We start from the raw sequence: 54105 nt of genomic DNA on the forward strand, positions 1-54105 counted from the left end.
CAAGCTGCTGAACGCCCCCTGCCTGCTGAATCTGGTGCACATCGAGCGCGCCGGCAAGCAGTACGCCAACATCCTGAGCGTGTCACCCGTCCCCAAGGGCATGACCGCGCCCGAGCTGCAGGATGCCCCGGTGCTGTTCGACCTCGCCGCGCCCGACTGGAACGTCTTCGCCGGGCTGTCCTCGCGCATGCAGGAGACCATCAGCGCATCGCCCGAGTACCAGTCCGCCAGCGCGCCCAAGTCCGTGAGCCTGTCCGCGCCCGCCGCGAGCCGGCCCGCCCCGGCCGCCCCGGCCGCTCCGGCACCCGCCACCCCCGCGCCGGCCGCTGCGACCGCCTACGCCCCCGCTGGCGCTGGCTTCGCGGACTTTGACGACGACATCCCCTTCTGACCCCACCCGACAACGTGCCGCCGGCTCCGCGCCGGCTGGCGCACCAGGAGAACATCACCATGCAAATCTTCCTCGACATCGAGACCGCGCCGACCGAGGACGCGGACACCCTCGCCGCCATCCGTGCCGGCATCCGCCCGCCGGCCAGCTACAAGAAGCCCGAAAGCATCGCCGCTTGGCACGCCGCCGAAGGCGAGGCCGCCGCGCTGGAGGCCATCGGCCGCACGGCCCTGGACGGTGGCGCAGGGCAGGTTATCGCCATCGGGCTGGCGCTCGACAACGACCGGCCGCCTGTTGTGCTGCTGCGCAAGGACGGCGAGGGCGAAACCGAACTGCTGCGCCAGTTCTTCGAGACGGTGGAGGACTGGACGGCCGGCGGCGCGGTAGCGGATGCACAGGGCCGCACCCTCTGGCCGGATGCCCCGTTCTTCATCGCCCACAATGCCGCCTTCGACCTGGGCTTCCTGTGGCGGCGCTGCATCGTGCACGGCCTGCGCCCGCCCTTTGCGCTGCCCGGCCCGAGCGCCCGCCCCGGCAAGGACTACGGCTGCAGCATGATGGCGTGGGCAGGCTACCGCGAGCGCATCAGCTTGCAGGCGCTGTGCCGCGCCCTGGCACTACCCGACCCGAAGGCCGAAGGCACCGGGGCGCAGGCGTGGCAGTGGTGGAAGGCTGGCGACCTGGAGCGGGTGGCGACCTACTGCGCCGGAGACGTGCAAGCCGTGCGCGCCATCTGGCACCGCCTCGCGCCGATGATGGGAGCCGCAGCGTGAACGCCCCCCTGACCCGCGAAATCGCCCGCAACCTGGAGCGATGCCCCGAACTGGTCGCCGCCATTGAAATTGTCGGAGGCCCCCGCAAGGGCTACCGCTTCACTGTGGCCGGCATCACCAATCCCGACACCTTCACCACACCGGCCGCCGCCCTGGCTGCCGCCCTCTGGTGCTTCGAACAAGACAGGACCCCGACATGAACACACTGCAAATCGTCCTGACCGGGCAGACCGGCATCGGCTGGAACTTCGCCATCATCCGCGAGGGCTGCGCCCTGCCCGCCGCCATGCTGCAACTTCAGGCCGCATCCAGCGCCAGCAAGGAGGGCAGCCAATGACCGCCGCCCGCCTCTTCCTAGGAATCGACCCCGGCCTGTCTGGCGCGCTGGCCGTGCTGACCGACGCCGGCCGGCTGGTCGACGTGGTGAGCATGCCGACCGAGCCCCATGGCAAGAGCCGGCGCGTGTCCGGCCGTGGCGTGCGCGCCTTCCTCGACGGCATCACCGAGGCGACCGAAGGCGCGGCAATCGCGCTGTGCATGCTGGAGCAGGTGGCGAGCCGGCCCGGACAGGGCGCGCCGTCCATCTTCACCTTCGGCGTGGTGGAGGGCGTGCTGTCCGCGCTGGCCGTGCCGACCGACTATGCAACCCCGCAGACCTGGAAGCGTGCCTATGGCCTGAGCAGCGACAAGGGCGAGAGCATCAGGAAGGCATGCGACCTGATACCGGGGCTGGCCGGCTGGCCGCGACCCAAGGGACCGACGCACGACCAGGCCGAAGCCGTGCTGTTGGCCGAGCTCGCCCGCCGCCGCTGGAGCGGGAAGAGCTGACCTGCGAGGACCTGCCGCCGGCCTGCATCACCCCGCCGGCCGGTGGCGTGGGTCCTTCCCGGCACTTCCTGCCGCGGGTAGTTCGAACCGTGTTCTTGGGCTAGTTGAGAATTATTCCAAAGGGGGTTCTGTTAATGCATGCGCCGGCTGCGCCCCGCGACCTGGGCAGGCAGTGAAGGCCGCCGCAGAAACCTAACCCAATTAACCCCTGACAACTTTCTGGCGCTGGCGGAACGCCGGGGTTCGAACTACCCGCGACTGGAGGGGCCTGGAAGGACCCAGAGGCCGCCGGGGACCCTTTGGCTTCCGACTGCACAAGGGGGCGGAGAGTCTCGAAACTCAAGCAAGTAGCGTGCCAGAAAACTACTGAACTCCTCAAAAACTGAAATTCCCGCCACCGTTCCCCGTCACCATGCGTAAGACCCCGCCGCCCCTTGTGGAGCAAGCAATTCACCTTCGCCGAATGGGCCTGTCATTCCGCGAGATTTCAGCGCGCGTGCCCGGCCTGTCGCGTAGCGCAGCGCACCGTGCCGTCCGCAATGTCCCCATCCTGCTGCGCAAGGGCAGGGGTTGGCCCGACCGGCGCGGCTGGGCCTGGGTAGAGCGCGCCGATGCGTCCGGTATCGACCCGCTGGCATGGGGTGCAATCCTGAATGCCGTAGCCGGCCCGCCGCGCTGACCAGCAGCACGCAACCAGACCAGACCCGCCCGCGTGCGGGTTCGTCCTTTCTGGCACGCGCCAAGCGAACCCTTCCGCGCGAGTGGCTACATTGCCCGGATTTGGCTACATGGTGGCTACACGAAGCCGGAAAGCAAAAAGGCAACCCCGGAGGGTTGCCCTAAGTGCCTGATTTTCTTGGTAGGCCGTGCTGGGCTCGAACCAGCGACCAACGGATTAAAAGTCCGCTGCTCTACCAACTGAGCTAACGACCCGAAAAACGAGCGCGAATTCTAGTGGATGGGTGACGACGCGTCAACACAACGGAAAGCCGTCAACGGAATGCCGTCGGTAGTGCGTGTGCGCTTCAGGCGGCGTGTGGCTGGTAGGGTGTCGGGTCGTCGATGGCGGCGGCGGCGAAGCCGGCGGCGCGCAGGCGGCAGGCTTCGCAGCGGCCGCAGGCGCGGCCGGCGTCGTCAGCCTGGTAGCAGGTCACGGTGAGGCCGTAATCCACGCCGAGCGCGGTGCCGCGGCGGATGATGTCGGCTTTCGACAGCGCGATCAGCGGCGCATGGATGCGCAGGCGGGCGCCTTCGACGGCCGCCCGGGTGGCGAGGTTGGCCATGGTCTCGAAGGCCGCGATGAACTCGGGGCGGCAGTCGGGGTAGCCGGAATAGTCCACTGCGTTGACGCCGACGAAGATGTCGCTGGCGCCAAGCACTTCCGCCCAGGCCAGCGCGATCGACAGCATCACCGTGTTGCGTGCCGGAACGTAGGTGACCGGAATGGCCGACTCGCCCGCGCCGGTGTCTTCGTCCTCGGGCACGGCGATGGCGGGGTCGGTGAGCGCCGAGCCGCCGAACTGGCCGAGGTTGACCCGCGCCAGGCGGTGCTCGCGGGCACCGAGGGCGTCGGCGACCCGCTTCGAGGCGGTGAGTTCGGCGGCGTGGCGCTGGCCGTAGGCGACCGACAGGGCGTAGGTCTCGAATCCCTGGTCGCGGGCGATCGCAAGGCAGGTGGCGGAATCGAGGCCGCCGGAGAGGAGGACGACGGCGCGGGGAGGCGTGTTCATGAGGCGAGGCTCCAGGAAATCGGAAACGAGCGGCGAAGCCGGCCCCGCGGGCCCGGCGGTGCGGGGCGCGGCTTCAGCGCCCGCGCGCGTCGTCCCACAGGATCTTGTGCAACTGCAGCTGGAAGCGCACCGGCAGGCGGTCGCGCACGATCCAGCCGGCCAGTTCGGCGGGCGCCAGGCTGCCCGCCACCGGCGACAGCAGCACCGGGCAGCGTTCGGCGAGGGTGTGCTCGGCGATCTGCCGCTTCGCCCATTCGTAGTCGGCGGCATCGGCGAGCACGATCTTGAGTTCGTCGTGCGCGTTGAGCAGGGCGAGGTTGGCGTAGCGGTTCTTCGCGGCTTCGCCCGAGCCCGGTGCCTTGAGGTCCATGATGCGCGACACGCGCGCATCGACGCCGCCGATGTCGAGCGCGCCGCTGGTCTCCAGCGACACCGAATGGCCGGCGTCGCACAGCGCGGTGAGCAGCGCCGGGCAGCCCTTCTGCGCGAGCGGCTCGCCGCCGGTCACGCAGACGTGGCGCAGGCCATGGCGGGCGACTTCGGCGAGGATGTCGTCGACGCTGCGGGGGCTGCCGCCGCTGAAGGCGTAGGCGGTATCGCACCAGGTGCAGCGCAGCGGGCAGCCGGTGAGGCGGACGAAGACGGTGGGCAGCCCGACCCGGGTCGATTCGCCCTGGACCGAGGCGAAGATTTCGGTGATGCGCAGGCGGACGGCGGCGCCCGTCCCGGTCTCGATCGACGGCATGCGGTCAGCGGGCGCTCAGGCGCTGGCGCGCGACCTGGGCGGCGTTGCTCTGCGGGTAGCGCTCGACCAGGCCCTGCAGCGTGCGGCGCGCGGCGGCGGCATCGCCCATGGCCTGCTGGCTGTTGGCCAGCCCGAGCATGGCGTCGGGGGCGACGTTGTCCTGCGGCCAGTTCTGCAGCACGGCATTGAAATGTTTGTTGGCGCTGGCAGTGTCGCGTCCCTGGAGGGCGGCGTTGCCGGCCCAGAAGTGGGCCCCGGCGCTGAAGCTGCCGTTCGGGTAGCGGGTGAGGAAGGTGTCGAAGGCGGTGAGCGCGTCCTGGTGCTTGCCTTCCTTGAGCAGATTGAGGGCGGCCTCGTAGTCGGCGGATTCCGCCGCCGGGTCGCCGCCCGCCCCCGTGCGGGGGGCGCCGGTTTCGAGCTGGCGCAGGCGCGCGTCCAGATCGACGTAGAAGTCCTTCTGCCGCTGCTTGAGCGTTTCCACCTCGTTCGTCAGCAACTCGATCTGGCCGCGCAGGCGCGCCACCTCGGCGCGCAGCTGCTCGTTCTGCATTGCGAGTTCGAGCTGGCCGCGGCCGGTGGTTTCGAGCTGGCCCTGGACGTCCTGGCGCAGCTGGTGGATCTGGTTGCGGGCTTCCGTGTCGCCCCCGAACAGCTGGGCGTGCGCCGGGCCGACGGAAGCGACGGTGAGAAATGCCGCCAGCGGCAGAAGGCGCTTCATTTTAGAACTCGCCGGAGTAGAGCATTTCGCCGCGGCGGTTCTGGGCATAGCAGGCCTCGGTGCGGTCGTCGCAACGCGGCTTCTCTTCACCCAGGCTGACCGACTCGATCTGCGCTTCGCGCGCGCCCAGCAGCATCAGCGCCTGCTTGACGACGTCGGCGCGCTTCTGGCCCAGGGCGAGGTTGTACTCGCGGCTGCCGCGCTCGTCGGTGTTGCCCTGGACGAGCATCTTCATCTGCGGGTTCTGCACCAGGAAGCGGGCGTGGGCTTCGATCAGCGGACGGGCTTCGGGCTTGATGACGAAGCTGTCGAAGTCGAAGAACACGTTGCGCTTGGACAGGATGTTGTTGGGATCGGTCAGCGCGGCGATGCCGCTGCCCGCAGCGCCCGGGGCGGTCACGGTGGCGACGCCGGCACCGCGGTCCTCGACCGACGCTCCGGTGGTTTCGGGACCGGTGCTCGAGCAGGCGGCGAGAGCCAGGGCGAGCAGGGCGGGGAGGGCGAGTTTCTTCATGAGAGTGCTCCAGTACTTGTGTTGTGAAGACAGCAGAGGGGTGCGGCGTTTGCGCCGCGTTGTCGTTACCGGATCTGCGGACCCCAGGCGGGTTCGCGGACGTCGGCGGCCTGCACCGTCAGTCGCTGGCGGATGCGCCCGTCGGTCGACACCGCCGACAGCACACCTCGGCCACCGCTGTCGGTGGCGTAGAGGATCATGCGGCCGTTGGGGGCGAAGCTGGGCGATTCGTCGCGTGCCGAATCGGTGAGGATCGTGGTCTGCCGGCTGGCGAGGTCGAGCGCGGCCACCTGGAAGCGGCCGGCGTTGCGGGTGATGAAGGCAAGCAGCTTGCCGTCGCCCGACAGACGCGGCGAAACATTGTAGTTGCCGTCGAAGCTCACCCGTTCGGCGTTGCCGCCGCTGGCGGGAATGCGGTAGATCTGCGGACTGCCGCCGCGATCGGAAGTGAAGTAGATGTGGCCGTCGGCACCCCAGAACGGCTCGGTGTCGATGCCCGAGGACTGGGCCAGGCGGCGCACACCGGAGCCGTCGGCGCCGAGCGCGTAGAGCTGTGACTGGCCGTCCTTGGTCAGCACCACGGCGAGCTGGCTGCCGTCGGGCGACCACGCCGGGGCGGAGTTCGAGCCCTTGAAGTTGGCCACTACGCGGCGCTGGCCGGTGGCCAGCGCATGGACGTAGATGATCGGTTTCTTCTGCTCGAAGGAGACGTAGGCCAGGCGCTGGCCGTCGGGCGACCAGGCCGGCGAGATGATCGGCTCGCGCGAGCGCAGCGCGGTGGCGGAATTCATGCCGTCGGCGTCGGCGACCTGGAGTTCGAAGTTCGGCCCGGTCTTGACCACGTAGGCGATGCGGGTGGCGAAGTAGCCGGGCAGGCCGGTGAGCTTCTCGTAGACGAAGTCGGCGATGCGGTGGCCGATGAGGCGGTTCTGCGCCGGGCTCATCGGCAGCGCCATCGCCCCCAGCTCGAGTTGCTTCTGGGTGTCGAAGAGGCGGAAGCGCGCTTCGTAGCGGCCATCGGTGAGCGGCGCGAGGGTGCCGGTCAGCACCGCGTCGGCGCCGCGCTCGCGCAGCCCGGCGAGATCGGGGCGCACCGCCTCGGGCAGCGGCAGCGGGCCGAGATCGACGAGGCTGAACAGGCCGCTGCGCTCGAGGTCGGCGCGCACCACGTCGGTCACGCTCTGCGGCAGGCGACCTTCGTTTTCGAAGATCGGGATCGCCACCGGGAAGCGCGCGGCGCCGGCGCCGGTGATCTCGATCGAGAGCTGGGCGTGGGCGGCGAAGGCGAGGCCGGCGAGCAAGGCGGTGATGAGCAGGCGGAAGGCGGAAAGGGGATTGATCATGACAGTTCGGCTCCAGCCGCGGATTATAGACATGGCGGGCTCAATCGTCCGCCAGCGGGCGGAATTTCAGCTCCAGCGTGCGCTGGAACAGGCTGCGGTTTTCGGGCAGCGGCAAGGGGCTCGAGCGCCGGATTGCGCGCTCGATCGCATCGTCCAGCGCCGGCACCCCCGACGAACGCTTCAGGCGCACGTTGAGCACTTCGCCGCTGGGCAGCTGGTCGACCTCGAACACCGCTTCGGGGTTGCCGGCGAGGCCGGGCGGGCGCAGCAAATTGCCGCGCACCTTGCCGGCGATCGCTGCGCGGTAGCGGTCCACGTCGCCTGCGCTTCCCGCTGCGGCGGCGCGCGCGCCTTCCTGGCGCAGTAGGTTGTCGAGGCGGGCTTCCTCGGCGCGGCGGGTCTCCTGGGCCAGGCGCTGCGCCATGTAGTCGTCCTGGACCGGCTGCGGCGCCGGCTTCGGTTCGGGCTTCGGCTGCGGCTTGGGTTCGGGCTTGGGTTTCGGCGCCGGCTTGGGCTCGGGCTTCGGCTTGGGTTCGGGCTTCGGTTTCGGTTCAGGCTTCGGCGCGGGTTTGGGGGGCTCGGGCTTTTTCTCCGGCGCCTTGGTCACGATCTCGGGCTTGGGGGCCGACGCAGGCCTGGGCGGCTCCGGCTTGGGTTCGGGCTTCGGCTCCGGCTTGGGTTCCGGTTTCGGCTCTGGCTTCGGTTCGGGTTTCGGTTCCGGCTGGGGGGCTGGTTTCGGTTCGGGCGCTGCGGCCGGCGCGGCAGTGGGCGCCGGTGCGCCCGACAGCGAGACTTCCAGCGTCGCGGGCGGCGCGCTTTGCCAGCGCACGCCGAAGAACAGGAACAGCGCGAGGCCGAGGTGGACCGCCAGGGTCAGGCCGAGCGAGGCCCATTTGCCGGGCTTTTCGCGCCCGGTCGCAGGGCGGGGGAGTACGTCACGGACGCTCATCGACCGCCGCCGCCGGACTTCGTCTGCAGGCTGATCTTGTGCACGCCGGCGAGGCGCGCGGCTTCGAGCACGTCGATCACCTTCTGGTAGTCGAGCTTGCTGTCGGCGGCGACGAGGAAGCTCTGCTCCGGATTCTTTTGCAGCGCCTCGCCGAGCGCGCGCTGGAATTCGAGGTTGCTCACCGGGCGTGCGCTGGCGCTGGTGCTGGGGCGCAGGGCCAGCGTCCCGTCGGCCTTCACTTCGATGACGATCGCTTCGGCCGGGGTGGCCGAGACCTGCCCGGCCGAAGGCACGTCGATGTTGCCGGTCTGGACCATCGGTGCGGTGACCATGAAGATCACCAGCAGCACCAGCATCACGTCGATGTAGGGCACGACGTTGATCTGGTTCATCAGGCGGCGCTGTCGCATGGGGCTGTGCTCTCCCGTCCGCTCAGCGCAGGTTGCGCTGCAGGATGTTGGAGAACTCTTCCATGAAGCTCTCGAAGCGGATGCCGAGGCGGTCGATGTCGTGGGCGAAGCGGTTGTACGCCACCACCGCCGGAATCGCCGCGAACAGGCCGATCGCGGTGGCGACCAGGGCCTCGGCGATGCCGGGGGCGACCTGGGCGAGGGTGGCGGAGCCGACGCTGGAGAGACCGCGGAAGGAGTTCATGATCCCCCACACGGTGCCGAGCAGGCCGATGTAGGGCGACACCGAGCCGACCGAGGCGAGAAAGGCGAGGTGGGCCTCGAGATCGTCGATCTCGCGCTGGTAGGTGGCGCGCATCGCGCGGCGCGCGCCGTCGAGGGTGGCGCCGTGGTCGTGGCCCTTGGTGCGCAGCTTGGTGAATTCGCGGTAGCCGGCCTCGAAGATGCGTTCCATGCCCTCGGCCTGGTGGCGGCCGGCGGATTCGGCCAGGGTGTTGAGGTCGCCGCCGCTCCAGAAGTCGCGCTCGAAGCCGTCGGTGTCGCTGCGCGCCTGGCGGATCTGGAACGACTTGCGGAAGATCCAGTACCACGACACCAGGGACAGGCCGGCGAGCAGCGCCATGACGAGCTGGACGAGGACGCTCGCCTGGCTGATCAGGCTGAGGATGGAAAGATCGTGGGTGACGGTCATGCTGGGCTTTGGAGAAGGGCGTGGAGGGACGGGGGAATCGCCGCCGGGCGCTGGCGGCGCAGATCGACACAGGCGACGAGAACCCGCGCGCTGAACAAAAGTTCGTCGCCGCGGTGTACCTGCTGGTCGAACTGCAGGCTGGCACGGCGCAGGGTGGCGATGCGGCTGACGACCTCGAGGGCGTCATCGAGCTGGGCCGAGGCCAGGTAGTCGGCATGCAACGAGCGCACCACGAAGGCGATGCCCTCGGCGGCGAGCAGCGCCTGCTGGCCGACGCCGAGCGCGCGCAGCCATTCGGTGCGCGCGCGTTCGCAGAACTTCAGGTAGTTGGCGTAGTACACGACGCCGCCGGCATCGGTGTCCTCGTAATAGACGCGGACCGGCAGGACGAAGTGCGGCGCGGGGGCGGACGGGGTGCTGGCGTCGGCCGCGGCGCGAGGGGTTCTCGGGTGCATCGCGGCATTCTAGCCGAGCGCGCGCGGCCGGTGCATGACCTGTTGCAAATCTTGATATTTCTATTTGCGCAAAGCTTAATGCTTGTTGTGAAAGCATTTTTACCGAAATATGGTTTCCCGTGCGCCGCCAGCCCGGGCGGCGGGCCGTGCGCGCCGGCCTGTTCCTCCCGGTGCCGTATCGCGCATACTTGCAGGTTTACGTAGTCACACGGCGCCGGCACTCGGCCGGCGAGGAATCGTCATGGAACAATATCGCGGCACCACCATCCTGTCGGTCCGGCGCGGCAAGCGCGTCGCCCTTGGCGGGGACGGCCAGGTCACCCTGGGCAACATCGTCATCAAGGCGTCGGCACGCAAGGTGCGTACCCTGTACAACGGCCAGATCCTGGCCGGCTTTGCCGGGGGCACGGCCGATGCCTTCACCCTGTTTGAGCGCTTCGAGGCCAAGCTCGACAAGCACCAGGGCAACCTGCTGCGCAGTGCAGTGGAACTGGCCAAGGACTGGCGCACCGACCGCATGCTGCGCCGCCTCGAAGCGATGCTCGCGGTCGCCGACCGCGAGCACTCGCTGGTAATCACCGGCAACGGCGACGTGCTCGAGCCCGAGCAAGGCATTGTCGCCATCGGCAGCGGCGGCGCCTACGCCCAGGCCGCGGCGCGCGCGCTGGTCGAGAACACCGAACTCGATCCCCAGGAGATCGTGTCCAAGGCACTCGGCATCGCCGCCGACCTGTGCATCTACACCAACCACCACCACACCATCGAAGTGCTGGACTGAGGGCACCCCCATGACCCAGATGACCCCGCCGGAGATCGTCTCCGAACTCGACAAGCACATCGTCGGCCAGGATAAGGCCAAGAAGGCGGTCGCCATCGCGCTGCGCAACCGCTGGCGGCGTGCCCAGGTGGACGAGCCGCTGCGAAGCGAGATCACGCCCAAGAACATCCTCATGATCGGCCCCACCGGCGTCGGCAAGACCGAGATCGCGCGCCGCCTCGCGCGCCTCGCCAACGCCCCGTTCATCAAGATCGAGGCGACCAAGTTCACCGAAGTCGGCTACGTCGGGCGCGACGTCGATACCATCATCCGCGACCTGATGGAAATCGCGGTCAAGGACGGCCGCGAGCGGGCGATGAAGGCGGTGCGCGACCGCGCGCTGGATGCCGCCGAAGACCGCGTCCTCGACGCCCTGCTGCCGCCGGCGCGCGCGGTCGGCTTCGATGCCGCGGCCGAACCGGCACCCGATTCCGCGACCCGGCAGAAATTCCGCAAGAAGCTGCGTGAAGGCGAACTCGACGACAAGGACATCGAAATCGAGCTCGCTGCGCCCTCGATGCAGGCCGAGATCTTCGCCCCGCCGGGCATGGAGGAGCTCACCCAGCAGATCCAGGGCATGTTCCAGAACATGGGCGGGGGCAAGAAGAAGCAGCGCAAGCTCAAGATCCGCGAGGCCTTGAAGCTGCTCGCCGACGAAGAGGCCGCGCGCATGATCAACGACGAGGAAGTCAAGCTCGAGGCGCTGCGCGCGGTCGAGCAGAACGGCATCGTGTTCCTCGACGAAGTCGACAAGATCGCCGCGCGCAGCGACGCCCACGGCGCCGACGTCTCCCGCCAGGGCGTGCAGCGCGACCTGCTGCCGCTGGTCGAAGGGACGACGATCTCGACCAAGTACGGCATGATCAAGACCGATCACATCCTGTTCATCGCCAGCGGCGCCTTCCACCTGGCCAAGCCCTCCGACCTGATCCCCGAACTGCAGGGCCGCTTCCCGATCCGGGTCGAACTCGGCTCGCTGGCGGTGGAAGACTTCGAGCGCATCCTCACCAGCACCGACGCCTGCCTCACCCGCCAGTACCAGGCCTTGCTCGCCACCGACGGCGTGACCCTGGAGTTCACCGCCGACGGCATCCGCCGGCTGGCCGAGATCGCCTTCCAGGTCAACGAGAAGACCGAGAATATCGGCGCCCGCCGCCTGTACACGGTGATGGAAAAGCTCCTTGAAGAGGTCTCGTTCGAGGCCGGCAAGAGCGCCGCCCTGGGCAAGGTCGTGATTGACGCCGGTTACGTCGACGGCCGCCTCGATCTGCTCGCCCAGCGCGAGGACCTGGCGCGCTACGTACTCTAAGCCGCGCGCGTTTCCGATTGCCGGGTCGGCCTGCGGGGCCGGCCCGGTTCCGATTCCGCCCCGGAGCGGCCCCTGCCGAGCGCGACCCCATGCTGCTGCGAATCGTCTCCATCCTGTTTCCGCTGTTCGCGATCACCGCGCTCGGCTACTTCGTCGGCCGGCGCATGAAGCCCGACCTGGCGCACGCCAACCAGCTCAACATGGACGTCTTTGTCCCCGCGCTGATTTTCGCTGCGCTCGCCGGCAAGACCTTCGAGCTGGGCGCCTACCTGCCGCTGATCGCTGCCACCGCGCTGGTGGTGGCGGGCTCGGGGGTGGTGGCGTGGGGGCTCGCGCGCGCCACCGGGATCGCGCCCAAGACCCTGGTGCCGCCGATCATGTTCAACAACTGCGGCAACCTCGGCCTGCCGCTCGCGGTGCTCGCCTTCGGCGACGCCGCGCTGGCGCCGATGGTGGTGATCTTCATGGTCTCCAACCTGGCGCATTTTTCCTTCGGCGCCTGGCTGCTCGATCACCGTGCGCGCCTGCACACGGTGTGGCGGGTGCCTTCGGTGTTCGCCACCTTTCTCGGGGTGGCGGTCAGCCTCAGCGGCTTCGAAGTGTGGCCGCCGCTCCTGATGGCGATCCGCATGCTGGGTGAGATCTCGATTCCGCTGATGCTGCTCGGCCTCGGCGTGCGCCTGGCCGACTCGCGCATCGGCGAAGTCGGCATCGGCGTGCTCGGCGCGCTCGCCCGCCCGCTGATCGGGATGGCGCTGGCCTGGGCGGTGCTGCAGCTCATTGAGCTGCCCGCGCGCGAGCAGGCGATGCTGCTGGTGTTCGGTGCGCTGCCGCCGGCGGTGCTGAACTTCATGTTCGCCGAGCGTTACCGCCAGGAGCCGGCCAAGGTCGCCTCGATGGTGCTGCTCGGCAACCTCGCCGCGATCGCCTTCCTGCCCCTGGCGCTGGCCCTGGTGCTGGACTGAGCGCGCGCTACCGCGCCGCCGGCTTCAGGCCGGAGCGGCGGTGTCGCGCAGCGCCTGCAGCACCACCGCGCGCTCGATCGCATCGAGCGCCGCGGCCAGCTCCGCCGACGTCTGCGCCGGCCGTGCCGGGTCCTGCAGGTGGCGCATCAGCTGCGGGGCGATGACGTGGCCGCGGCGCGCCGCCTGGCGCAGCCATTCCATGCCCGCGGCCTCGTCGGCAACGATTCCGGTGCCGGCCAGGCTGCACCGCCCGAGCCAGTACAGCGCCTCGGCGTCGAGCTGGCGCGCGGCCTTCTCCAGCCATGCCAGCGCCGTCGTCACCCAGCCGTGTTCCAGCAGCAGCAGCGCCAGTTCGCACTGCGCCGGCGCCGCGCCGCGGTCGGCGTCGAGGATCATGCCGCGCGCTTCTGCTTCCAGGCGCAGCGGCGACAGCGCCAGCACTTCGTCGAGCCGCACCCGGGTGGCTTCGCCCGCCGCGCCGTCCACCGCGCGCAGCGCGCCGCCGGCGAGCCGCCGCCACAGCGTGCGCTTGCTCAGGCCGGTGAGGGCGGCGGCGGTGTCGAGGCGGATGGCGTCCATGGCAGGCGGGAGGGAACGGGGAAGGGACACAGTGTAGCGCGGCGCTGGCGCACCTGCGCGCGGGGTCTGGCACGGGCGGATGTGCCAGCCGCGCTGAAAACCATCTCCGGCGGGTATGGCACGGGCCTTGCTCCGTACAAGCCGAGGCGCGGGCCGCAGCGCGGCCGGCGGCGGCAGTTTCACCGGGTACAACCCCTTCAAGGAGAAGGCAGATGAAGAAGATGCAACAGGGCTTCACCCTGATCGAACTGATGATCGTGGTGGCGATCATCGGGATTCTGGCGGCCGTGGCGCTGCCACAATATGCTGCATACACGAAAAAATCCGCTGAGAATGCCTGCCTGGGAGAGGCGAAGGCATATGCAAATGCACTGGTTGCAGCGGTTTCTAATAATGACGATAGCTTAATCCCGACTCCGGGTAACAAGGCATGCTCAGATATAGCGGCTCCCGAGAATGCAGCAGCAGCAGCAGATTTCACTGCCACTCCCCGGAGCCCTGGAACTAGAACTACATCTTGTACGATTGCTGACGGAAATTGCGAACTTGATGAAGAAGCGGCAGAGTAAGTTGATGCGCGGCGGAAATAGGGGACAGACCCCGATTTCTCCGGCTTGACCCCCCACCCCAAAGCCCGCCGAGGTTCCGCCCCGGCGGGCTTTTTTCGTGCTTCAGCCGGCGACGCGCAGCACTTCCCAGCGCGGCGAGCCGGAGACGACGAAGGGGTCGAGGTCCTGGCTCCACTGCTTGTGGGCGTCGAGGGTGGCGAGTCTGTCCCATGCGGCGTTCAACTCGGGCGAGGTCGCGGATCAGGATCTCGGTTCAATACGAAGTGGACTCGGCGGTCGAGGCGGTGGCCCAGGATCCCGACATCGGGGAGAAGAAAAAAGCGATCTCTCTGCGCTGTGGGTTTACACGTTCCGCTGTCTGGGTCTGCGCTACCTGCTGGGTTACACCCGCGATGACAGCGTACGCCTCGTTTACCTGGAAGCCGCCGGCCCCCACGAAAAGTTCTACCGCGACCTCAAACGCTAAGCTCGCGCGACCTGCCCCGGCCTCCCTGATTTTCCGCCGGACGGAAGCGCCGCGCCGCCTCGAGCGGACCGACGCCCCACCGGGCGGACGCAGCGGGCGGGGCGTCATTTGAGGTCGAACAGCGCGTCGATGTCGAAGTCCGTTCCGGCCGGCGCTTCTTCCTTCCTGGTGATGAGGCCATCGCCGAGCAACTGTTCGTAGCACGAAACCTGGTTGCGGCCGTTGTCCTTGGCGAAATAGAGCGCTTCGTCGGCGCGGCCGACGACGTCGGTCGGCACGTCCGTTTCCGACACCGCGGTGAAGCCGATGGAGCAGGTCACCTTGCCGACCTGGGGAAAGGGGTGGTTTTCGACCGAGATCCGGAAGCGCTCGAACGTGGCCAGCGCCTGCGCTTCGTCCGGTGTGTTGAGCAGAACGACGAACTCTTCGCCCCCGAAGCGGAACAGGCGGTCCCCGCTGCGAAAGGTGTTGCGCATCAGTTCCCCCATGCGCAACAGAACCTCGTCGCCGAAGAGATGGCCGAACGAATCGTTGATCCGCTTGAAATGATCGATGTCGATCACGGCAAGCCAGGCCGGGTTGTCGTTTTCCGCGGCATGCCGGCGCTCGTCCATGACCTCGTCCTCGTCGGGGGAGGGCGGCGCCAGCAGCCGGTCGAAGGTCTCGTCGAACGTCTTGCGGTTGAGCAGGCGGGTCAGCGAGTCGAGTTCGCTGTAGTCGAGCAGCCTGATCTGGTTGTCGTAGATGCGAGCCAGGAGCGTGATCTCGCCCGACACCTCGTCCGCCGCTTTCGACTGCGGGTCGTGGTCGATGCCGTAGGCCAGGATCAGCGGCTCGCCGCCCAGCTCCGATGCCTGCAGCATCATGGCGCCACACAGCCGGCCGTGCACGACGCGGGTGATGTGCCTGCCGTCGCTGCGCACCTGGTCGAGGAGCGGGGGCCAGAGGGCGAGGGCCGAATTCATGATGGTCGGGCCGGAAAACAGCCTGAGCGTGGCCTCACCCTGCGGCGCGCAGGCGAAGATGCCGACGTCGGCCTTGCCGCCGAGGAGCAGGGATACGGCGCGCAGCAGCGTGTAATGCAGTTTTGCCCGGTTCCTGCCGGCGGAGATGGCCTCAACGTTGCGAAGCAGCGACAGCACCTTTGCCCCCTGTCTCCATGGATTTCTTGTTCTTCGGAAATGGCGGAAATGAAAGAGGCGTTCCCGGTTTCCCGAACAGCGGCTTGTGCACCGATCATATCTCACTCGCGGCTTCGAGCCTTGTTGCGCCAGCGGCATCCTTGCACCTGGCACGGATCGGGAAACATGTTGTGCTGGCCATCCGCGCGGTCGTGACCCGCTGTGCCAGGAACTCGGGCCGGGAGGCGTATACCGCTGCGTGCTATTCTTTTTCCCCTGATCCCGGCGTGGATAAGGAGAAGACATGTCCCGAGCACACGCAAGCCCGGCGCGACCGCGGTCTTGCTTGCCGCCAGCGCTGTTTTCGGCTTCGGGTTGTCCGGGGTCTGCGCCCCGCCATCGCCGTGCCGGGCGGGGACGGCGTCGGTGGTGAAGGCGGGGAGCCGCCTCCTGGGCGATCTCGCGGCCATGTCGCCGGCGTATTTCGGCGTGGTCATGGCGACCGGGATCCTGTCCCTGACGGCCGACGCGCTCGCCATGCCGCGACTGGCGCGGGCGCTGTTTGTAGTGAATTGTGCGATGTACGTCGTCACCGGACTGTTGTACGTGCTGCGCATGATCCGCTTTCCGCAGCGCTTTTTCGGCGACATGGTCGATCATCTGCGCGGCCCGGGCTTCTTCACCGCGGTTGCAGCGAGCAGCATCCTCGGCAGCCAGTTCCTGATCCTCGCCGGCAGCGAGCGCGCGGCGCTCGGGCTGTGGTTTGTCGCGATCGTGCTGTGGGTGGGGCTGACGTACACGATCTTCACCGCGTTCACCGTCAAGGAGCAGAAGCCGGCATTGGACCAGGGGATCAGCGGCGGCTGGCTGCTCGCGGTGGTCGCGACCCAGTCGATCGCGGTGCTCGGCGCGCTGCTCGCCAACCATCTCGCCCAGCCCTATCGGCTCGAACTGAACTTCCTCGCCCTGTCGATGTGGTTGTGGGGCGGGATGCTCTATATCTGGATGATGTCGCTGATCTTCTACCGCTACACGTTTTTCCGCTTCTCGCCCGGCGACCTGACGCCGCCGTACTGGATCAACATGGGCGCGATGGCGATCTCGACGCTGGCCGGATCGCTGCTGATCGTGAATGCGCCCGACGCCCCCTACCTGAGTTCGCTGCTGCCCTTCCTCAAAGGCTTCACCGTGTTCTACTGGGCGACCGGCACGTGGTGGATCCCGATGCTGGTCATCCTCGCCCTGTGGCGCCACGTGTATAAGCGCTTCCCGCTGAAATACGACCCGCTGTACTGGGGCGCGGTGTTTCCGCTCGGGATGTACGCCGCGAGCACGCACTGGATGGCCGCTGCGATGGAGTTCGATTTTCTCCACGGGCTGCCGCCGATCTTTCTGTACGCCGCGCTGATCGCCTGGACCGCCGCCTTCGTCGGCCTCGCGCGCGACCTGTGGCGGCGCCTGGGAGCGGCATGGGCATCGCGCGGCGGCACCGGACGGTAGCGGAATCGGGCCCCCTATCGGGTGGCGCGCTTGCCCAGTTCGCCGAGCAGATCGACCGGCACCGGGAACACCAGGGTCGAGCTCTTGTCGCCGGCGACCTGGGTGAGGGTCTGGAGGTAGCGCAGCTGCATCGCCGCCGGTTCGCGGGCGAGCATTTCGGCGGCTTCGAGCAGGGCCTGGGCGGCCTGCTTCTCGCCTTCGGCGTGGATCACCTTGGCGCGGCGCTCGCGCTCGGCTTCGGCCTGGCGGGCGATGGCGCGGACCATGGTCTCGTTGAGGTCGATGTGCTTGATCTCGACGTTGGCGACCTTGATCCCCCAGGCGTCGGTCTGGGCGTCGAGGATCTGCTGCACGTCGAGGTTGAGCTTTTCGCGCTCGGACAGCATCTCGTCCAGCTCGTGCTTGCCGAGCACCGCGCGCAGCGTGGTCTGGGCGAGCTGGCTGGTGGCGACGAGGAAGTTTTCCACCTGGATGATCGCCTTTTGCGGGTCGACGACGCGGAAGAACACGATCGCATTGACCTTGACCGAGACGTTGTCGCGCGAGATCACGTCCTGCGCGGGCACGTCCATGGTCACCACGCGCAGGTCCACCTTGACGATCTGCTGGATGCCGGGGATCACGATCACCAGGCCGGGCCCTTTCACTTTCCAGAAGCGTCCGAGCAGGAAGATGACGCCGCGCTCGTATTCGCGCAGGATCTTGAGCGAGGCCGCGACGAGAAAGATCAGCAGCAGGATCAGCGGGGCGAGGCCGAATTGAAGGTCGAAGATCATGGTGTGCTCCCGGGCGTTGAAGCCGGTGCGGTGCCGGCGGGCGAGACTTCGAGGACGAGGCCGTCGATGCGCTCGATGCGCACCGTATCGCCGCTGGCGAGCGCCACGGCGGCGTGTGCGCGCCAGTTCTCGCCGTGGACCGCGACCCACCAGCAGCCGGCGTCGGCGGGGCCGAGGACGGTGGCGGGGGCGCCGAGCATCTGCTCGCGCCCGCTCACCGCCGGGCGCTTGAAGCTGCGCGCGGCGAGGCTGCCGATGGCGAGCAGGATCGCCGCACTGGCGAGGGCGAGGCCGATGACGAGGGCGGGGGGAATGCCGAAGCCGGGCACTTCGCTGTCGACCAGGAACAGGCCGCCGACGACGAAGGCGATGATGCCGCCGACACCGAGCACGCCGAAGCTGGGGAGGAAGGCTTCGGCCAGCATCAGCGCGGCGCCGATCGCCAGCAGCAGCACCCCGGCCCAGTTAACCGGCAGCAGCTGGAAGGCGTAGAGCGCGATCAGCAGCGAGATCGCGCCGGCCACGCCGGGCACGCCGAAGCCGGGCGAGGTGAATTCGAAGAACAGGCCGTAGATGCCGATCATCATCAGGATCAGCGCCACCTGGGGGTTGGCGAGCACGGCGAGGACGCGGTTGCGCCAGTCGGGCGCGATGCGTTCGATGGCGAGTCCGGCGGTGGCGAGCGTGCGCTCGCCGTCGGCCACGCTCACCGTGCGGCCGTCGAGCTTCTTCAGCAGCGCGGCGACGTCGACGGCGATGACATCGATCACGCCGCGGGCGAGCGCTTCTTCGGCCGACAGGCTGGCGGCTTCGCGCACCGCGCGCTCGGCGAAGTCGACGTCGCGCCCGCGCAGCTGGGCGAGGCTGCGGAGGTAGGCGGCGGCGTCGGACACCGACTTCGCGCTCATCGCGTCGGCCGGGGCGGCCGCATCGCGGGTAGGCCGGCGCGCGCCCGTGCCCGTTGCCTCGTCCGGTCCGGCGGGTGGGGCGCGCCCGGCGTCGCCGGGGGCCTCGGGAGCGGCCTCGTCCGCCTCTTCGCGCGGTGCGGTCTTGCCCGGCTGGGCGCCGCCGATGCCGATCGCCACCGGGGTGGCGGCGCCGAGGTTGGTCGCCGGGGCCATCGCCGCGATGTGGCTGGCGTAGAGGAGGTAGGTGCCGGCACTGGCGGCGCGGGCGCCTTCGGGGGCGACGAACACCGCCACCGGCTGCGGTGCGGCGAGGATGTCCCGGATGATCGCGCGCATCGAGGTGTCGAGCCCGCCCGGGGTGTCGAGCTCGATCACCACCAGCGGCGCCCCGGCCGCGGCGGCGCGGGCGAGCCCCTTGTGCAGGTAGTCGGCGGTCGCCGGCCCGATCGCGCCGTCCACCCGCAGCACCGGCACCGCGCCGCCGTCCGCAGTGGCGAGGGGGCCGGAAAACGGCGGCAGCAGCACGGCATACAGCAGCAGGACGGCGGCGAGCAGCCTGCGCGAGGCGAAAGGACGGAGCGGCATCGCGGTTCTCCGCAGCGTGCCGCAGGGGGGCGGCACCCGATGCTGGGAGTGTAGGACGGCGGGTGGTGTTCCGCGAGGCGCCGGCGCCTCGCCTATTCGAGGGCGGAGGCGGGCTTGGCCAGCGCGCAGGGCGAACTTCTGGATCTTACCGGTCGAGGTCTTGGGCAGGATGCAGAGCTCGATGTGCCGGGGCGCCTTGTAGTGGCTCCGGTGAGCCGGTGGTGAGTGGCTGGGCTTCGCCTTGACAATGAATGAGAAAGAAACAAAACTGAGAATTGTTTTCGATATTAGGGCTCGCAATCCTGAGTCGCGCCGCGGATCCGCGCCGCAGTACCCGCGGTGCGCGTGCCCTCCTTCCCATCCCGAAAAGGAACACAGATGAAAAAACGGATCGCCGCCGGCATTGTCGCCGCGCTCGGCATCGTGTTCACGCCGCTGGTTTCGGCAGCCGAAGACGGCGGCCACTTCAAGGGCAAGCCGGCGGAAACCCTGACGCAGGCCGCGGCCAATTTTTCCGAGTACAACCACAAGCTGCAGGCCATTCTCGATGGCGAAGTCAGCGATTCCGACCTGGCCGAGGTGCACATCCTCACCTATACGCTGGAAAACGCGCTGAAGAAGATCAACGCGGACATGGACGCCCTCGCCGACACGCTCGAAGCGGTGCATAAGGCGTCCGAGAAGCTCGACCGCGCGGCGGTGATCGAGCACGGGCGCGAGTACCTGTCGGTGTCCCGCCAGATCGTCAAGTAAGCCGAAGCGGCAACGGGGCGCCCCCGGCGGGCGCATCGGGCATGAAAAAAGCGCCTTTCGGCGCTTTTTTCATGTGCGTCCCGTTGCGTGCCAAGGAGGGTCAGAAGCTGTACTTGGCCCCGATCTCGTAGCTGCGCTCGGGGCCGACGTAGATGCCCTGGCGCAGGCTGGCGATGTAGTGCTTGTCGGCGAGGTTCTTCACTGCGCCGAACACGCTCAGCTGCTTGTTGATGGCGTAGCTCGCGGTCAGGTCGGCGGTGGTGTAGGCGTCCATCTTGCCGGTGAAGAAGCCGGAAGTGTTTTCCTTGAGCGCCCGCGAGTTGGCGGCGTCGGTGTATTGCTCATCGACGTAGTTGATGCTCAAGGCCGTCTTCAGCGGCCCGGACTTGTAGCCCAGGATCAGGTTCGCGACCCATTCCGGGGTGTAGGTGACCCGGTTGCCGTCGGGGATGTCGAGGGTGCCGTCCGCCTTGTAGCGGTTGCCGACGAACTCGGCGTCGGGGATGTAGGTGGCGTTGGCGTCGATGCTGAAGCCGCTGCCGAGCTCGTAGCCGATCGCCGCTTCCAGGCCCTGGTGCAGGGTTTCGCCGCCGTTGGTGGTCTGGAACAGTGAATTGCTGTTGGCGGGAATGATCTGGTTGTCGAAGTCCATGCGGAAGGCGGTGACTTCGTAGCGCAGCCGCGCGTTGCTGCCGCGCACGCCGATCTCGACGTTGACCGAGCGCTCGGCGTCGAGCTGCTGGTCCGACAGTCCGTTCAGCGCATCGCCGTTGAGCGCCGGCGAGAACGCTTTGTAGACGCCGCCGTAGATCTGCGCCATCGGTGCGAGCTGGAAGGTGGCGCCGATCCCGGGCATGACTTCGGTATTGGACGTGTCGGCCTTGTTGCCCTCGGCCGTGGTCTTGCGCCGGTCCTTGCGGGTCTGTTCGTAGTTCTCGATCCGCACCCCCGGGGTGACCGCGAGGCGGTCGCTGATGATGAAGCGGTTCTGTGCGAACAGGGCGTAGCTCTTGGCGGCATCGACCACGTCCTTGGCGAGGGTGCCGGTGCGCGGCGTGGCGCGCGTGGCCTGGATGGTCTGGTCGACCATCTCCTCGTCCATGAAGCGGATTCCGAGTTCGGTCTCGTTGCGCATGCCGAAGCTGTTGTGGGCGATGTTGAGCCGGCTATCGATGCCGAAGCGGTCGAAAGAGCGGTTGTTGCCATTGACGCTGTCGCTGTAGTTCCACTGCGTCAGGCCATTCACGATCTTGGTCGGCGCATCCTTGACCGTGCCGAAGCGCCAGTAGTCGCGGTACATCTCGCTCCAGTACACGAGGGTGCTCAGCGTGGTGTCGGCGTCGATGGTCCATTCGTGGTTGATGTCGAACGAGCGGCGCTCGGTCAGGAACCAGTCGTCGGGTGCCGGGTTGAAGCCGGCTTCGGCGCGGTAGGCGTCGAGGAAGATACCGCGGTAGGAAATGTTGGCGTCGTTCTCGTAGTTGGTGAACTTGACCCCGATCCACTGCTTGTCGCCGAGCGCCATGCCGCCCTTGACCATCAGATCCTGCATCTCAAAATCCTTGTCCTGGAAGCCGTCGCTGCGCGCGCCGGTGAACACCAAGCCGCCGACGGCTTCGCCGGAGGGCGACCGGCCACCCGCTTCGAGCGTCGCTTCGCGGTAGCCGTGCGAGCCGATGCGCCCGGACACCGACACCCCCGGCTCGGGCGTCTTGGTCTTGTAGTTGATCACGCCGCCGATGGTGCTCGGGCCATAGCGCAGCGAGGCCGCGCCCTTGAGCACTTCGATGCTCTCCATGCGCTGGATGCGCGGGTTGTAGTAGCGGCCATTGCCGACGAACAGGCCCGGTGCGACCGGCACGCCGTCTTCGAGGATCAGCGTCTTGTAGTCGGCGGCGCTCAGTCCGCGCATGCCGATGTTGCCGACGATGGCGCTCTCTTCCTCGGGCTTGATGACGATGCCGGGGACGCTTTTCAGCGCGGCTTCGGTGGACAGGGGCTGGGACTGTTCGAGGTTTTCCGCGGTGACGATGCTGACCGCCCCGGGAATCTTCTTGACCGCATCGGCGTCGCTGCCGACGACGTCGATGCGGGGCAGCTGGACCTCGGCCGCAGCGGCCATGCCGGACAGCTGGAAGGTGGCGGCGACGGCGAGGGCGAGGCGCGTCAGGCGCAGTGGGGAATGGAGCGTGCGGGCTCGTGAAGTCGTGCAATTCATCAATCGGTCCTTGCGGCATGAATCTGGCTGGCTTGCCGCAAGGACGCGACTGGCTGGCTGGTGGGGAGGAAGTGGGCGCTCGGCGCCCGGTTGTGAGAACGGCTTTCTCGGGGCGATTATACAGCGGTGTTACAAATGACAACGATTAGCATTAACGATGTTGCGTTGTTGCAACAGTGTGCAACAGTGCGCCCGGTGCGCTTCACTGTGCCTGCCAGCCGCCGCCCAATGCCCGGTAGAGGTCCACTGCGCCGCTCAGCCGCGCCAGGCGCAGCTGCACGAGCTGGTCCTGCGCGGCGAACAGCGTGCGCTGGGCGTCGAGCACGGCGAGCAGGCCGTCGGCACCTTCGCGGTAGCGCAGTTCCGACAGGCGCAGGCTGCGCCGGGCCTCGGCGAGAATTTCGTGCTGGGCGCTTTCCTGGCGGGCATCGCGGGCCGTATTGGCGAGGGCGTCCTCGACTTCCTTGAGTGCGGTGAGCACCGTTTGCCGATGGGCTTCGAGCAGTTCGCGCTGGCGCGAGCGCTGGATGTCGACGTCGGCGGCAAGGCGGCCGCCGTCGAAGATCGTCTGCAGCAGCGAGGCCGATAGCGACAGCACGCTGTTGCGCCCGGCCAGCGCCAGCAGCTCGGCGCTGCTGGTGGCGGCGCCGGCCGACAGGCTGATGGCGGGCAGCAGCGCGGCGCGTGCCGCGGCGAGGTTGGCGGCGGCGGCGGCAAGCGCGGCTTCGCTCGCGGCGATGTCGGGGCGGCGCAGCAGCAGTTCCGAAGGTAGTCCGGCATCGATGAGGGGGACGTGCAGCTCGGCGAGGCGGGCGCTGGCGGCGACGCCGGTCTGCGGCGTGCGCCCGAGCAGGATGGCCAGCGCCGAGCGGGTCTGGCGCAGCGAGACTTCGAGCGGCTCGATCGCCTTGCGCTGGGCAAGCACGGTGCTGCGCTGCTGGCTCAGCTCCAGGGCGGAGGCGGCGCCGTTGTCGTAGCGCGCGTGGACGACGCGCAGCACGCGCTCGGCGATCGCCAGGTTCTGGTGTGCGATGTCGATGCGCTCTGCCAGCGTCAGGCTCTGGAACCACAGGGTGGCGACGTTGGCCGCCATCGACAGGCGCGCGGCCTCGCGGTCGAAGCGGGTGGCGGCGAGTGCGGCGCGGCTGGCGTCGCGGCTGGCGGCCAGCCGCCCCCACAGGTCGATCTCGTAGCGGGCGTTGAGGCTGGCGCTGGTGGAGCCGGATTCGTCGCCTTCGGCATTCTGTACGCCGCTGCCGCCGCCGAGCGCCAGCGAGGGCAGCAGCGAGGCACCGGCCTGGCGCAGCGCCAACTCGGCCTGGACGACGCGCTCGGCCTGGATCCGCAGGTCGGGAGCCGAGGCCAGGGCTTCGGCGACCAGGGTGTCGAGTCGGGGCGAACCGAAGCTCTGCCACCAGGTGTCGGGGAGGCTCGCCGGGGCGCTGTCGGCGCGCTCGCTCCATGCGGTCGGCAGGGCAATGTCGGGACGCACGAGCGGTTCGGTAACAGCGCAGCCGCCGAGGGTGGCCGCAGCCAGCAGGCCGAGGGCGAGGCGACGGGCCGGGTGCGAACGCTTCCTCGCAAGGGTGCGGATGGAAACGGCCAGGGGGGGCGGTGGGGGAGGCGTGAGCATGTTGTGGAAAGCGGGTTTCATTCCGAGGCGAGCGCGACCACCGGGTCGAGGCGGGCGGCCTTGCGTGCGGGCAGGTAGCCGAACACCAGGCCGGTGAGGAAGGCGCAGCTGAAGGCGAGCACCACCGGGGCGAGCGAATACTGCACCGCGGTGCCGAAGCGGGCGATCAGGGCGGCGCTGCCGAGGCCGACGACGACGCCGATCAGCCCGCCCACCGCCGACACCACCAGGGCCTCGATCAGGAACTGCTGCAGGATGTTCTTCATGCGCGCGCCGGTGGCCATGCGGATGCCGATCTCGCGGGTGCGCTCGGTGACCGACACCAGCATGATGTTCATCACCCCGATGCCGCCCACCAGCAGCGAGATCGCCGCCACCGTGCCGAGCAGGATGGTGAGCGTGTTCTGCGTCTCCGACACGGTGTCGATCACCGAGGCCATGTTGCGGATCTGGAAGTCCTCGACGCCGTGGCGCGCCAGCAACAGGCTGCTCACCTCGGCCTGGGTGTCGTCGATGCGGGCGACGTCCTCCACGGCGACGGTGACGTTGCGCAGGAAGCGCTGGCCGGTGATGCGCAGGCTGGCGGTGGTGAAGGGCATGAAGACGACATCGTCCTGGTCCTGGCCCCAGGGGGTGGCGCCCTTCGGCGTCATCGTGCCGACGACCTGGAAGGGGATGTTGTTGACCAGGACGAACTGGCCGACCGCATCGCCGGCGGGAAACAGCGCCTTGGCCACGGTCTGGCCGAGCACGGCGACGGTGGCGTAGCGCGCCTCGTCCTCGGCGCTGAAGAAGGTGCCGCTGGCGGGCGCCCAGTTGCGCGCCAGAACGTAGTCGGCCGAGGTGCCGTTGACGCTGCTGCGGTGGTCGGTGTTGCCCGCGCGCAGGGTGATCGTGCCGCCCTGCTCGGGCACCGAGGCGAGCACGTTGGGCAGGGCCGCGATCGCGCGCACGTCCTCGATCACCAGCGTTGCCGGGGCATCGCGGCCGCGGGTGTTGGGCGCGCCGGGGCGCACGGTGAGGAGGTTGGTGCCCATCGCGCTGACCTGGTCGATGACCTTCTGCTTCGAGCCGTCGCCGATCGCCAGCATGGCGATCACCGAAGCCACGCCGATGACGATGCCGAGCAGAGTGAGGGTGGTGCGGAACAGGTTCGCGCGCAGTGCCCGCAGCGCGCTGCGGGTGGCTTCGAGGACGTCGGACAGGGGCGAAGTGCGGTCGACGTGCGGTGCGAAGTCGGGCTCGGGGCCGGGCGGCGGGCGCGGACCGGGGTCGGCGACGATGTGCCCGTCGCGGATCTCGATGATGCGGCTGGCCTGCTCGGCGACCTCGCGCTCGTGGGTGATGAGGATGATCGTGTGGCCGGCCGCGGACAGCTCGCCGAGCAGCTTCATGACGTCGGCGCCGCTCTTGCTGTCGAGCGCGCCGGTGGGCTCGTCGGCGAGGATGATGCGCCCGCCGTTCATCAGCGCGCGTGCGATCGACACGCGCTGCTGCTGGCCGCCGGAGAGCTGGCCGGGGCGGTGCGCGCTGCGCTCGGCCAGGCCGAGGGTGGCGAGCAGGTGTTCGGCGCGGGCGTGGCGTTCGGCGCGCGGCATGCCCGAGTAGATCGCCGGCACTTCGACGTTGTCGCGCGCGCTGGCGCCGCCGATCAGGTTGTAGCTCTGGAACACGAAGCCGAAGGCCTCGCGGCGCAGGCGGGCGAGGCGGTCGCGGTCGAAGCCGGCGACGTCCTCGCCCATGAAGCGGTAGTGGCCGGCGGTGGGCCGGTCGAGGCAGCCGAGGATGTTCATCAGCGTCGACTTGCCCGAGCCCGAGGCGCCGACGATGGCGACGAACTCACCGGGGTAGATGGCGAGGTCGATGCCGTGCAGCACGCGGGTCTCGATCTCGCCGTTGATGAAGCTGCGGGTGATGCCGGCGAGCTCGATCAGCGGAGTCGCCGCCGGCGCCGGTGGCGCTGCGTCCGCGGCGCTCGGAAACGATTCGCGCTTCATAGCCGGGGTGTCCTCTGCGGACGGGCGTCGGCGGCGCCGGCGGTCAGCCCGGAGACCACGCGTTCGCCTTCGGCCAGACCCGACAGCACCTGGGCCTGGACGCGGTTGGAGACCCCGAGTTCAATGTTGCGCTCCTCGAGTGTGCCCTGCGCGCCGACGACCTTGACCGTTCCTCTGGCCGCAGTGGCGGATGGGACGGTTGCGCCCGGGCGGGAACCGCCCCGTCCGCTGCCCGGGCCGCCGGCGCTGGCGCGCGGACCGGCCTGCGCCGGGTGCGCGGCGCCCTGGGCGAGCGCCGCCATCGGGATCAGCAGCGCGTCTTCGGCCTTCGCGACGACGAAGAACACCTGCGCGGTCATCTGCGTCATCAGCCGGCCGTCGGCGTTGGGGACGTCGAACAAGGCGTTGTAGAGCACGACGTTGTTGGTCACGGTGGGGGTCGGCTCGATCTTTTCGAGCTTCCCGTACCAGCGCTTGCCGCTGCCGCCGAGGGTCGTGAAGTAGGCTTCCATGCCCAGCTTGAGGCGACCGATGTCGGCCTCGGAGACCTGGGTCTGGACCGTCATCGTGCTCAGGTCGGCGATGCGCATCACCACCGGGGCCTGCTGGTTGGTGTTCAGGGTCTGGCCCTGGCGGGCGGTGATCGACACCACCGTGCCCTTCATCGGCGACAGAATGCGGGCGTACTGGAGGTTGGCTTCGTCGGCGCGCAGGGTCGATTCGATCTGCTCGATCTGGGCGTGCAGGGCCTCGAGCTGGGCGGCGGCCGACTGCGCCGTGGCTTCGGCGGTCTGCAGGCTTTCCGCGGTGGTGGCGTCTTCGGCGATCAGCGCCTGCTGGCGGCGCAGCTGGATGCGGGCGAGCGCGAGCTGGGCTTCACGGTCCTTGAGCTGGGCGCGCAGGTTGCCCAACTGGGCGCGGGAGGCGTCCACCCGGGCACGGTAGACGGTGGGGTCGATGTCGGCGAGCGGCTGGCCTTCCTCGACTTCGCTGCCCACTTCGACGTGGATCCGCTCGAGCTGGCCCGAAACCTGGGCGCCGACATCGACGTAGTCGCGCGGCTGTAGCGTGCCGGTGGCGGTGACCACGTCCTCCACCGTGCCGCGCTGGACGCTGGCGAACTGGTAGGCGGCGAGCGGTTCACGCTCGCCGAAGAGATGCGGCCAGGCCAGCCAGGCGATGGCGGCCAGAATTGCTGCGGTGGCCGCCAGCAGCGCCCGGCGCCAGCGCGGTGCGGCGGGACGGGAAGGAATGGGGCGGGAAGAGGAGGGGACGGTGTTCATCGTGGTCCGGAAGTGATGCCGGGGAGGCGGTGGAATGCTCGAGAGCCGTATGCCGGGCCGTGCGTTGAACTGCTCGTCGGCCTGCCCGACTCCGGTGAGCATAGCCGCAGGAGGGCTGGCGTTTTGTATCGGAATGCAGACCGCGGCGGAGGGGAAGGGGTTCTCACGGTGCTGCGCATTGACAGGAGCCGATGCGAAGGTTCAGCATTAGACATAATCCGAAAAACAACCGGCAGGCCATGCAGCTGCAGCCAGGCCGGCTCCACGCCACTGTGAATCAGATGAATCCCTATTTCGCCACCGATGCCACTGCCGATTCCGCCGGCGCAGATTCTCCTCTGGATGCCGCGGCCGGTATTGCCATTGCCGAGGGCGTCGATTGCACCGCCGACGCCATTGCCTGCCTGCGCCGCGCGGGGGTGCCCGTGACCCAGCAGCGGGTCGAGATCGCCCGCGTGCTGTTCGAAGCTCCGGTGCACCTGTGCGCCGAGCAGGTGTGGGACCGCGTACGGGAACGCACGCCGGAAACTTCGCGCGCCACCGTGTACAACACGCTGCGCCTGTTTACCGAGCTGAAGCTGATCCGCGAGCTCAGCGTCGACCCTCAGCGCATGTTCTACGATTCGACCACGGCGCCGCATTTCCATCTGTACAACGTCGATACCGGTGAGCTCCGTGACCTGGCCGAGGACGAGCTGACCGTGCTCGGTCGCCCGCGCCTGCCGGAAGGGGTCGAACTGCAGGAGATCGACGTCGTCGTCCGGGTGCGCAGCCGGCCGGGGCACACGGCGCGCGCCTGAGCGGCGGGCGGGGCGACTCCGTCCGCGCGACTGTGCTCCGTCCGCCGCAGGGCAGGCGAGGCCCAGGCGGGCATCACTGAAGCAGGCATCACCGAATGCGACGAGGGGCGTCCCAGCGATGGCGGCGCCCCTCGTCGCGTTCGGCGGCGGATTTTCCCGCGCTCGTCGGCGCTCAGGGCTCCGGTACGGTGATGAAGCCCATTTTCTCGACGCCGGCGTTGCGCGCTTCGCTCATCACTTCGGCGATCACTTCGTAGCGCGTGCCGCGGTCGGCGCGCAGGTGCAGTTCGGGTTGCGGCATGCGGGCGGCGGCAGCAGCGAGGCGGGCGGGCAGCGCGGCCTTGTCGAGCGCCTCGTTGTTCCAGTACAGCTTGCCGGCCTCGTCGAGGGCGAGGGTGACGGTTTCGGGCTTTTCCGGGTTCGGTGCGCTGGACGCCCGGGGCAGATCGATCTTGACCGAATGGGTCAGCAGTGGTGCGGTGATCATGAACACGATCAGCAGCACCAGCATGACGTCGATCAGCGGCACCATGTTGATGTCGCTCTGCAGCGGGCGGGTGTCGCCCTGGTCGAATCCACCGAAGGCCATCACGCCGCTCCGCTGGCGGGGAGCGCCGCGGCTGCGGCGGCGGCCGGCGCCTCGTGGCCCGCGGCGAGCGGGGCGATGCGCGAGCCGGTCGAGAACCAGGCGTGCAGATCGTGGGCGAAGGCGTCGAGCTCGGACAGTTCGACGCGGTTGGCGCGGGTGATGGCGTTGTAGGCGAGCACCGCGGGAATGGCGACGAAGAGGCCGAAGGCGGTCATGATCAGGGCTTCGCCGACCGGGCCGGCGACCTTGTCGAGCGTGGCCATGCCGGAGACGCTGATGTTGACCAGCGCGTGGTAGATCCCCCACACCGTGCCGAACAGGCCGATGAACGGGGCGGTGGAGCCGATCGAGGCGAGCACGGTGAGACCGGACTCGAGCGCCGCGGTCGACAGCGCGATCGACTTGCGCAGCGCGCGGGTGATGACTTCGTCGGCGTCGAGCTTGCCTCCCAGGGTGTCGCCGCGGGTGTGGCGGCGGACGTGCTGGGCGGCGGCGGCGCCTTGCTGGGCGAGCGCCTCGAAAGGCGATTCCGGCGCCTGGAGCTGCAGCCGGTGCAGCCCCGATTCGAGGTCGGGCGCGGCCCAGAACGCTTCCACCGCGCCGGCATGGCGGCGGGCGCGCAGCTGGCGCAGCAGGCGGGCGAGGATGAGGTACCAGCTGGTGACCGACATCAGCAGCAGGGCGAGCGCCACGGCGCGGATGAGGGTGTCGGACTGCCCCCACAGGTGGGCGAGGCCGAAGGCCTGTGAACTCTCCATGTTCAGCTTCCTTGCAGTTTGAAAACGATGGGAACGAGGACCCAGGCCTCGACCGCCTGTTCGCCCCGACGTGCGGGGACGAAACGCCAGCGGGCGACGGCGTCCTGGGCTGCGCGGTCGAGGCGTTCGGAGCCCGACGTGGTGCGCAATTCGATGCGAGCCGGCAGTCCATCGGCCGACACCAGCACGCGCAGCATCACCTGGCCTTCCTCGCGCATGCGCCGTGACAGCATCGGGTATGCGGGGGCGGGGTTGTTCAGATAGGCGGCGTCGAAGCGGGCCGCGGTGAGCGGCGCCGGCGCGGCAGCAGGCGCCGCACGGGGGGCTGCCGCCGGGGGGAGCGGAGCGGGCTCGGCGGCCGGGGGCGGAGCGGCCTCGGTGATCTGGGGCGGCGCGGCCGGGGATTCGGTCACCGGTGCCGGTGGCGGGCGCTTGGCGAGCGGCTTGGGGCGCGGCTTCGGTGGTGCCGGCTTCGGTGGCGTCGGCTCGGGGCGCTGCACCTTGGGCGGCGGCTCGGGGGCGGGAGCGACAGCTGGTTGGGGCTCGGCCTGCGGGGCAGCGATCAGGGCCACCTGCACCGGCATCGGCTCCGGCAGCTCGATCTTGTTCATGCCGAAGTGGACCAGGGCGCCGAGCGCGGCGGCGTGGACGAGGGCGACCAGGCTGGCGAGCGCGATCCGTCCCGGCGTCCGTGCGGCCAGGCGCACGCCGGGACGGCGTGCAGCGACGGTGCCCGGGGGCGGCATCAAGGTCTGGTTGGGGCGTGTGGCGGGGGGAGGATAAAGCGGCAAGTTCGGAAGAGCGTGAGCGGCAGGGTGCATGGGGGCGGATGAAGGACGGCCCCGTTGCCGGGGCCGCGGGTCATGGATTCAGGATGCGCCGTGCTCCATCTGGGACTGCAGGTAGTTCTGCAGGCCGACGCTGTCGATCAGGCCGAGCTGGGTCTCGAGATAGTCGATGTGCTCTTCGGTATCTTCGAGGATGTGCTCGAACAGCTCGCGGGACACGTAGTCGCGACAGGATTCGCAATAGGCGACCGCTTCGAGCAGGCTGTCGCGCCCGCCTTGTTCGAGCTTGAGGTCGCCCTGCATGCACTCGGCGACGTTTTCGCCGATCAGCAGCTTGTTCAGGTTCTGCAGGTTGGGCAGGCCTTCGAGGAACAGGATGCGCTCGATCAGCGCATCGGCGTGCTTCATTTCCTCGATGGATTCCTCGTATTCGTGCTTGCCGAGCCGCCCGAAGCCCCAGTTCTTGTACATGCGGGCATGGAGGAAGTACTGGTTGACCGCGGTGAGTTCGATGGTGAGTTGCCTGTTGAGGAACTGGATGACTTTCTTATCGCCTTTCATGATGCCTCCAGAGCAAGGGACTGCGAGGAACCGGCGTGTACCGTATGCACCGCCGGGGCCGGTCTGGGCGGCTCGCACAGCGCTGCGCGCAGGCAATCCTGGGCGCAGCGCGCGCAGCGACCGCACTCCGCGCTGACCCCGAGCTGGTGGCGCAGGTGGCGCAGAGAGGTGGCGCCGGCGCGAACGGCCTGGTCGATCTGGCGTTCGGTCACCGCGTTGCACACACAGACATACATAGTCTAGCCTCGTTCTCGAGTCCTGCCCCGGTATGGGGCGATTACTTGGTCAGGATCAGCTTGCCGCTGCGGGTGGCGCGCAGCACGTAGCGGCTGCCCTCATGCTCGATCGCCACCGCCCTGCGGCCGGCGAGCAGGCTCCGGCTGTCGAGGGCGTTCTCCTGGAAGTCGGAAGGGGCGGCTTCGAGGGGCGCCGGCGTGCAGCCGGGCGGGGACGACGGGTGAGGCGTCGGCGGCGATGCAGTCATGGCGATTGTTTTCAATAATAGGAATGATTCGTATTAGAGCACAAGGCCGGCAAGAGGGCAACTGCACGCAGCCGCCTGCGCCCGGCAAGGCGCGCAGCGGGTGCGGCAGGCGGATCGGGGGCGAGCCGAGGGGCGCAGCGGCGGGCGTCTACTCGAGCCGCAGGAGGATGTGCAACTGCGGGCTGTCGGCGGCCTCCAGCGGCAGGTAGGCGATGGCGCCGGGAATCTCGCCGAGCAGGCGGCGGGCGGCGGCGACGTCCGCCGCTTCGCGCGGAGGCTGGGCACGGCCGGTGAACACCAGGCGCGACCAGTAGGCACGGATCTGGCTCGGATTCTTGCCGGTCAGCCCGAGGTAGAAGCGGTCGCGCTCGGCGCCGGCCGGCAGGTCGATGAGTTGCACCGCGGTGCCGTCGGACAGGTTGCTGCGCCGGCCGAGGTAGAGCTGCTCGGCGGTATCGCGGTCGAGCGCGGTGACCGGCCCGGTGGCGGCGCTCACCAGCGCGAGCGGAGTCTGGGCGTGGCTGCCCGGTGCCGGGGCGCAGGCGAGCACGGCGGTCAGCGCCAGCCGGAGCCCCCAACGGTGAAAAACGTGCTCAGAAAACGACATCGACGGACAGGCTCAGCAGATTCATCGAGCGCTCGTCCAGCCCCGGCGCGAAGGCGTCGCCGCGCGGGATGAAGGAGCCGAATGCGCCGCGGTCGGTGCGGACATGGGTGAACTCCGCCTTCAGCGCCGTGTGGGGCGTGAAATCCCAGCGCAGGCCGGCGGTGACGCTGCGCTGGGCCTGGTTGCGGGAGCGGTTGAAGCCGTCGATGAGGCCGCCCAGCTCGGGGTAGGTGGCGGCCAGCCCGGCAGGCAGCAGGGTCCGGTCCTGGTGCTGGCGGGCGAGGCCGAAATAGGGCGTGAGGCGGCCATCGCGATAGCCCGCCATCAGGTAGACGCCACGGGCGCTGTTGGAAAAGCGCGCGGCGGTGTTGCGGGCGATTTCACCGCTCAACAGCCAGCGGCCGTCGTCCCACTGGAAACCGATCGAACTGAAGCTCGCGTGTGCGCCGCTGCCGCTCATCCGCTCCCGGAGCGATGGCGGCAGATTGGCGGCGAAATCGCGGAACTCGGCCGAGTCGCGGTGGACGGCGAGGTGGGCGACGGCATGCCCGGCGCTCAGGGTCAGGGGGCCGCGGTCGTACATCAGGCTGATGCCGCGCAGCCGGCTGAGCCGGGCTTCGCCGCCGCCGATCACCGGCGTGCGGCTGGCGCCGACGTAGGGGTGGACTTCGAGGTTGCCCGCGCCCAGGCGGGTGCGGTAGAGGAGGTCGGCACCGTCGAGATCGGGGAACGGATTGAGGCCATAGACCTCGACCGGCGGCCGCACCCAGGGGCGGCTGTAGTTGATGTCGATCGAGTCGGAGAGCATGAAGAACGGCGTGCGCAGGCGCCCGATGCGGGCGCTCAGCTCGGGACCGAGCTGGTGGCTGAGGAAGGCGAGTGCGGCGCGTGGGCGGTAGTCGTTGCGCGGCGTTTCACGCGTAACCAGCTGCAGTACGGCGGTGTTTCTTTCGTCCAGGCGGATTCCGGCCTGGAGGCCGAGGATGGAGTCGGGGCCGGTGTCCGGGTTGTGTCCGCCGGGGGCGTCGGTGCCGATGCGGGCGAAGCGCAGGTCGTCGCTGCGGGTGTAGACCGCGCCCAGGGTCGCAAACCCGGAAAACTGCCAGTCGAGCGCCTGCGCCGCGGCGGCGGGGGCGTGCACGGCCGTGAGCAGGATGGCGGCCAGTAGTGGGGTGCGGTTCATGCCGGGATTTCTCCGAATTCCTGCTGCAGCCGCAGGAAGGTGCGTGCGCGGTCCTGTGGGCGCGAGAACAGGTAGCCCTGGCCGTAATCGCACCCCAGTTCGCGCAGGATGTCGTGCTGGGCTTCGCTTTCGATGCCTTCGGCCACCACTTTCATGCCCAGGTCGTGGGAGAGCTCGATGCTGTGGCGCACGATCGCGAGCAGGCGGGAGTCTTCGGTGAGCGAGCGGACGAAGGAGCCGTCGAGCTTGATCTGGTCGCAGGGAATGGTGTGGAGGTAGCTCAGGGTGGAGTGGCCGGTGCCGAAGTCGTCGATCATGATTTCGATGCCGGCTGCGCGCAGGGCGTGCAAGGTCTGGCGTGCAGGCCCTTCGGGGTGGGCGAGCAGGCTTTCGGTGACTTCGAAGCGGATCGCGGGGCGCTCGATGCCGGCGCGGTCGATGGCCTCCAGCAACTCGTGGGCCAGCTGCGGGCGCGCCAGCTGGCGGGCGGAGAGGTTGACGCTGACGCGCGGCACGGCGGCAGCGCCGAGGCGCCGCTGCCAGTCGCGGACGTCTTCGCACACGGTGCGCAGCACCACCATGCCGAGGTCGTGGATGAGGTCGAGGGTTTCGGCCAGCGGAATGAATTCGGCCGGGGAGAGCAGGCCGTGATTCGGGTGCGGCCAGCGCACGAGCGCTTCAAAGCTGCGCGTGCGCGCGTCGGCGAGGTGGACGATCGGCTGGTAATGCACCGCGAGGCCGCCATGGGCGAGCGCCCAGCGCAGATCGGCCTCGATCTGCAGCGTGCGCACGGCCTGGCCGTGCATCGAGGTGTGGAAGAACTCGACCGCGGAGGTCTCGCTGCGGCGGGCCTTGTGCAGGGCGTTGTCGGCGTCGCGCAGCAGGGCTTCGGCGTCCTCGCGCCCGTCCGTGGAGAGAACGATGCCGATGCGGCAGTGCGGATGGACGATGCGGTCGCTGGAAGGGGGGGCGAACGCCGGCAGGGTGGTCAGCCGTTCGGCGATGCGCAGCGCCTCGCTGGAGTCGCCGACCCCGTTCAGGAGCAAGGCGAACTGGTCGCCGCCGACGCGGGCGCAGACATCGCCCGCGCGCATGCGCAGGGTGATGTGCTCGGCGATCCGGCGCAGCAGCTCGTCGCCGACGGCGTGGCCGTAGCTGTCATTGACCAGGCTGAAGCGCTCGATGTTGATCGCCAGTACCGCGAGCGGATGGCCGTCGCCGCGCAGGTGCTGGGCGAGGGCGCGATCGACGTGCTCGATGAAGAGTGCCCGGTTGGGCAGGCCGGTGAGGCCGTCGTGGAGCGCGTCGTGCAGCAGCTGCTGCTCGGCGCGCTTGCGCACGTCGATGTCGCTGAGCGAGCCGGCCATGCGGTTGGCATTGCCGTCGGGGCCCCGGCGGGCGACCCCGCGGGTCAGCACCCAGCGGTAGCGGCCATCGGGCAGACGTACGCGGTGCTCTAGCATGAACTGGGTGTTGAGGCCTTTCAGGTGCTGGGCCATGCGCTCGCGGTAGGACGCGAGATCGTCGGGGTGGAGCAACTCGAGGAAGGCTTCGGGCCGGCTCGGCATGGCGCTGGGCGGGAGGTCGAGGATCTGGCAGAAGCGGTCGGAAAAATAGGCGCTGCGGGCGGGGATGTCCCAGTCCCACAGGCCGTCGTTGGCGCCGTGGAGGGCCATCGCGTAGCGCTCTTCGCTGCTTTTGAGGCAGGAGGCGGTGTGCTGCAGCTCGCTGACGCGGCGCTGCAATGTCGCGGCCATGATGTTGAAGTGGCGGGCGATGACGGCGAACTCGTCGTCGCCGCGGACCGAGACCCGGTGGTCGAGGTGGCCGTCGGCGATCGCCCGGCTGCCGGCGAGCAGGCTGCGCAGGTTGTGGGTCAGGAGGTAGCCGATCGCCGAGAGCAGGATGAAGGTCAGCACGATTTCGGCGAGGGCGATCATCAGCCCTTGCTCCATGATCGCGCGACGGGCTTCGGTGAGCACCGAGATCGAGATCCCGAACTGGAGGAAGCCGACTTCGTTTTTCGGCAGCAGCAGGGGGCGGCGGATGTGGATCAGGTCGTCTGCGCGCAGGCGTTCGAGAAAGCCCCGCCGCATCTCGTCGGGCTCGGGCAGGTGGGTCATGTAGGGCAGTCCGGAATGAACCAGTAGACGGTCGCCGGGAGCGACGATGCGAACGTAGATCAGGCCTTCGCCGGAGTCGGCGAGCAGTTCGCCGAGGACGTCCTGCAGTTCGCCGTAGTTCTCCTGCTCGCCATAGGCGGTGGCCATTGCCAGCAGCATGCTGGCATTCTGGGTGATGGTGGTGTCGAGGCTGGCCGAGAGTGCGTTGTTCATCAGGCGCACGCTGTTGGCCAGGAGCACGCTGAGAAGCACGACCTGGACTACGGTGCTTGCCAGCAGGAGGCGGAAGCGGATCGATGAATGCCGGAACGGGATGTGCATGCGTGGTGGATGTGCCCTGGGGGTATGCGGCCGTCTCTCGGCCGGCGGGGTTCGATCGGGGGTGCTTTCGCGTCCAGCGCCCTCTTGCCCGTGCGGCCGGACTTTAGCGCCGTGCCAGCCGCCTGACCGCGGTGGAGGCGTCGATCCGGCCTTCGCTGGCGAAGGCTTCGACGTTGGTTTCGATGCGCTCGGGGTCGTAGAGGTAATTGACCATCAGGCCCCAGGACTGGGCGAACCCTTTGGGCGAGGTGTCGGCGAGCCAGTTCAGGCGCTCGACGCGGGCGCCGTTGCCGAGGTGGAAGCGGGCGACGGCGTCGGTCGGGCGCTCGTCGCGCCGGGCTTCGAGCAGGTAGCGCGCGGCCAGGCGCAGGAGCACGTCCTGAAGCGCGGCGGCGAGCGCCGCGTCATCGGCCCAGGCGCCGCCGTCGAGGCGTTCGAGGAGCGCGGCGGTGTCGTCCGCGGGGAGGCCGGCGGTGGCCAGGCGTTTGGCGTCGGCCGGGGTGATGGCCGCGGCGAGCGCGTCGGGGTGGCGCCGGGCCCAGCGCGCGAGGCCGGGAATCGGCGACAGGGTGGCGAAGACGTGGAGGCGGGGAAAGTCGCGCTTGAGGTCGTCGATCACCCGCTTGAGCAGGAAGTTGCCGAAGGAGACACCGCGCAGGCCGGGCTGGGTGGCGCTGATCGAGTAGAAGATCGCGGTGGTCGCCTTCGCCGTGTCGGACAGCGGGGCCTCGATGTCGAGCAGGCGCTGGACGTCGTCGGCGAGTTCTTCGAGGAGCGCGACCTGGACGAAGATCAGCGGCTCGAGCGGCATCCGCGGGTGGAAGAACGCGTAGCAGCGGCGGTCGGAATCGAGCCGGTTCTTGAGATCCTGCCAGGACTGGATCTCGTGCACCGCCTCGTAGCCGACCAGTTTTTCGAGCAGGGCGGCGGGTGAATTCCAGGTGATGCGCTGCAGTTCGAGGAAGCCGACGTCGAACCAGGCCGACAACCGGGTCTCGAGTTCGCGGTCGAGCGGCTTCAGCGCGGGGTCGTCGGCGAGGTAGCGCAGGAGGTCGGCGCGCAGATCGACGAGGAACTTGACTCCCTGCGGAATGGCGTTGAACTGGGTGAGGATGCGCAGCCGGCGCGAACGCATCGCCGCCCGCAGGCGGGCCTCGGCATCCCATTGTGCCGGTGTGCCGACCGCAGCCTGGTAGGCTTCGTGGGCGTTGGCGACCTGCGCCGGATCGGGGCCGAATTCGTGCGCGATGATGCGCAGGAAGCCGTGGCGCTGGGCGTCGTCCAGATGCAGGTAGGTATCGGCCAGGCGTGCCGCGCGCAGCCGGGTCGAGACTTCGCCGCCGCGCCCTTCGGCGCATTCCTGCAACTGGCGGCGGATGTGCTCGGGGTCTTTCGCGACGGTTTCCCGGCCCAGGTGGGCGGCGTTGGCCACCAGTTCGCGCACTTTGGACAGGCTGCGCGAAACCAGTCCGGATCCCGTCATCGATGTCTCCCCGCTCAAGTGCCTGGTGTGTGGTCTTGCCCCGTTATTGCCGCCATCATAGCGTGCGCGTGCGGTGCGTGTCAGCGAGCAGCGCGGCGCCGGCGAGCACCATCGGCAGGCACAGCCACTGCGCGGTCGATAGACCCAGCGCGAGGGTGCCGAAAATGCCCGGATCGGGGGTGCGGAAGAACTCGGCGGCAAAGCGCAGGCTGCCATAGCCGATCAGGAAAACGGCCGATACCGCACGCAGCGGGCGCGGGCGGGCGGCATAGAACCACAGGATTGCGAACAGCAGCAGACCTTCTCCGGCGGCCTGGTAGAGTTGCGAGGGGTGGCGCGGGACGGCGTCCACCCAGGGGAAAACCATCGCCCAAGGCAGGTCCGCCGCCATCGGCCGGCCCCACAACTCGCCGTTGATGAAGTTGCCGATGCGCCCGGCGGCCAGCCCGGTCGGCACCAGCGGCGCGATGAAATCGGTGACCTGCCAGAAACCCTTGGCGTGCTTGCGCCCATACCACCACATCGCCATCAGCACGCCGAGAAAGCCGCCGTGGAAACTCATCCCGCCCTTCCACACGGCGAGGATCTCGCCGGGGTGGGCGAGGTAGTAGGCAGGCTGGAAGAACAGCACTTCGCCCAGGCGTCCGCCCACGATCACGCCGATCACGCCGTACAGCAGCAGGTCGTCGATCGCCTGTGCGTTCCAGCCGAGTTCGGGCCGGCGGCGGGCGTGGGCGCGGCCGAGGACGACAAAAAGGATGAAGCCGGCGAGGTACATCAGCCCGTACCAGCGCACCGAGAGCGGGCCGAGCGAGAAGGCGACGGGGTCGAATTGGGGGTGGACCAGCATCGGTACGGATTCCTTGGAGAGCGGCGGGCCCGCGGCGCAGGCGGGTTGCAGGGAGCCGGTTCGAGTCGATCGTCGGCGCCGGAGTTCGCCGTGGCCGGGGCAGCCGTGTTCCGCCGGGCGGGGGGCGGGCGGCGGGATCGGGGTCAGTCGAACTGGCGGCGGAAAGTATCGAAATCGTGGCGCAGGGTCTCGAGCGTCGCCCGCAGTGCGCGCACTTCGTCTTCCAGTTCGGCGATCCGGCCGCGCCCGCCGCCGGCGGCGCCCTGGGCCTCGGCCATCTCCTGCACCGCGGCGTCGCCGCCGAGCAGATGAACGTGGCGGGTTTCCTTGGTACCGGGGGCGCGCGGCAGCGCGGTGGCGAGCGGGGGATATTTTTCCGCCAGATGCTCCAGCACCGCTTCCACCGCGGCGACGTCGTCGAAGCGGTGGAGGCGCTCGCAGCGCTGGCGCAGCTCGCCCGCGGTCTGCGCGCCGCGCAGCATCAGGATCGCGAGCACCGCCTGCTCGGCCGGCGGCAGCGAGTGGCGCAGGCGCACGAGGTGCTCGTATTTGGCGACGCGGGCGCTGGCCTGGTCGCGTTTCGATACCAGGCGGCGTGCGATCAGGCGGTCGACGGCCGCCTGCACTTCGGCCTCGGACAGGTTCATTACCGGCTCGCGCGCGGTGAGCTGGTTGCAGCCGGTGGTGATGGCGTTGATCGATAACGGGTAGGCATCGGGGGTGATGAAGGATTTCTCGATCAGCGCGCCGAGCACGCGAACCTGCGCAGGGTCGAGGTCGAAGCCGGCTTCCGGCGCGGGCGCATCGGAACGAAGGGGGGCGGAGTCGGCTGCGGGCAGAGGAACGTGCATGAGGGCTCCTGGCGGATGACGAGATCCGGGATGATACGCATGCTTCGCGGTGCGCGTTAGAATCGCTTTCTTTCCCGCAGATTTCCCGGAGCGCCGTCATGCCCCAGTATCGTTCCCGCACTTCCACCGCCGGCCGCAACATGGCTGGAGCGCGCGCGCTGTGGCGCGCCACCGGCATGAAGGACGGCGACTTCGACAAGCCGATCATCGCCATCGCCAACAGCTTCACCCAGTTCGTGCCCGGCCATGTGCATCTGAAGGACCTCGGCCAGCTCGTCGCGCGCGAGATCGAGGCCGCCGGCGGCGTCGCCAAGGAATTCAACACCATCGCCGTCGATGACGGCATCGCCATGGGCCACGGCGGGATGCTGTACTCGCTGCCTTCGCGCGAGCTGATCGCCGACAGCGTCGAGTACATGTGCAACGCCCATACCGCCGATGCGCTGGTGTGCATCTCGAACTGCGACAAGATCACGCCGGGGATGCTGATGGCCGCGCTGCGCCTGAACATCCCGGCGATCTTCGTCTCCGGCGGGCCGATGGAAGCGGGCAAGGTGAAATGGGAAGCGAAGGTGATTTCGCTCGATCTCGTCGATGCGATGGTCAAGGCCGCCGACAAGAGCTGCTCGGACGAGGAAGTCGACGCCATCGAGCGCTCGGCCTGTCCGACCTGCGGTTCGTGCTCGGGGATGTTCACCGCGAACTCGATGAACTGCCTGACCGAAGCGCTCGGCCTGTCGCTGCCGGGCAACGGCACCACGCTCGCCACCCACGCCGACCGCGAGCAGCTGTTCCGCCAGGCCGGGCGCACCATCGTCGAGCTCGCCCGGCGCTGGTACGAACAGGACGACGCCGCGGTGCTGCCGCGCTCGATCGCCAGCTTCGAGGCCTTCGAGAACGCGATCAGCCTCGACGTGGCGATGGGTGGCTCGACCAACACCGTGCTCCACCTGCTCGCCGCCGCGCGCGAGGCCGGGGTCGATTTCACGATGAAGGACATCGACCGCATCAGCCGCCGCGTGCCCTGCCTGTGCAAGGTCGCGCCCGCGGTCGCCGACGTGCATATCGAGGACGTGCATCGTGCCGGCGGCATCATGTCCATCCTCGGCGAACTCGACCGCGCGGGGCTGCTGCACGCCGATCTGCCGACCGTGCACAGCGCCTCGATGGCCGAGGCGCTGAACAAATGGGACATCAAGCGGACCCGTGACGAGGCCGTGCACACCTTCTTCCGCGCCGCGCCCGGCGGCGTGCCGACCCAGGTCGCCTTCAGCCAGGACCGCCGCTGGAAGGAGCTCGACACCGACCGGGAAGGCGGCATCATCCGCGACCAGGCGCACGCGTTCACCGCCGACGGCGGGCTCGCGGTGCTCTACGGCAATATCGCCGAGAAGGGCTGCATCGTGAAGACCGCCGGCGTGGACGAGTCGATCTGGACCTTCACCGGCCGCGCCCGCGTCTATGAGAGCCAGGAGGACGCGGTCGAAGGCATCCTCGGCGAGCAGGTGCAGGCCGGCGACGTCGTCGTGATCCGCTACGAAGGCCCGAAGGGCGGCCCCGGCATGCAGGAAATGCTCTATCCGACTTCCTACCTGAAGAGTCGCGGCCTCGGCGCGCAGTGCGCGCTGCTGACCGACGGCCGTTTTTCCGGGGGTACGTCCGGCCTGTCGATCGGCCATGCTTCGCCGGAGGCGGCCTGCGGTGGCGCGATCGCCCTGGTCGAGGACGGCGACATGATCGAGATCGACATCCCGAACCGGCGCATCCACCTTGCCGTCTCCGACGAGACGCTCGCCGCGCGCCGTGCCGCGATGGTGGCGAGGGGCAGCGCGGCGTGGAAGCCGCTCAGCCGCCAGCGGCTCGTTTCCGCCGCACTGCAGGCCTACGCTGCGCTGACCACTTCGGCCGACACCGGTGCGGTGCGCGACGTCGGCCAGCTGCAGCGCTGATTGACCCCCGATCCAGCCCTTACTACCATCGCCGCCATGGACACCGAACTCGCGCAACTCGAAGCCCAGCTCGAGCAACTGATCAGCCTCTATGACCGCCTCAAGGCCGACAACGCCGAGCTGCGCGGACGCGTTGCGCGGCTGGAAGCCGAAAATCGCCAGCTCTCGGACAAGGTCCGGCTTGCCGCCGACCGCATCGAAGCCCTGCTCGACCATCTGCCGGAGGCCTGAAACCGTGTCGATCGACCATCTGGACGTGACGCTGCTGGGGAAGGAGTACCGGGTTTCGTGCACGCCCGAGAGCCGCGAGGACCTGCTCGCGACCGTAGCGTATCTTGACGACAAGTTCAGCGAACTTGGAGCGAAAACGCATTCTTCCGGCGAAAAACTCGCGGTCATGACCGCGCTCAACATCGCCCACGAGTTCCTTCAGTATCAGCGCGGCAACGGGTTTGACATGCCGGGCGTGAAGCGTAGAATCGGGCTCATGAAAGCGCGCCTCGACGGGGTGCTGGCCCAGCAGGAAAAGCTCTTCTGAGTCGTCTGGTCCATCCCTCGAAACGGGCGCGGCTTCGGCAAAACAACGATAATTCGCTGTGTGCGCTGGCCGGAAGAGCATCTTCCGGCCAGCGCAAGACGGCAACGATCAATCCCCTGCAGTGTTCGTCGAAGTCGTAGATTCCTTGAACCAATAGTCGAAAGACTTGGTTGCCGACCATCGATGCCGCTGGTGTGAACGCCCCCTCGCGGGTGATCCTGAAGCGGAAGGAACGCGACCTCCCTGAACCCCAGGTTCAGGATGCCCGGCGGAGACGGCACAGGCGGGGGACCTCACCCGGAAAGGGCGCGATGAGCGATCATCGCGCCCTTTTTTCGGCTGTCAGGCAGAGCGGACCCCGGTGTTGCGCTGCAAAATCTTTACGCCATCTTAATGCGCGAAGGCATAGCATCCGCGGCGTTTTCATGACCCCCGCGGCTGCCGTTACCGGCGGTCGCCGTTGCCGCAATGCAAGTCTATCTTCCGGTCATTGGTGCGCTGGGTCTGGTGCTGATGCTGTTCGGGCTGGTGATGGGCTTCCCGCTTGCGGTGTCCTTCGCCCTCGACGATGGTGCCACCGCGGCCTATGACCTGGCTCTTTTCGCCACGTTCGCCTGCGGGTTGGTGATGTGGGCGGCCGGGCGCGGCACGCGGCGCGACCTTCATGTGTCGGACGGCTTTTTGCTGGTGGCTTCGACCTGGCTCGCGGTGCCGGTGTTCGGTGCCTTGCCGCTGATGTTCTATCTGCCCGGACTGTCCTTCACCGACGCCTATTTCGAGGCCGCTTCCGGTCTGACCACCACCGGCGCGACCGTGCTCAGCGGGCTCGATGCGCTGCCGGTGTCGATCAACCTGTGGCGCACCTTCATGCATTGGATCGGTGGCATGGGCGTGATCGTGCTGATGGTCGCGGTGCTGCCGCTGCTGGGGATCGGCGGGCGGGAGATGTTCAAGGCCGAGGCGCCGGGCCCGATGAAGGAGTCCAGGTTGACACCGCGGATCGCCGAAACCGCGAAAGGTCTGTGGATGGTCTATGCGCTGCTGACGCTGGCCTGCGGCGTGGCGCTGTGGGGCGTCGGCATGCCGCCCTGGGAGGCGGTGATCCATGCCTTCTCGATCATGGGGCTGGGCGGGTTTTCGAGCAGGGACGCGAGCCTCGGCGGCTTTGGCAGCCTGTCGATCGAACTGGTGACGATGCTGTTCGCGCTGCTGGCCGGGATCAACTACGCCACCCATTACCTTGCGCTGATGCGGCGTAGCGCGCAGGCCTATGCCAACGATCCTGAGTTGCGCTGGTTTTTCGGTGTCCTCCTTTTTACCGTCGTTTTTCTCACTGCCTATCTGTTCGGGGTGGGGGCTTACACCGAGTTGCCGACGGCACTGCGCCATGTCGCCTTTCATGCGATTTCCCTTGCCACCTCGCTCGGCCTGGCCGCTTACGATTACGCTGCATGGCCGATGTTCGCTCAGGTCTGGATCCTCTTTCTGGGCAGCTTCGCCGCCTGTTCGGGGTCCACCGGTGGCGGCATCAAGATGATGCGCGCGATCATCCTGTACAAGCAGGTGTATCGCGAAATTGCCCGTGCGCTGCATCCGAATGCGGTGCTGCCGCTGCGCCTCGGCCGCCAGCCGGTCTCCGACAACGTGCTGCATGCGGTGCTCGCCTTCGGCTTCATGTACATGGTCAGCATCGTCTCGCTGACCTTGCTGCTGGCCGCCAGCGGGCTGGACTTGCTCACTGCCTTTTCGGGCGTCGTCGCCTGTCTCAACAATACCGGCCCCGGGCTGGCCGAGGTCGGGCCGGCGGGCAATTATCAGGGGCTGAGCGATTTTCAGACCTGGGTGCTGAGCTTCGCGATGATCCTTGGGTGCCTGGAGATCTTCACCCTGCTGGTGGTATTGACGCCGACCTTCTGGCGTCGCTGAGCGTATCGGGCCGGAAGCGGCGGCCGACCCCGTCCGGGTGCGGATCAATATGCATGAATCACGTGAATTCAATTGCAGGATTTCATCTCTGCCATTGTCCGGCCATCTGGAATATCTTCACATGATGAAAATTTATTTTTCCTGATTGACAATGCATTTCGCGAATGCGCTATAGATTTTGATTTGCGAATTGCTTAAGAATGTCAATGGTATTGTGGCGGGTTTTCTGTAAAAAATATTTTCACGGCAGTCATCCCTCCGGGCAAAAGGCTAAGGTTCGCCCCCGATTTTGCCGTAATGGCACATACGGTCGAGATACGCTTCCGATCGTCCTGAAAAGGGTAAACCCGTCGAAAGGCGGGGACGCAAAGTCACCGGTTTAAAAGGCTTCGGCCTCATGACAGCGGGACTGCCAGGTTATGAAAATCCGGGCGGATCGAGAGATCCGCGCCGCGTCACCTGTTCGCCGCGCCTGGGCGCGGAGTCTGCAGTACTCCCTGTCGTGTCGAGAGTTTTACAGGGAGTAATGCAATGAAATCGACCACCACCACAAACATGGTGCGCCGCCGCACAAGCCGGCTGGCGCGCCTGGCCGGCGCCGCTTTCTTCACCGCGCTGCTGGCGTTGTCATCCGCGCCCATGGTTGCGGCCGCGCCCGTGGTGACGGCCGAGGGCAGTGAAGCCGCACCCGACTCCGTGCGGATTTCCGAGGTCGTGCGCGCCGCCGAACAACTGACCGAGTCCCTCCCGGGGCTGCATGCCCGGTATCGCGCCGCATCCGCCCGGGAACAGGCCGCACGGCTCGATGAACTGGCCGCGGCGGTCGCGCAGCGCAAGGCCCTCCTGACCGAACTCATCGAGAACGACCCCGCCGCCGCACTGCAGCTCGTCCTCACGCCCGGCGCGCGCGCCGGCATGCCTTCCCAAGTGCAGGATGCCCTCGAGCGGCATGTGGAACTGGAGGGTGAACTGGAAGTGTTCTATGAAGAGTACCCGAACCATAAGGCCCGCCTGAGCAATTACCTCCGTACTTCCCTGGGCGAACGAATTGCCCTCCACTTCAAGGCCCAGCCCCCGGGGCTGGTGAGCGGCACCCAGGTTCGCGCCAAAGGGGTCCTGCTCGATCGCGTAATGGCCCTGGAGTCGGGTGATGGCAGCCTGATCCTGGCCGCCAAGGGGGGGGCGAAGGGCGGCAGCAATGGCGGGACGCCGGCACCGGGGCCGAGCGCGATGGGGGAGCACCGAACCCTGGTCGTGCTGGTGAACTTTCAGGACAACCCGATCCAGCCCTACTCCCCCGATTTCGCGAAAACCGTACTGACGACGACGAACGAGTATTTCCTGGAAAATTCGCAGCAGCAGATGTGGTTGAACACCGACGTCGCGGGCTGGTTCACGATCGCCAACAGCTCCAGCGTGTGTGACTACTGGACGATTGCCGCCCAGGCCCAGGACGCCGCTTCGGCGGCGGGCTACGATCTGTCCGCCTATACGCACCTCGTCTATGCCTTTCCCCAGATTGCCTGCGGCTGGTGGGGGCTGTCGTCGGTGGGGGGCAGCCCGTCGAACACTTGGATCACCGGGGAACTCAAGATCGGGGTCACGGCGCACGAGCTCGGCCACGCCATCGGCCTGTTCCATTCGCATTCGCTCGAGTGCGGTGCCGACACGCTCGGGACGACCTGTACGACTTATGAATACGGCGATCAGATGGACATGATGGGCTCCTCGAGCGCCGGCCACTACAACGCTTTCCAGAAGGAGCGTCTGGGCTGGCTGAACACTTCGGCGTCGCCGGAAATCACGACCGTCACCGGTGACGGCGTGTTCACGCTCGAACCCTACGCGGCCGGCGGAACCGGGCCGAAGGCGCTCAAGATTCCGAAAGCCATCGATCCGGTGACCGGGCAGCAGACCTGGTACTACGTCGAGTTCCGCCAGGCCGTGGGCTTCGACCGCGTGCTCGCCGGCAACACCAACGTCCTCAACGGGGTGCTGATCCATACCGCGACGGACGGCAACGGCAACAGCGTCAATCTCCTCGACATGACACCGAATAGCGGAAGCTCGGCGTACTGGGACTGGAAAGACCCCGCGCTGACGGTCGGCGGAACGTTCGAGGATCCGGCCACCGGGGTGAGCATCACCGCGGACGCGGTGTCCGCAACCCAGGCGCTGGTTACGGTGCGCTTTGGCGCAGGGGCCTCCGCTCAACTGGCCGCAACCGGCGCGACGAGCCAACCGAGCTACCTGCGGGGCCAGACCGTTTACCTGAGCGCGAACGTGAGTGCCGGCGGCGTTCCGGTGGCCGGCGCCACGGTGTCCTTCACCGTGACCAAGGCCAACGGTTCGCAGGTCAAAGGCAGCGCGACGACCGGAAGCGATGGCAAGGCCTTGTACCAGTTCCAGCTCAAGAAACCGGACCCCGTCGGCACCTATCAGGCGGGCATGGTCGCGGCGCTCAACGGACAGTCCGCAGCCACCGCCGTCGCCTTCAAGGTTCAGTAAGCCGCACCGTCCCCGATCTCGGGGCGCGGCAAGCGAAAGCCCCCCGCGGGCTACGGCTGCAATGCCAGCAGAACCCGCGGGAGGCGCCGGAAGAAGACCATTCCCGCTCGAACTACGGCTTGCTCTCCGCCAGCAGCTTGTCGATCTCCTGCTTGAGCAAGGCGTAAGCATGGGCCCCGCGCATGATGCGCACGTTTTCCATGCTGCCGCCGGTGCTCGTCCCCAGCAGCAAGGTGGGCGTTCCGGTCACGGTCAGCTTGCGCCCCTCGGCGATGTCGTTGCGGATGCGTTCCACGTACTTGCCGCTCTCCAGGCACTGCTTGAAGGATCCGGCATCGAGTTCGAGCGCCGCGGCGTGCTCGACCAGGTGTTCGGCGGCGAGGGCCTGCTGGTTGGCGAAAAGGCGGTCGTGCATTTCCCAGTACCGCCCCTGCTCTGCCGCGCAGTGCGCCGCCTCGGCGGCCTGCAGGGCCTGTGGGTGGATGGACTCCAGCGGGAAGTCGCGGAACACGTAACGCACTTTGCCGGTGGCGATATAGTCCCGCTCGATCTGCGGCAGCGACTGGTCTGCGTGGCGCTTGCAGAAGGGGCACTGGTAATCGGAAAACTCCAGCATGGTGAGTTGCGCGTCCCGCGCGCCCTTCACCGGCGCGTCGCCGATCGAAACGACGGCGTCGATGGGCTGCACCAGCGGCGGCGGCGGTGGCGGCAGGCGCGCCTGGAGCTGCTTCTTGAGTTCGTCGAGATCCTTGCGCAGGGCGTCCTGGCCCTGCATGACGGCTTCCACGTCGCGGCGCAACTGTTCCACCTCCCCGGCCTCCTGAGCCGGGGCCGGCGCAGATAGACCCGTGAGGGTCAGCGCCGTCAGCGCCGTGCATAGCATGATTCGGTTCATGGCATCCCTTCCATGTCGGTGGTCGAGCGATCCGGGCCAGCGCGAGGTGTTCGAACCCCCTCGACCGGTTGCCCGATCGAGGGGGCGAACGTTTCTTCATTTCCCGGCTTGCCCGCGGCGGGCCCCGGCGGTCTCCTCGTCTTCAGGAAAAACCGTTCGGCGCCCGCCGATCGGAGCAAGGTGTGCTGCTTACGGGAAGGTCACGGTGATGTTGACGTCCGCATCGTCCTGCAACTCCGGCGCACCGTAGTTCACGCCATCATCGTCGGTCGCTGCACCGGTCACGACGTTGGTGTGGAGGCCGGTCGCGGAGATCCTGCCGACGAACGAGCACGCGTAGTTGCCCGACGGAGCAATGACCTGCGGAACCGCGCACGTCGTGCTGAGGACGTTGCCTTGGACCGTGGTGATGTCGCCGAACTTGTCGTCGGTGAGCGAAGTGAGCGACAGCGTATCGAAGGCGGAGGTGTTGCTCACCCCGACGCTGAACTGCACGTCCACGGCAACGGTCTGCGTCGCGGTCGCGGTCTTGGTCAGGTCTGGCGGACTCGATGCGTCGACAACGGTTACGTCGGCCGGATCATCGTCGCAGAGGTTCGAATGACCGAAATCATCGCTTCCGCACGCCTCCACGACGTCGGTGATCGTGTCACCCGCATCGTGCGCCCCGGACACCACTGCCACCGTGAATTGACACATGTACGGGTTCTGACCACCCGGATCGTTGCTTTCCGCCGGAATCGTCGCCAGCGTGCAGGTGGTTGCCGTGACGGCACCCTGGACCTGGGTGATGTCGCCGTACAGATCGTCGACCAGGCTATCCAGTGTCACGCTCGAGACCTGCGCGTTGTTGGTCACCGCGACACTGTAGGTTACATCGCCCCCCGCTTCCGAAACCGTCGTCGTCACCGCGTCCTTCAGTACCGTGATGCTCGCGGTTTCGAGGAAGACGTCGATGTTGAGGTTGCCGCAATTGCACTTCGACGGCGATCCCGGGAATGCATCGAACGTGGCCGCGGTCGTAAACGTGACCGAGTCGCACACTTCGTTCGCGCCTGGCTGACGCCAACTCGTGCACCAGGGCAGATTGACCTTGTTGTCGTTGTTGGTGTCGGCACACATGGTGGTGATGGTCTGGCGAATCACCTGTGGGGTGTTGGCGCTGTCGATGTCGCCGCAGATGTCCGGAGCCGCATCCTTGTTGATGAAGGTCGGCGAATTCGCCGCGGTGACCACATTCGGTGCACACTGTCCGGTCAAGGCGCCATCGGCTCCGCCGCCGTCGGTGGCGATGTAGAGACCGAGGTCGTAGCGGGCCTGGGCGGTCAGCGGCATCGCGAAGTCGGCGGTGAAGGTGAAAGGCTGGCCGGAAACACAGGTGAACTGCCCTTGCGGGTTCGGATTCTGGCAACCGTCCCCGTCCGGGTCCTGCACTCCCCCGGGCGTAACCGCGATACAGATGTTGCTGACCGAGGACAGCGTCACGTCATTGGCGGTACACGTCAGGTTCTGGCTGTTGCCGTGCGCCTTCCACACATCCTGCATGCAACTGCCTGCGACCTGCGCCTGCGCCGGCGGCGCCCCCAGCAGCAGCCCTCCCACGACCAGCGGCGTCGCCGTGCCGATACAGCGCGCCCACGAACGCGCCCATCTCGTCAAGCTTCTCATGATGTTCTCCTATCCGCTTCGGGACGAGCTTCGCCCCCTCGGGGGGCAGCGCGGATCCTCGCAGGGATATCCGTTCTGCGCTGGCCACCCTCCCACTGGCACCCGCATGCAGGTGTTTTGTCCCGCGTGCCGACGTCCAGGTTTTTTAGGGATAGCAGAGAAATGCGCTTGAAATGGCGGCCCGGTGGCCTAGGACCGGTGACCTAGGTCCGGTGTCCTAGGCCGTCATCCGCCGGCTGGTGAAGCGCCGAAAGGATGGCGCGACAGCGCCAGTTGGGCGCGCCGCGTGACCCCGAGCTTGGCGAAGACGTGGCTCAGATGGGCCTTGACGGTCTTGTCGCTCAGTCCCAGGGCCTTGGCGATTTCCTTGTTCGTGCACCCGCGCAGGATCAGGCCGACGATTTCCTCTTCCCGCGGACTGAGCTTTTCGCTCGCGCCCACGGGGGCGCGGGGCCGGGCCGACAGATTGACCGTGTCGATCAGGCTCGTCAGGGCGTGCGCGAGTTTCTCGCGTCCGAGCCAGATTTCTCCGCGCTGGACCGCGCGCATCGCGTCTGCATATTCGCGGCTGTCGCAATGCTTCGGCACGAAGCCGCTGACGCCTTGCAGCAGCGCATTCGATACACGCTCATCGGTGAGGGCGCTGGTTGCCAGCAGGATCGCCGTTCCCGGCGCCGAACGGTGGAAGGACGCAAGCTGCCCGTCCTGCTCCGCTTCGGCAGGATCCGCATCGAACACCAGGATGTCCACCTGCAGGGCATCGAACAGCACGGGAAGTTGAGCGTAGCGGGCCACCCGTGCCACCAACCGGACATCGGCCAGTTCTGCAGCCACGCCGATGTTCGCGCAGAAGCGCTCGTCCGGACTGGCGACGAGGGCGGTTGAGGTCTTCTTTTCCATTGCGGCCAAGCTCCCTACCTGCCTCTCTGCCGGGCTTTCCTGCCGGGCATGAACCCGGCCAGCCTCATTTTCAATTTATAGGATGTTTGTCACCCACTGTCACTGTCACCCACAGGACTGCGCTGTTCGGCCGTATCCGAATGCGATGCTGCCGTCGACGCTCCGGGGTCGCTGACGGCGTCGCCGGGCACATCGAGCTGGAGGCGATAACCGACCCCCGCCTGGGTGAGGATGTGCACCGGAAAGCGGGGATCGGCTTCGAGCTTGCGCCGCAGACCGGCCATGTAGACGCGCAGGTAATGCGCATGCTCGACGTAGTTCGGTCCCCAGACCCCGGAGAGCAGCTGGCGGTGGGTCAGCACCCGCCCGCTGCCGGCGATCAGCTGGCCGAGCAGGCGGTATTCGATCGGGGTCAGATGGACCGGTTCGCCGGCGCGGCTGACCGTGCGGCGCTCGAGATCGACTTCGATGTCGCCGAACGCCACCCGGCTCGGGGTGTGCGCTGGACGCAGCGCCCGCCGCAGCAGGGCGCGGATGCGGGCGCGCAGCTCGGCGACGCCGAAAGGCTTGCTCAGATAGTCGTCCGCTCCGGCATCGAGTGCTGCCACCTTGTCGGTTTCGTCGCTGCGGGCCGACAGGACCAGGACCGGCATCCCGCTCCAGCGCCGGATTTGGTCGAGCAGGAGCATACCGTTGCCGTCCGGAAGGCCGAGATCGAGGATCAGCAGATCCGGACGGCGCGCTGCGGCTTCGATCCCGCCGCGACGGAGAGTCGCCGCCTCGCATACCGTGCAGCCTTCGGCTTCGAGCGCTGCGCGCACGAAGCGGCGGATTCCGGGCTCGTCCTCGACGAGCAGGACGAGCGGTGTAGGCGCATGAAGGTTCTTCATCGGCGGGAGCTCGAAGGGGCGCCCGGTCACGGCAGCAGGGGCTGGGGGGGGACGGGCAGGCGCAGCGTGAAGCAGGCGCCGCCGCCGGGCTGGCTGCAGGCTTCGACCCGGCCGCCATGGGCTTCGATGATCGCGCGCACGATCGCCAGCCCCAGCCCGGTGCCGGCATCGCCCGTCAGGGTCCGGGAGGGGGGGCCGGCGCTGCGCACGAAGCGCTCGAAAATCGCTTCCTCCTGCCCCGGCGGCAGTCCGCAACCGGTATCGCAGACGGTGATTTCGAGGACGCGCCGTTCGCGGGCGAGCCCGCTGCGCGCGCTCGGGGCGGCCGTTTCGAGCGGCGTGGCGGCCGCGTCCGGCCCGGCCCGGCGCGCTGGCGCCTTCCCGGCGGACGCCGATACTGCGTCCGTGCTGCGCGCGCGAACCGTGACCCGCCCGCCCGCGGGCGTATGGCGGATCGCGTTGTCGAGCAGGTTGCACAGCACCCGCTCCATCATCGCCGGGTCGACATGGGCCAGCGGCAGGTCTTCGGGCACGTCGAGCACGAGCTGGTGCTCTTGCAGCAGTGGGGCCCGTCCCTGCAGCGCACTGGCGATCATTTCGTCGACCGGGACCCATTCGTGGGCGAGCGGCACCGGTGCCGATTGCAGGCGGGCGAGCTCGAGCAGATCGCGGGCGAGGGCATGGGTGCGCAGGGCTTCGCGGCGGATCGCTTCGGCCAGCGCGGCCTGTTCCGGCGGCAGCGGCGGTCCGGCCAGCGGCAGGGACTCGGCCAGTCCGGCGAGCGCGGTGAGCGGGGTGCGCAGATCGTGCGAGATCGAAGCGAGGAGGGTATTGCGCAGGCGCTCCGACTCGACCGCGAGCCGGGCGCGCGCGGCTTCCTCGCCGCGCGCTTCGGCACTGTCGCGCTCGCGCCGCAGGCGGGCAGCGAGTTCGGCGGTGGTCAGCGCCACCGCGAGCAGCACGGCGAAGGTGAGCAGGTACTGCAGGTCGGACACCGCCAGGGTGAAGTGGGGATGGACGAAGAAGAAGTCGAACAGCGCCACCGACAGGAAGGCTGCCAGCACCGCCGGCCCGCGGCCGAGCCGGATGGCGGCGAAGAGCACGACGAGCGGGAACAGCATCGCGATGTTGGCGAGGTCGAGGTGGCCGAGCAGGGGCATCCCGGCGAGCGCGACCGCGATCACGGCGAGCGCGGCCCACAGGTAATGGCGCCACGGGGGACGGTCGGGCGCGGCGGGGCGGGGGGAAACGGCACTCATGGACGCATGTTAACGCGGAAGGGCGAGCCCGGCATGGGCCGGGGTGCGTCGGTGCCGGTTCAGTCGCGCACGGGGGCGTCGATGGCGTGGAGCGTTTCGAGCAGCGTCGGGCGCAACGGGCCGGCGACCGCGAGGCCGCGCCGGGCGGTGTCGCGGGCTTCGTCGCGCCGCCCCAGCTCGAGCAGCACCTGCGCCCGGTTGTTGTACGCCGCAGCCAGGCCGTGGGCTTCGGCGACGCGGTGGAAGGCCGCTTCGGCGCCGTGCTTGTCGCCGCCGGCGTAGAGCGTGTTGCCCAGCCCCATAGCCAGCGTCGGATTGCCGGGCCAGCGCGCAAGGGCACCGCGGTAGGCCCGCAGCGCGGCAGTGGGCGCTGCGGTGCGCTCGAACGCGACCAGGGCGCGCACGGTTTCGCCTTCGCTCGCGGTCGCGGGGAGACGCCCCGGCGGCAGGGCGACGAACGCCCACTGCCCGCCGCGCTTCCAGGTGTGCTCGAAGGTGCGCAGGCTCAGCTCCTGGCGTTTCATCGGCCCGGAGCGCAGGAGCACGCTGCCGCGTTCGAGGTCGTAGCCCACCGCCACCGCGTAGTGCCAGGACGGTGCCCATGACAGGCCGAGGTTCTGCAGCACGACCACCGGGTTGCCGGCGGCGGTCTCGCGCAGCAAGGCTTCGAGGGTGCCCGGGATGAGCGTCGCCACCGCGCCCTGGCGGCGGGCGGCGGCGAGCATTTCGATCTGCAGCGAGCCTTCGCGGCCGGGGATGAAGACCTGGCCGACAAGGGCCTCGGGGCGGGTCGGCAGGCCGGCGGCGGACAGGCTGGTGGCGAGCGCCGCCGGACCGCAGAAGTAGCTGTCGTCGGGGAAGAAGGGGGTGTCGATGAGCTCCACCTGCGGTGGCAGGTCGGGCGGGGGCTGCGCTTGCAGCTGCCGCGCCTGGGTGGCGCAACCGGCGCTCGCCAGGGCGGAGAGGAGCACGGCTGCGGCTCCAGCCAGGCGCGGCCGCAGCCAGGCGCGCAGTACCGCGGGCCAGGACATCGCCGGTTCAGCGCACCGAGCGGGTGAACGGGAAGACCTTGGTCAGGCCGAGGATGTCGGTGAGCAGGAGAACGAAGAACACCAGCAGGATGGCATCGATGATGCCGCCGGCGGGGGCGCTGTCGATCTGCTCGGCGAGGCGCGCCGCCTCCTCGTCGGTGAGCGCGGCGATGCGCTCGCGGGCGAGCGCGGGGTCGACGCCCTGGCGCTCGAGTTCGGCGCGCACGTCGTCGCGCCCGAGCGCGGCGGCGAGGCGGGCGTGGCTCGCGCCCTGTTCCGGGGCGGCGCTGCGGGCGAGCTGTTCGGTCGGGATCAGCCCGGCGTGAGTGGGATGGACCAGGGTCGCGTTGGCGAAGCAGAGGCTGAGGACGACGGCAAGGGTGCGTTGAAGGCGTTTCATTGTTTTTTTCCTTTCGATGTCGGGGATGGCCGACCTGCAGGGAGTCCGGTGGTTTCTGCAATATAGTCAATCCTGTTAAAAACGCCCTCCGGTGTGCGGGCGGAGATCGCATCCGCATGTAACAGGCCGGCGGCACCCGGCGCGGGCTGCCGCCGCATCCGCCGCTGGCCGCTTCGGCTGTGCTTGCGCAGGAATGCCGGTCTGGCCGATAGTTGCGGGCTTTCCCGCGCGGCTCGCCGCAGTGCGGGAACCTGCAACGAAACGGCACAAAATGGAGCGCCTGCCGATGGAACTCGATCTCTGGTGGCTCGCCTACCCCCTGCTCGGCGTGGTGGTGGGCTTTTTTGCCGGACTGCTCGGCGTGGGCGGCGGCGGCATCATGGTGCCGATCCTGACCAGCCTGTTCCTCGCCCAGGATTTTCCGCGCGACCAGGTCGTGCATATGGCGCTCGGCACTTCGATGGCGGCGATCGTGCTGACCGCGGTTTCCAGCCTGCGCGCGCACCATGCGCACGCTGCGGTGCGCTGGGATGTGGTGCGTGCGATCGCCCCCGGGATCCTGTTCGGCACCTTCGGCGCGACTTTCGTCGCGGCGCGCGTCGATACCGTGCCGTTGGCGATCTTCTTCGCCGTCTTCATGGCCTACGTCGCGGTGCAGATGCTGCTCGGGATCAAGCCCCGGCCCAGCCGCAACCTGCCCGGTGCGCTCGGCATGAGCGCTGCCGGCGTGGGAATCGGCGGGGTGTCGGCGCTGGTGGCGATCGGCGGCGGCTCGCTGTCGGTGCCGTTTCTGACCTGGTGCAACGTCAAGGTCCATCACGCGATCGGCACTTCGGCCGCGATCGGGTTGCCGATCGCGTTCGCCGGCACCGTGGGCTATCTGGTCAACGGCTGGGGCGCGCCCGGCACGCCTGCACTGACCCTGGGCTTCATCTACCTGCCGGCGCTGGTGCTGGTGTCGGCGGTGAGCATGTTCTTCGCCCCGCTCGGCGCGCGCCTGGCGCACCGCCTGCCGGTGGCGATGCTGAGGAAGGTATTCGCCGGGGTGCTGGTGGCGCTGTGCGCGAAGATGCTGCATAGCCTGTTCGCCTGAGACACGCCGCTGCCCACGGCGCAGGCGAAGCTCAGCGGGGCGGGGCGAGGGCGTCGCGGATCGTCTCGAGGTTGGTGCGCATCATCGCGGCATAGGACGGCGCTGGCCCGTCGGCGGCGGACAGCGCGTCGGAGTACAGCGTGCCGCCGACACGGGCGCCGCTTTCGCTGCGGATGCGCTCGATCAGGCGTGCGTCGGCGACGTTTTCGATGAACACCGCGGGAATGTTCTCGGCCTTGAGTTGGCGGATCAGGCGGGCGACGCCCTGCGCGGTGGGCTCGGCGTTGTTCGAGACTCCGACCGGGGAGAGGAAGCGGATACCGTAGGCGCGGCCGAAGTAGGCGAAGGCGTCGTGCGAGCTCACCACCTTGCGCCGATCGGCAGGCAGGGCGCTGAAGGTGCGGCGGATCTCGGCGTCGAGCGCCGCCAGTTCGGCGCGGTAACGTTCCGCGTTGGCGCGGTAGAGATCGGCCCCATCCGGGTCGACGGCGGCGAGCGCGGCGGCGATGTTGGCGACGTAGCGCTGGGCGTTGGCGACGTCCTGCCAGGCATGGGGGTCGACCGCGCGGCTGCCCCCGGTGCCGTGGCGGTGACCGCCGGCATGTGCCTGGTGGCCGTGTTCGT

General features: G+C 68.4%; 55 protein-coding genes, 1 tRNA gene, 1 other RNA gene, 1 pseudogene and 1 riboswitch (1 of these 59 only partly in view). Of the genes and pseudogenes, 20 read left to right on the forward strand and 38 right to left on the reverse strand.

Going from position 1 to position 54105, the window contains the following annotated elements:
* The 5 genes and pseudogenes from MXC99_RS07240 to MXC99_RS07260 form a co-directional block, all read left to right on the forward strand.
* Positions 1-391, forward strand: a pseudogene (locus MXC99_RS07240) (hypothetical protein); the annotation flags it as partial.
* Between the two features lie 59 nt (positions 392-450).
* On the forward strand, positions 451-1164 hold the full coding sequence (locus MXC99_RS07245; RefSeq protein ID WP_247724813.1) for a hypothetical protein: 714 nt from the start codon (positions 451-453) through the stop codon (positions 1162-1164).
* Positions 1161-1364, forward strand: coding sequence for a hypothetical protein (locus MXC99_RS07250; RefSeq protein WP_247724814.1), 204 nt, complete (start codon positions 1161-1163; stop codon positions 1362-1364). Before MXC99_RS07245 ends, MXC99_RS07250 begins: the two co-directional genes overlap by 4 nt.
* Positions 1361-1501 carry a hypothetical protein gene (locus MXC99_RS07255; protein WP_247724815.1) on the forward strand — a complete coding sequence of 47 codons (141 nt, stop codon included), beginning with the start codon at positions 1361-1363 and terminating at the stop codon, positions 1499-1501. Before MXC99_RS07250 ends, MXC99_RS07255 begins: the two co-directional genes overlap by 4 nt.
* Positions 1498-1992, forward strand: a complete 495-nt coding sequence (locus MXC99_RS07260) for a hypothetical protein (RefSeq protein ID WP_247724816.1) — start codon at positions 1498-1500, stop codon at positions 1990-1992. Before MXC99_RS07255 ends, MXC99_RS07260 begins: the two co-directional genes overlap by 4 nt.
* 857 nt (positions 1993-2849) lie before the next feature.
* On the opposite strand, the gene MXC99_RS07265 is transcribed toward MXC99_RS07260, so the two are convergent.
* The 10 genes from MXC99_RS07265 to ybgC all read right to left on the reverse strand — a co-directional run bounded on the left by MXC99_RS07265 (position 2850) and on the right by ybgC (position 9547).
* A tRNA-Lys gene (locus tag MXC99_RS07265) sits at positions 2850-2925 on the reverse strand.
* A 92-nt stretch (positions 2926-3017) separates the two neighbouring features.
* Positions 3018-3722: a 7-cyano-7-deazaguanine synthase QueC gene (gene queC, locus MXC99_RS07270; RefSeq protein ID WP_247724817.1), complete on the reverse strand. Its 705-nt coding sequence runs from the start codon at positions 3720-3722 to the stop codon at positions 3018-3020.
* A gap of 73 nt (positions 3723-3795) precedes the next feature.
* Complete coding sequence (queE, locus tag MXC99_RS07275) at positions 3796-4467, reverse strand: 7-carboxy-7-deazaguanine synthase QueE (protein WP_247724818.1); 672 nt, start codon at positions 4465-4467, stop codon at positions 3796-3798.
* A 4-nt stretch (positions 4468-4471) separates the two neighbouring features.
* Complete coding sequence (gene ybgF / locus MXC99_RS07280) at positions 4472-5185, reverse strand: tol-pal system protein YbgF (protein WP_247724819.1); 714 nt, start codon at positions 5183-5185, stop codon at positions 4472-4474.
* Between the two features lies 1 nt (position 5186).
* Positions 5187-5699, reverse strand: a complete 513-nt coding sequence (gene pal, locus MXC99_RS07285; protein WP_107221820.1) for a peptidoglycan-associated lipoprotein Pal — start codon at positions 5697-5699, stop codon at positions 5187-5189.
* Between the two features lie 65 nt (positions 5700-5764).
* Entirely contained in the window at positions 5765-7042 is a 1278-nt protein-coding gene (gene tolB, locus MXC99_RS07290; RefSeq protein ID WP_247724820.1) for a Tol-Pal system beta propeller repeat protein TolB, read from the reverse strand.
* 40 nt (positions 7043-7082) lie between these two features.
* A complete protein-coding gene (locus MXC99_RS07295; protein WP_247724821.1) occupies positions 7083-7991 on the reverse strand; it encodes an energy transducer TonB in 909 nt (302 codons plus the stop codon).
* On the reverse strand, positions 7988-8401 hold the full coding sequence (locus MXC99_RS07300) for an ExbD/TolR family protein (RefSeq protein ID WP_247724822.1): 414 nt from the start codon (positions 8399-8401) through the stop codon (positions 7988-7990). The genes MXC99_RS07295 and MXC99_RS07300 overlap by 4 nt, the downstream gene beginning before the upstream one ends.
* A gap of 22 nt (positions 8402-8423) precedes the next feature.
* On the reverse strand, positions 8424-9092 hold the full coding sequence (gene tolQ / locus MXC99_RS07305; RefSeq protein ID WP_075147948.1) for a protein TolQ: 669 nt from the start codon (positions 9090-9092) through the stop codon (positions 8424-8426).
* Positions 9089-9547 carry a tol-pal system-associated acyl-CoA thioesterase gene (gene ybgC, locus MXC99_RS07310; RefSeq protein ID WP_247724823.1) on the reverse strand — a complete coding sequence of 153 codons (459 nt, stop codon included), beginning with the start codon at positions 9545-9547 and terminating at the stop codon, positions 9089-9091. The genes tolQ and ybgC overlap by 4 nt, the downstream gene beginning before the upstream one ends.
* Positions 9548-9788: 241 nt before the next feature.
* Between ybgC and hslV the strand changes: the two genes are divergently transcribed.
* The 3 genes from hslV to MXC99_RS07325 all read left to right on the forward strand — a co-directional run bounded on the left by hslV (position 9789) and on the right by MXC99_RS07325 (position 12638).
* Entirely contained in the window at positions 9789-10325 is a 537-nt protein-coding gene (hslV, locus tag MXC99_RS07315; protein ID WP_247724824.1) for an ATP-dependent protease subunit HslV, read from the forward strand.
* 10 nt (positions 10326-10335) lie between these two features.
* Positions 10336-11673 carry an ATP-dependent protease ATPase subunit HslU gene (gene hslU, locus MXC99_RS07320; protein WP_247724825.1) on the forward strand — a complete coding sequence of 446 codons (1338 nt, stop codon included), beginning with the start codon at positions 10336-10338 and terminating at the stop codon, positions 11671-11673.
* 89 nt (positions 11674-11762) lie between these two features.
* A complete protein-coding gene (locus MXC99_RS07325; RefSeq protein WP_247724826.1) occupies positions 11763-12638 on the forward strand; it encodes an AEC family transporter in 876 nt (291 codons plus the stop codon).
* Positions 12639-12662: 24 nt separating this feature from the next.
* Here MXC99_RS07325 and MXC99_RS07330 read toward each other — a convergent pair whose 3' ends face one another.
* Complete coding sequence (locus tag MXC99_RS07330; protein WP_247724827.1) at positions 12663-13217, reverse strand: hypothetical protein; 555 nt, start codon at positions 13215-13217, stop codon at positions 12663-12665.
* 212 nt (positions 13218-13429) lie between these two features.
* Here MXC99_RS07330 and MXC99_RS17055 point away from each other — a divergent pair, with 212 nt between their 5' ends.
* Entirely contained in the window at positions 13430-13786 is a 357-nt protein-coding gene (locus MXC99_RS17055; RefSeq protein WP_432654237.1) for a pilin, read from the forward strand.
* A gap of 193 nt (positions 13787-13979) precedes the next feature.
* On the forward strand, positions 13980-14252 hold the full coding sequence (locus tag MXC99_RS07340; RefSeq protein WP_247724828.1) for a type II toxin-antitoxin system RelE/ParE family toxin: 273 nt from the start codon (positions 13980-13982) through the stop codon (positions 14250-14252).
* 104 nt (positions 14253-14356) lie between these two features.
* Here MXC99_RS07340 and MXC99_RS07345 read toward each other — a convergent pair whose 3' ends face one another.
* Positions 14357-15394 carry a GGDEF domain-containing protein gene (locus MXC99_RS07345; protein WP_247724829.1) on the reverse strand — a complete coding sequence of 346 codons (1038 nt, stop codon included), beginning with the start codon at positions 15392-15394 and terminating at the stop codon, positions 14357-14359.
* Positions 15395-15802: 408 nt separating this feature from the next.
* Here MXC99_RS07345 and MXC99_RS07350 point away from each other — a divergent pair, with 408 nt between their 5' ends.
* Positions 15803-16873, forward strand: a complete 1071-nt coding sequence (locus MXC99_RS07350; protein WP_247724830.1) for a tellurite resistance/C4-dicarboxylate transporter family protein — start codon at positions 15803-15805, stop codon at positions 16871-16873.
* Positions 16874-16887: 14 nt separating this feature from the next.
* Here MXC99_RS07350 and MXC99_RS07355 read toward each other — a convergent pair whose 3' ends face one another.
* Positions 16888-17649: a slipin family protein gene (locus tag MXC99_RS07355; RefSeq protein ID WP_247724831.1), complete on the reverse strand. Its 762-nt coding sequence runs from the start codon at positions 17647-17649 to the stop codon at positions 16888-16890.
* On the reverse strand, positions 17646-19142 hold the full coding sequence (locus MXC99_RS07360; protein ID WP_247724832.1) for an NfeD family protein: 1497 nt from the start codon (positions 19140-19142) through the stop codon (positions 17646-17648). The genes MXC99_RS07355 and MXC99_RS07360 overlap by 4 nt, the downstream gene beginning before the upstream one ends.
* 378 nt (positions 19143-19520) lie before the next feature.
* On the opposite strand from MXC99_RS07360, the gene MXC99_RS07365 reads away from it, so the two are divergent.
* The gene (locus MXC99_RS07365) at positions 19521-19895 is read left to right on the forward strand and encodes a DUF6746 family protein (RefSeq protein ID WP_247724833.1); all 375 of its coding nucleotides are present in this window, start codon (positions 19521-19523) and stop codon (positions 19893-19895) included.
* A gap of 100 nt (positions 19896-19995) precedes the next feature.
* On the opposite strand, the gene MXC99_RS07370 is transcribed toward MXC99_RS07365, so the two are convergent.
* From MXC99_RS07370 to MXC99_RS07385, 4 genes are all read right to left on the reverse strand, one after another.
* Positions 19996-22113 (reverse strand): TonB-dependent receptor family protein, encoded by a 2118-nt coding sequence (locus MXC99_RS07370; RefSeq protein ID WP_247724834.1) that lies wholly within the window; start codon positions 22111-22113, stop codon positions 19996-19998.
* A 202-nt stretch (positions 22114-22315) separates the two neighbouring features.
* Entirely contained in the window at positions 22316-23767 is a 1452-nt protein-coding gene (locus MXC99_RS07375; protein WP_247724835.1) for an efflux transporter outer membrane subunit, read from the reverse strand.
* Positions 23764-25743: a MacB family efflux pump subunit gene (locus tag MXC99_RS07380; RefSeq protein WP_247724836.1), complete on the reverse strand. Its 1980-nt coding sequence runs from the start codon at positions 25741-25743 to the stop codon at positions 23764-23766. The genes MXC99_RS07375 and MXC99_RS07380 overlap by 4 nt, the downstream gene beginning before the upstream one ends.
* Positions 25740-27026, reverse strand: coding sequence for an efflux RND transporter periplasmic adaptor subunit (locus tag MXC99_RS07385; protein WP_247724837.1), 1287 nt, complete (start codon positions 27024-27026; stop codon positions 25740-25742). The genes MXC99_RS07380 and MXC99_RS07385 overlap by 4 nt, the downstream gene beginning before the upstream one ends.
* Positions 27027-27307: 281 nt before the next feature.
* On the opposite strand from MXC99_RS07385, the gene MXC99_RS07390 reads away from it, so the two are divergent.
* Positions 27308-27826 carry a Fur family transcriptional regulator gene (locus tag MXC99_RS07390; protein WP_247724838.1) on the forward strand — a complete coding sequence of 173 codons (519 nt, stop codon included), beginning with the start codon at positions 27308-27310 and terminating at the stop codon, positions 27824-27826.
* 172 nt (positions 27827-27998) lie between these two features.
* Here MXC99_RS07390 and MXC99_RS07395 read toward each other — a convergent pair whose 3' ends face one another.
* The 12 genes from MXC99_RS07395 to MXC99_RS07450 all read right to left on the reverse strand — a co-directional run bounded on the left by MXC99_RS07395 (position 27999) and on the right by MXC99_RS07450 (position 38424).
* Positions 27999-28415 (reverse strand): ExbD/TolR family protein, encoded by a 417-nt coding sequence (locus MXC99_RS07395; RefSeq protein ID WP_247724839.1) that lies wholly within the window; start codon positions 28413-28415, stop codon positions 27999-28001.
* Positions 28415-29173, reverse strand: a complete 759-nt coding sequence (locus tag MXC99_RS07400) for a MotA/TolQ/ExbB proton channel family protein (RefSeq protein WP_247724840.1) — start codon at positions 29171-29173, stop codon at positions 28415-28417. Before MXC99_RS07400 ends, MXC99_RS07395 begins: the two co-directional genes overlap by 1 nt.
* A gap of 2 nt (positions 29174-29175) precedes the next feature.
* Complete coding sequence (locus tag MXC99_RS07405; protein ID WP_247724841.1) at positions 29176-29919, reverse strand: energy transducer TonB; 744 nt, start codon at positions 29917-29919, stop codon at positions 29176-29178.
* A gap of 123 nt (positions 29920-30042) precedes the next feature.
* Positions 30043-30522 carry a bacterioferritin gene (bfr, locus tag MXC99_RS07410; RefSeq protein ID WP_247724842.1) on the reverse strand — a complete coding sequence of 160 codons (480 nt, stop codon included), beginning with the start codon at positions 30520-30522 and terminating at the stop codon, positions 30043-30045.
* Positions 30519-30758 carry a (2Fe-2S)-binding protein gene (locus MXC99_RS07415; RefSeq protein ID WP_247724843.1) on the reverse strand — a complete coding sequence of 80 codons (240 nt, stop codon included), beginning with the start codon at positions 30756-30758 and terminating at the stop codon, positions 30519-30521. The genes bfr and MXC99_RS07415 overlap by 4 nt, the downstream gene beginning before the upstream one ends.
* Positions 30759-30799: 41 nt before the next feature.
* On the reverse strand, positions 30800-31006 hold the full coding sequence (hemP, locus tag MXC99_RS07420; RefSeq protein ID WP_247724844.1) for a hemin uptake protein HemP: 207 nt from the start codon (positions 31004-31006) through the stop codon (positions 30800-30802).
* A 148-nt stretch (positions 31007-31154) separates the two neighbouring features.
* A complete protein-coding gene (locus MXC99_RS07425; RefSeq protein WP_247724845.1) occupies positions 31155-31613 on the reverse strand; it encodes a hypothetical protein in 459 nt (152 codons plus the stop codon).
* The gene (locus MXC99_RS07430) at positions 31600-32796 is read right to left on the reverse strand and encodes an outer membrane protein (RefSeq protein ID WP_247724846.1); all 1197 of its coding nucleotides are present in this window, start codon (positions 32794-32796) and stop codon (positions 31600-31602) included. The genes MXC99_RS07425 and MXC99_RS07430 overlap by 14 nt, the downstream gene beginning before the upstream one ends.
* Complete coding sequence (locus tag MXC99_RS07435; protein ID WP_247724847.1) at positions 32793-35240, reverse strand: EAL domain-containing protein; 2448 nt, start codon at positions 35238-35240, stop codon at positions 32793-32795. The genes MXC99_RS07430 and MXC99_RS07435 overlap by 4 nt, the downstream gene beginning before the upstream one ends.
* 103 nt (positions 35241-35343) lie before the next feature.
* Positions 35344-36723 (reverse strand): malonyl-CoA decarboxylase, encoded by a 1380-nt coding sequence (locus MXC99_RS07440; RefSeq protein ID WP_247724848.1) that lies wholly within the window; start codon positions 36721-36723, stop codon positions 35344-35346.
* A gap of 55 nt (positions 36724-36778) precedes the next feature.
* Positions 36779-37573 carry a prolipoprotein diacylglyceryl transferase gene (gene lgt, locus MXC99_RS07445; RefSeq protein ID WP_247724849.1) on the reverse strand — a complete coding sequence of 265 codons (795 nt, stop codon included), beginning with the start codon at positions 37571-37573 and terminating at the stop codon, positions 36779-36781.
* 143 nt (positions 37574-37716) lie between these two features.
* Entirely contained in the window at positions 37717-38424 is a 708-nt protein-coding gene (locus MXC99_RS07450; protein ID WP_247724850.1) for a YceH family protein, read from the reverse strand.
* Positions 38425-38522: 98 nt separating this feature from the next.
* On the opposite strand from MXC99_RS07450, the gene ilvD reads away from it, so the two are divergent.
* The 6 genes from ilvD to MXC99_RS07480 all read left to right on the forward strand — a co-directional run bounded on the left by ilvD (position 38523) and on the right by MXC99_RS07480 (position 45345).
* On the forward strand, positions 38523-40373 hold the full coding sequence (ilvD, locus tag MXC99_RS07455; RefSeq protein ID WP_247724851.1) for a dihydroxy-acid dehydratase: 1851 nt from the start codon (positions 38523-38525) through the stop codon (positions 40371-40373).
* A 36-nt stretch (positions 40374-40409) separates the two neighbouring features.
* Complete coding sequence (locus MXC99_RS07460) at positions 40410-40604, forward strand: hypothetical protein (protein ID WP_107221774.1); 195 nt, start codon at positions 40410-40412, stop codon at positions 40602-40604.
* 4 nt (positions 40605-40608) lie between these two features.
* On the forward strand, positions 40609-40911 hold the full coding sequence (locus MXC99_RS07465) for a cell division protein ZapA (protein WP_247724852.1): 303 nt from the start codon (positions 40609-40611) through the stop codon (positions 40909-40911).
* Positions 40912-41021: 110 nt separating this feature from the next.
* A non-coding RNA gene (gene ssrS, locus MXC99_RS07470) (6S RNA) lies at positions 41022-41205 on the forward strand.
* A 174-nt stretch (positions 41206-41379) separates the two neighbouring features.
* A complete protein-coding gene (locus tag MXC99_RS07475) occupies positions 41380-42837 on the forward strand; it encodes a TrkH family potassium uptake protein (protein WP_247724853.1) in 1458 nt (485 codons plus the stop codon).
* A 330-nt stretch (positions 42838-43167) separates the two neighbouring features.
* Positions 43168-43254: riboswitch (cyclic di-GMP riboswitch) on the forward strand.
* Positions 43255-43368: 114 nt separating this feature from the next.
* Positions 43369-45345, forward strand: coding sequence for a hypothetical protein (locus MXC99_RS07480; RefSeq protein WP_247724854.1), 1977 nt, complete (start codon positions 43369-43371; stop codon positions 45343-45345).
* Positions 45346-45457: 112 nt separating this feature from the next.
* On the opposite strand, the gene MXC99_RS07485 is transcribed toward MXC99_RS07480, so the two are convergent.
* The 7 genes from MXC99_RS07485 to MXC99_RS07515 all read right to left on the reverse strand — a co-directional run bounded on the left by MXC99_RS07485 (position 45458) and on the right by MXC99_RS07515 (position 52388).
* Positions 45458-46240 (reverse strand): DsbA family protein, encoded by a 783-nt coding sequence (locus MXC99_RS07485; protein ID WP_247724855.1) that lies wholly within the window; start codon positions 46238-46240, stop codon positions 45458-45460.
* A gap of 189 nt (positions 46241-46429) precedes the next feature.
* Positions 46430-47908: a hypothetical protein gene (locus MXC99_RS07490; RefSeq protein WP_247724856.1), complete on the reverse strand. Its 1479-nt coding sequence runs from the start codon at positions 47906-47908 to the stop codon at positions 46430-46432.
* Positions 47909-48133: 225 nt separating this feature from the next.
* Positions 48134-48808 (reverse strand): response regulator transcription factor, encoded by a 675-nt coding sequence (locus tag MXC99_RS07495; protein WP_247724857.1) that lies wholly within the window; start codon positions 48806-48808, stop codon positions 48134-48136.
* Positions 48809-48897: 89 nt separating this feature from the next.
* The gene (locus tag MXC99_RS07500) at positions 48898-49698 is read right to left on the reverse strand and encodes a response regulator (protein WP_247724858.1); all 801 of its coding nucleotides are present in this window, start codon (positions 49696-49698) and stop codon (positions 48898-48900) included.
* Between the two features lie 26 nt (positions 49699-49724).
* Positions 49725-50957, reverse strand: a complete 1233-nt coding sequence (locus MXC99_RS07505) for a DUF4118 domain-containing protein (protein WP_247724859.1) — start codon at positions 50955-50957, stop codon at positions 49725-49727.
* Positions 50958-51016: 59 nt separating this feature from the next.
* Positions 51017-51988 carry a PA2778 family cysteine peptidase gene (locus tag MXC99_RS07510; RefSeq protein WP_247724860.1) on the reverse strand — a complete coding sequence of 324 codons (972 nt, stop codon included), beginning with the start codon at positions 51986-51988 and terminating at the stop codon, positions 51017-51019.
* Positions 51989-51995: 7 nt separating this feature from the next.
* Positions 51996-52388 (reverse strand): PA2779 family protein, encoded by a 393-nt coding sequence (locus MXC99_RS07515; RefSeq protein WP_247724861.1) that lies wholly within the window; start codon positions 52386-52388, stop codon positions 51996-51998.
* 286 nt (positions 52389-52674) lie between these two features.
* Here MXC99_RS07515 and MXC99_RS07520 point away from each other — a divergent pair, with 286 nt between their 5' ends.
* On the forward strand, positions 52675-53481 hold the full coding sequence (locus MXC99_RS07520; protein WP_247724862.1) for a sulfite exporter TauE/SafE family protein: 807 nt from the start codon (positions 52675-52677) through the stop codon (positions 53479-53481).
* 31 nt (positions 53482-53512) lie between these two features.
* On the opposite strand, the gene MXC99_RS07525 is transcribed toward MXC99_RS07520, so the two are convergent.
* Positions 53513-54105: the 3' portion of a metal ABC transporter solute-binding protein, Zn/Mn family gene (locus tag MXC99_RS07525; protein ID WP_247724863.1), read on the reverse strand. 409 nt of this gene lie beyond the right edge of the window; the window shows 593 of its 1002 coding nt (coding positions 410-1002); the start codon falls outside the window, past its right edge — the gene reads right to left on this strand; it ends in the stop codon at positions 53513-53515.

Origin of the sequence: Thauera aromatica, assembly GCF_023093595.1 — a bacterium.
In the GTDB taxonomy this organism is placed as follows: Bacteria; Pseudomonadota; Gammaproteobacteria; order Burkholderiales; family Rhodocyclaceae; genus Thauera; species Thauera aromatica_A.

Coding starts and splice junctions, on each gene's coding strand:
- MXC99_RS07245 (WP_247724813.1), top strand. CDS start 451: ATGCAAATCTTCCTCGACATCGAGACCGCGCCGACCGAGGACGCGGAC.
- MXC99_RS07255 (WP_247724815.1), top strand. CDS start 1,361: ATGAACACACTGCAAATCGTCCTGACCGGGCAGACCGGCATCGGCTGG.
- MXC99_RS07260 (WP_247724816.1), top strand. CDS start 1,498: ATGACCGCCGCCCGCCTCTTCCTAGGAATCGACCCCGGCCTGTCTGGC.
- queC (WP_247724817.1), bottom strand. CDS start 3,722: ATGAACACGCCTCCCCGCGCCGTCGTCCTCCTCTCCGGCGGCCTCGAT.
- queE (WP_247724818.1), bottom strand. CDS start 4,467: ATGCCGTCGATCGAGACCGGGACGGGCGCCGCCGTCCGCCTGCGCATC.
- ybgF (WP_247724819.1), bottom strand. CDS start 5,185: ATGAAGCGCCTTCTGCCGCTGGCGGCATTTCTCACCGTCGCTTCCGTC.
- pal (WP_107221820.1), bottom strand. CDS start 5,699: ATGAAGAAACTCGCCCTCCCCGCCCTGCTCGCCCTGGCTCTCGCCGCC.
- tolB (WP_247724820.1), bottom strand. CDS start 7,042: ATGATCAATCCCCTTTCCGCCTTCCGCCTGCTCATCACCGCCTTGCTC.
- MXC99_RS07295 (WP_247724821.1), bottom strand. CDS start 7,991: ATGAGCGTCCGTGACGTACTCCCCCGCCCTGCGACCGGGCGCGAAAAG.
- MXC99_RS07300 (WP_247724822.1), bottom strand. CDS start 8,401: ATGCGACAGCGCCGCCTGATGAACCAGATCAACGTCGTGCCCTACATC.
- tolQ (WP_075147948.1), bottom strand. CDS start 9,092: ATGACCGTCACCCACGATCTTTCCATCCTCAGCCTGATCAGCCAGGCG.
- ybgC (WP_247724823.1), bottom strand. CDS start 9,547: ATGCACCCGAGAACCCCTCGCGCCGCGGCCGACGCCAGCACCCCGTCC.
- hslV (WP_247724824.1), top strand. CDS start 9,789: ATGGAACAATATCGCGGCACCACCATCCTGTCGGTCCGGCGCGGCAAG.
- hslU (WP_247724825.1), top strand. CDS start 10,336: ATGACCCAGATGACCCCGCCGGAGATCGTCTCCGAACTCGACAAGCAC.
- MXC99_RS07325 (WP_247724826.1), top strand. CDS start 11,763: ATGCTGCTGCGAATCGTCTCCATCCTGTTTCCGCTGTTCGCGATCACC.
- MXC99_RS07330 (WP_247724827.1), bottom strand. CDS start 13,217: ATGGACGCCATCCGCCTCGACACCGCCGCCGCCCTCACCGGCCTGAGC.
- MXC99_RS17055 (WP_432654237.1), top strand. CDS start 13,430: ATGAAGAAGATGCAACAGGGCTTCACCCTGATCGAACTGATGATCGTG.
- MXC99_RS07355 (WP_247724831.1), bottom strand. CDS start 17,649: ATGATCTTCGACCTTCAATTCGGCCTCGCCCCGCTGATCCTGCTGCTG.
- MXC99_RS07360 (WP_247724832.1), bottom strand. CDS start 19,142: ATGCCGCTCCGTCCTTTCGCCTCGCGCAGGCTGCTCGCCGCCGTCCTG.
- MXC99_RS07365 (WP_247724833.1), top strand. CDS start 19,521: ATGAAAAAACGGATCGCCGCCGGCATTGTCGCCGCGCTCGGCATCGTG.
- MXC99_RS07370 (WP_247724834.1), bottom strand. CDS start 22,113: ATGAATTGCACGACTTCACGAGCCCGCACGCTCCATTCCCCACTGCGC.
- MXC99_RS07375 (WP_247724835.1), bottom strand. CDS start 23,767: ATGAAACCCGCTTTCCACAACATGCTCACGCCTCCCCCACCGCCCCCC.
- MXC99_RS07380 (WP_247724836.1), bottom strand. CDS start 25,743: ATGAAGCGCGAATCGTTTCCGAGCGCCGCGGACGCAGCGCCACCGGCG.
- MXC99_RS07385 (WP_247724837.1), bottom strand. CDS start 27,026: ATGAACACCGTCCCCTCCTCTTCCCGCCCCATTCCTTCCCGTCCCGCC.
- MXC99_RS07390 (WP_247724838.1), top strand. CDS start 27,308: ATGAATCCCTATTTCGCCACCGATGCCACTGCCGATTCCGCCGGCGCA.
- MXC99_RS07395 (WP_247724839.1), bottom strand. CDS start 28,415: ATGGCCTTCGGTGGATTCGACCAGGGCGACACCCGCCCGCTGCAGAGC.
- MXC99_RS07400 (WP_247724840.1), bottom strand. CDS start 29,173: ATGGAGAGTTCACAGGCCTTCGGCCTCGCCCACCTGTGGGGGCAGTCC.
- MXC99_RS07405 (WP_247724841.1), bottom strand. CDS start 29,919: ATGCCGCCCCCGGGCACCGTCGCTGCACGCCGTCCCGGCGTGCGCCTG.
- bfr (WP_247724842.1), bottom strand. CDS start 30,522: ATGAAAGGCGATAAGAAAGTCATCCAGTTCCTCAACAGGCAACTCACC.
- MXC99_RS07415 (WP_247724843.1), bottom strand. CDS start 30,758: ATGTATGTCTGTGTGTGCAACGCGGTGACCGAACGCCAGATCGACCAG.
- hemP (WP_247724844.1), bottom strand. CDS start 31,006: ATGACTGCATCGCCGCCGACGCCTCACCCGTCGTCCCCGCCCGGCTGC.
- MXC99_RS07425 (WP_247724845.1), bottom strand. CDS start 31,613: ATGTCGTTTTCTGAGCACGTTTTTCACCGTTGGGGGCTCCGGCTGGCG.
- MXC99_RS07430 (WP_247724846.1), bottom strand. CDS start 32,796: ATGAACCGCACCCCACTACTGGCCGCCATCCTGCTCACGGCCGTGCAC.
- MXC99_RS07435 (WP_247724847.1), bottom strand. CDS start 35,240: ATGCACATCCCGTTCCGGCATTCATCGATCCGCTTCCGCCTCCTGCTG.
- MXC99_RS07440 (WP_247724848.1), bottom strand. CDS start 36,723: ATGACGGGATCCGGACTGGTTTCGCGCAGCCTGTCCAAAGTGCGCGAA.
- lgt (WP_247724849.1), bottom strand. CDS start 37,573: ATGCTGGTCCACCCCCAATTCGACCCCGTCGCCTTCTCGCTCGGCCCG.
- MXC99_RS07450 (WP_247724850.1), bottom strand. CDS start 38,424: ATGCACGTTCCTCTGCCCGCAGCCGACTCCGCCCCCCTTCGTTCCGAT.
- ilvD (WP_247724851.1), top strand. CDS start 38,523: ATGCCCCAGTATCGTTCCCGCACTTCCACCGCCGGCCGCAACATGGCT.
- MXC99_RS07460 (WP_107221774.1), top strand. CDS start 40,410: ATGGACACCGAACTCGCGCAACTCGAAGCCCAGCTCGAGCAACTGATC.
- MXC99_RS07475 (WP_247724853.1), top strand. CDS start 41,380: ATGCAAGTCTATCTTCCGGTCATTGGTGCGCTGGGTCTGGTGCTGATG.
- MXC99_RS07480 (WP_247724854.1), top strand. CDS start 43,369: ATGAAATCGACCACCACCACAAACATGGTGCGCCGCCGCACAAGCCGG.
- MXC99_RS07485 (WP_247724855.1), bottom strand. CDS start 46,240: ATGAACCGAATCATGCTATGCACGGCGCTGACGGCGCTGACCCTCACG.
- MXC99_RS07490 (WP_247724856.1), bottom strand. CDS start 47,908: ATGAGAAGCTTGACGAGATGGGCGCGTTCGTGGGCGCGCTGTATCGGC.
- MXC99_RS07495 (WP_247724857.1), bottom strand. CDS start 48,808: ATGGAAAAGAAGACCTCAACCGCCCTCGTCGCCAGTCCGGACGAGCGC.
- MXC99_RS07500 (WP_247724858.1), bottom strand. CDS start 49,698: ATGAAGAACCTTCATGCGCCTACACCGCTCGTCCTGCTCGTCGAGGAC.
- MXC99_RS07505 (WP_247724859.1), bottom strand. CDS start 50,957: ATGAGTGCCGTTTCCCCCCGCCCCGCCGCGCCCGACCGTCCCCCGTGG.
- MXC99_RS07510 (WP_247724860.1), bottom strand. CDS start 51,988: ATGTCCTGGCCCGCGGTACTGCGCGCCTGGCTGCGGCCGCGCCTGGCT.
- MXC99_RS07515 (WP_247724861.1), bottom strand. CDS start 52,388: ATGAAACGCCTTCAACGCACCCTTGCCGTCGTCCTCAGCCTCTGCTTC.
- MXC99_RS07520 (WP_247724862.1), top strand. CDS start 52,675: ATGGAACTCGATCTCTGGTGGCTCGCCTACCCCCTGCTCGGCGTGGTG.